This window comes from Cupriavidus sp. 8B (assembly GCF_054589115.1).
On sequence record NZ_BAAILO010000410.1, the window covers coordinates 7,317 to 51,801 of the forward strand.

37 protein-coding genes and 1 pseudogene are annotated in these 44,485 nt (G+C 66.7%); 17 read left to right on the top strand and 21 right to left on the bottom strand.

Features of this window, described 5'->3' with window-relative positions:
• Window positions 1-92: 92 nt before the first annotated feature.
• Window positions 93-1,232, bottom strand: a complete 1,140-nt coding sequence (locus ACYP5B_RS38440) for an iron-containing alcohol dehydrogenase (protein WP_400095740.1) — start codon at window positions 1,230-1,232, stop codon at window positions 93-95.
• A 315-nt stretch (window positions 1,233-1,547) separates the two neighbouring features.
• Between ACYP5B_RS38440 and ACYP5B_RS38445 the strand changes: the two genes are divergently transcribed.
• The 5 genes from ACYP5B_RS38445 (at window position 1,548) to ACYP5B_RS38465 (ending at window position 6,057) form a co-directional block, all read left to right on the top strand.
• Window positions 1,548-2,327, top strand: coding sequence for an enoyl-CoA hydratase-related protein (locus ACYP5B_RS38445; RefSeq protein WP_400095738.1), 780 nt, complete (start codon window positions 1,548-1,550; stop codon window positions 2,325-2,327).
• 52 nt (window positions 2,328-2,379) lie between these two features.
• Window positions 2,380-3,612, top strand: a complete 1,233-nt coding sequence (locus ACYP5B_RS38450; protein ID WP_459573069.1) for a CaiB/BaiF CoA transferase family protein — start codon at window positions 2,380-2,382, stop codon at window positions 3,610-3,612.
• 113 nt (window positions 3,613-3,725) lie between these two features.
• Window positions 3,726-4,706, top strand: a complete 981-nt coding sequence (locus ACYP5B_RS38455) for a tripartite tricarboxylate transporter substrate binding protein (protein ID WP_459573070.1) — start codon at window positions 3,726-3,728, stop codon at window positions 4,704-4,706.
• A 4-nt stretch (window positions 4,707-4,710) separates the two neighbouring features.
• Entirely contained in the window at window positions 4,711-5,640 is a 930-nt protein-coding gene (locus tag ACYP5B_RS38460; protein WP_459573071.1) for an amidohydrolase family protein, read from the top strand.
• 9 nt (window positions 5,641-5,649) lie between these two features.
• Window positions 5,650-6,057: a thioesterase family protein gene (locus tag ACYP5B_RS38465; protein WP_318238054.1), complete on the top strand. Its 408-nt coding sequence runs from the start codon at window positions 5,650-5,652 to the stop codon at window positions 6,055-6,057.
• A gap of 18 nt (window positions 6,058-6,075) precedes the next feature.
• On the opposite strand, the gene ACYP5B_RS38470 is transcribed toward ACYP5B_RS38465, so the two are convergent.
• The 3 genes from ACYP5B_RS38470 to ACYP5B_RS38480 all read right to left on the bottom strand — a co-directional run bounded on the left by ACYP5B_RS38470 (window position 6,076) and on the right by ACYP5B_RS38480 (window position 9,379).
• The gene (locus ACYP5B_RS38470; RefSeq protein ID WP_400095733.1) at window positions 6,076-6,999 is read right to left on the bottom strand and encodes a transcriptional regulator GcvA; all 924 of its coding nucleotides are present in this window, start codon (window positions 6,997-6,999) and stop codon (window positions 6,076-6,078) included.
• Between the two features lie 217 nt (window positions 7,000-7,216).
• Complete coding sequence (locus tag ACYP5B_RS38475) at window positions 7,217-8,197, bottom strand: TIGR03571 family LLM class oxidoreductase (RefSeq protein ID WP_459573072.1); 981 nt, start codon at window positions 8,195-8,197, stop codon at window positions 7,217-7,219.
• Between the two features lie 48 nt (window positions 8,198-8,245).
• Window positions 8,246-9,379 (bottom strand): alkene reductase, encoded by a 1,134-nt coding sequence (locus ACYP5B_RS38480; protein WP_459573073.1) that lies wholly within the window; start codon window positions 9,377-9,379, stop codon window positions 8,246-8,248.
• 385 nt (window positions 9,380-9,764) lie between these two features.
• Between ACYP5B_RS38480 and ACYP5B_RS38485 the strand changes: the two are divergent.
• From ACYP5B_RS38485 to ACYP5B_RS38500, 4 genes and pseudogenes are all read left to right on the top strand, one after another.
• A pseudogene (locus tag ACYP5B_RS38485) lies at window positions 9,765-10,084 on the top strand (TRAP transporter large permease subunit); the annotation flags it as partial.
• Between the two features lie 10 nt (window positions 10,085-10,094).
• Window positions 10,095-11,171: a LacI family DNA-binding transcriptional regulator gene (locus ACYP5B_RS38490; RefSeq protein WP_459573074.1), complete on the top strand. Its 1,077-nt coding sequence runs from the start codon at window positions 10,095-10,097 to the stop codon at window positions 11,169-11,171.
• A 117-nt stretch (window positions 11,172-11,288) separates the two neighbouring features.
• The gene (locus ACYP5B_RS38495; protein ID WP_400095727.1) at window positions 11,289-11,594 is read left to right on the top strand and encodes a hypothetical protein; all 306 of its coding nucleotides are present in this window, start codon (window positions 11,289-11,291) and stop codon (window positions 11,592-11,594) included.
• 505 nt (window positions 11,595-12,099) lie between these two features.
• Window positions 12,100-12,315: a hypothetical protein gene (locus ACYP5B_RS38500; RefSeq protein ID WP_459573075.1), complete on the top strand. Its 216-nt coding sequence runs from the start codon at window positions 12,100-12,102 to the stop codon at window positions 12,313-12,315.
• Window positions 12,316-12,353: 38 nt separating this feature from the next.
• Here the strand turns inward: ACYP5B_RS38500 and ACYP5B_RS38505 are convergent, their stop codons facing one another.
• Entirely contained in the window at window positions 12,354-13,358 is a 1,005-nt protein-coding gene (locus tag ACYP5B_RS38505) for a tripartite tricarboxylate transporter substrate binding protein (RefSeq protein WP_400095724.1), read from the bottom strand.
• A 257-nt stretch (window positions 13,359-13,615) separates the two neighbouring features.
• Between ACYP5B_RS38505 and ACYP5B_RS38510 the strand changes: the two genes are divergently transcribed.
• Both ACYP5B_RS38510 and ACYP5B_RS38515 read left to right on the top strand, forming a co-directional pair.
• Window positions 13,616-14,056 (top strand): DoxX family protein, encoded by a 441-nt coding sequence (locus tag ACYP5B_RS38510; protein WP_400095723.1) that lies wholly within the window; start codon window positions 13,616-13,618, stop codon window positions 14,054-14,056.
• Between the two features lie 178 nt (window positions 14,057-14,234).
• Window positions 14,235-14,480 (top strand): MFS transporter, encoded by a 246-nt coding sequence (locus ACYP5B_RS38515; RefSeq protein ID WP_459573107.1) that lies wholly within the window; start codon window positions 14,235-14,237, stop codon window positions 14,478-14,480.
• A 66-nt stretch (window positions 14,481-14,546) separates the two neighbouring features.
• Here ACYP5B_RS38515 and ACYP5B_RS38520 read toward each other — a convergent pair whose 3' ends face one another.
• Both ACYP5B_RS38520 and ACYP5B_RS38525 read right to left on the bottom strand, forming a co-directional pair.
• Window positions 14,547-16,832 (bottom strand): helicase C-terminal domain-containing protein, encoded by a 2,286-nt coding sequence (locus ACYP5B_RS38520; RefSeq protein WP_459573076.1) that lies wholly within the window; start codon window positions 16,830-16,832, stop codon window positions 14,547-14,549.
• A gap of 566 nt (window positions 16,833-17,398) precedes the next feature.
• Window positions 17,399-17,686 carry a hypothetical protein gene (locus tag ACYP5B_RS38525; protein WP_459573077.1) on the bottom strand — a complete coding sequence of 96 codons (288 nt, stop codon included), beginning with the start codon at window positions 17,684-17,686 and terminating at the stop codon, window positions 17,399-17,401.
• Window positions 17,687-18,227: 541 nt separating this feature from the next.
• Here ACYP5B_RS38525 and ACYP5B_RS38530 point away from each other — a divergent pair.
• Window positions 18,228-20,282, top strand: a complete 2,055-nt coding sequence (locus tag ACYP5B_RS38530; protein ID WP_459573108.1) for an NAD(+) synthase — start codon at window positions 18,228-18,230, stop codon at window positions 20,280-20,282.
• Between the two features lie 26 nt (window positions 20,283-20,308).
• Here the strand turns inward: ACYP5B_RS38530 and ACYP5B_RS38535 are convergent, their stop codons facing one another.
• The 3 genes from ACYP5B_RS38535 to ACYP5B_RS38545 all read right to left on the bottom strand — a co-directional run bounded on the left by ACYP5B_RS38535 (window position 20,309) and on the right by ACYP5B_RS38545 (window position 22,990).
• Complete coding sequence (locus tag ACYP5B_RS38535; protein ID WP_459573078.1) at window positions 20,309-20,821, bottom strand: DUF3016 domain-containing protein; 513 nt, start codon at window positions 20,819-20,821, stop codon at window positions 20,309-20,311.
• Window positions 20,822-20,915: 94 nt separating this feature from the next.
• Window positions 20,916-21,899, bottom strand: a complete 984-nt coding sequence (locus ACYP5B_RS38540) for an NAD(P)H-quinone oxidoreductase (protein ID WP_459573079.1) — start codon at window positions 21,897-21,899, stop codon at window positions 20,916-20,918.
• 137 nt (window positions 21,900-22,036) lie between these two features.
• Window positions 22,037-22,990: a LysR family transcriptional regulator gene (locus ACYP5B_RS38545; protein ID WP_459573080.1), complete on the bottom strand. Its 954-nt coding sequence runs from the start codon at window positions 22,988-22,990 to the stop codon at window positions 22,037-22,039.
• 125 nt (window positions 22,991-23,115) lie between these two features.
• On the opposite strand from ACYP5B_RS38545, the gene ACYP5B_RS38550 reads away from it, so the two are divergent.
• Window positions 23,116-24,363, top strand: a complete 1,248-nt coding sequence (locus ACYP5B_RS38550; RefSeq protein WP_459573081.1) for an MFS transporter — start codon at window positions 23,116-23,118, stop codon at window positions 24,361-24,363.
• Between the two features lie 295 nt (window positions 24,364-24,658).
• Here ACYP5B_RS38550 and ACYP5B_RS38555 read toward each other — a convergent pair whose 3' ends face one another.
• The 8 genes from ACYP5B_RS38555 to ACYP5B_RS38590 all read right to left on the bottom strand — a co-directional run bounded on the left by ACYP5B_RS38555 (window position 24,659) and on the right by ACYP5B_RS38590 (window position 35,310).
• On the bottom strand, window positions 24,659-26,140 hold the full coding sequence (locus tag ACYP5B_RS38555) for a carboxylesterase family protein (RefSeq protein ID WP_459573082.1): 1,482 nt from the start codon (window positions 26,138-26,140) through the stop codon (window positions 24,659-24,661).
• Between the two features lie 4 nt (window positions 26,141-26,144).
• Entirely contained in the window at window positions 26,145-27,482 is a 1,338-nt protein-coding gene (locus ACYP5B_RS38560) for an MFS transporter (protein ID WP_459573084.1), read from the bottom strand.
• A gap of 20 nt (window positions 27,483-27,502) precedes the next feature.
• Window positions 27,503-28,648 (bottom strand): porin, encoded by a 1,146-nt coding sequence (locus ACYP5B_RS38565; protein WP_318235929.1) that lies wholly within the window; start codon window positions 28,646-28,648, stop codon window positions 27,503-27,505.
• 327 nt (window positions 28,649-28,975) lie between these two features.
• Complete coding sequence (locus ACYP5B_RS38570; RefSeq protein WP_318235930.1) at window positions 28,976-29,908, bottom strand: LysR family transcriptional regulator; 933 nt, start codon at window positions 29,906-29,908, stop codon at window positions 28,976-28,978.
• Between the two features lie 109 nt (window positions 29,909-30,017).
• Complete coding sequence (locus tag ACYP5B_RS38575) at window positions 30,018-31,397, bottom strand: MFS transporter (RefSeq protein WP_459573086.1); 1,380 nt, start codon at window positions 31,395-31,397, stop codon at window positions 30,018-30,020.
• A 225-nt stretch (window positions 31,398-31,622) separates the two neighbouring features.
• The gene (locus ACYP5B_RS38580) at window positions 31,623-33,194 is read right to left on the bottom strand and encodes a benzoate-CoA ligase family protein (RefSeq protein ID WP_459573087.1); all 1,572 of its coding nucleotides are present in this window, start codon (window positions 33,192-33,194) and stop codon (window positions 31,623-31,625) included.
• A 96-nt stretch (window positions 33,195-33,290) separates the two neighbouring features.
• On the bottom strand, window positions 33,291-34,835 hold the full coding sequence (locus tag ACYP5B_RS38585; protein ID WP_459573088.1) for a 3,4-dehydroadipyl-CoA semialdehyde dehydrogenase: 1,545 nt from the start codon (window positions 34,833-34,835) through the stop codon (window positions 33,291-33,293).
• Window positions 34,836-34,845: 10 nt separating this feature from the next.
• A complete protein-coding gene (locus tag ACYP5B_RS38590) occupies window positions 34,846-35,310 on the bottom strand; it encodes a DUF4863 family protein (protein WP_459573089.1) in 465 nt (154 codons plus the stop codon).
• 89 nt (window positions 35,311-35,399) lie between these two features.
• Here ACYP5B_RS38590 and ACYP5B_RS38595 point away from each other — a divergent pair, with 89 nt between their 5' ends.
• From ACYP5B_RS38595 to boxA, 4 genes are all read left to right on the top strand, one after another.
• Window positions 35,400-36,374: a helix-turn-helix transcriptional regulator gene (locus tag ACYP5B_RS38595; protein WP_459573090.1), complete on the top strand. Its 975-nt coding sequence runs from the start codon at window positions 35,400-35,402 to the stop codon at window positions 36,372-36,374.
• A gap of 117 nt (window positions 36,375-36,491) precedes the next feature.
• On the top strand, window positions 36,492-38,150 hold the full coding sequence (boxC, locus tag ACYP5B_RS38600; RefSeq protein ID WP_400095704.1) for a 2,3-epoxybenzoyl-CoA dihydrolase: 1,659 nt from the start codon (window positions 36,492-36,494) through the stop codon (window positions 38,148-38,150).
• A gap of 88 nt (window positions 38,151-38,238) precedes the next feature.
• Entirely contained in the window at window positions 38,239-39,666 is a 1,428-nt protein-coding gene (gene boxB, locus ACYP5B_RS38605) for a benzoyl-CoA 2,3-epoxidase subunit BoxB (protein WP_459573109.1), read from the top strand.
• A gap of 91 nt (window positions 39,667-39,757) precedes the next feature.
• Complete coding sequence (boxA, locus tag ACYP5B_RS38610; RefSeq protein ID WP_459573092.1) at window positions 39,758-41,038, top strand: benzoyl-CoA 2,3-epoxidase subunit BoxA; 1,281 nt, start codon at window positions 39,758-39,760, stop codon at window positions 41,036-41,038.
• A 263-nt stretch (window positions 41,039-41,301) separates the two neighbouring features.
• Here boxA and ACYP5B_RS38615 read toward each other — a convergent pair whose 3' ends face one another.
• The 3 genes from ACYP5B_RS38615 to ACYP5B_RS38625 form a co-directional block, all read right to left on the bottom strand.
• On the bottom strand, window positions 41,302-42,282 hold the full coding sequence (locus ACYP5B_RS38615) for a TorF family putative porin (RefSeq protein ID WP_459573093.1): 981 nt from the start codon (window positions 42,280-42,282) through the stop codon (window positions 41,302-41,304).
• A 90-nt stretch (window positions 42,283-42,372) separates the two neighbouring features.
• A complete protein-coding gene (atzF, locus tag ACYP5B_RS38620) occupies window positions 42,373-44,214 on the bottom strand; it encodes an allophanate hydrolase (protein ID WP_459573094.1) in 1,842 nt (613 codons plus the stop codon).
• Window positions 44,211-44,485, bottom strand: a 275-nt coding sequence (locus ACYP5B_RS38625) for an acyl-CoA carboxylase biotin carboxyl carrier protein subunit (protein ID WP_459573095.1), incomplete at its 5' end; no start/stop codon positions are given. The genes atzF and ACYP5B_RS38625, both read right to left, overlap by 4 nt.

The following is a 44,485-nucleotide window of genomic DNA, read 5'->3' on the forward strand; positions in this document are numbered from 1 at the left end:
TGTGGCTCTCGCTCGGATGGAGGACCCACACGAAAGTCCGATGAACCTTTTTTATAGGTACAGCAGACTTCTGTGCGGGACTACACCGACGCCTACATCGCCTCGGCCAGCATCGCCGCGTATTCCTGCGCGCTCGCCATGCGCGGATTGGTCTTATGGCAGTGATCGGTCAGCGCGCCTTCGATAATGCGCGGGAACAGCGCGCTGGTCACGCCAAGCGCCGCCAGCCCGCTCGGCAGGCCCAGCCGCTGGTTCATGGCGACAATGGCCGGGCCGATGGCCTCAGGGCCGTCGAGCTGCATCGCCTGCGCCATGCGTGCCAGGCGCTGTTCGTCGCGTACCGATGGCGCCGATGCATTGAAGCGGATCACGGCGGGCAGCAGGATGGCGTTCAGGGTGCCGTGGTGCAGCATCGGATTGATCCCGCCCAGCGAGTGGCTGAGGCTGTGCACGCAGCCCAGCCCTTTCTGGAAGGCCAGCGCGCCTTGCATGGATGCGCTCATCATGTTCAGCCGCGCATTGCGGTCCTGCGGCGAGGCGGTGGCGGCCTCGATATGCAGCCAGGCGCGGCGCAGGCCGTCGAGCGCGATACCGTCGGCGGGCGGGTTGAACGCCGGCGCCAGGAAGGTCTCGATGCAATGGGCGATGGCGTCCATGCCGGTGGCCGCCGTCAGCCGCGGCGGCAGGCCAAAGGTCAGCTCCGGATCGCAGATGGCGACGCGCGGCACCAGGTAGGGCGAGAGCACGCCGACCTTGCGCCCGTCGTCGAGGATCAGCACGGCGCCACGGCCCACCTCGCTGCCGGTGCCGGCGGTGGTGGGCACGGCGATCAGCGCAGCGGTGGCCGCGGTGATGCGCGCCACGCCGCCTTCGATGGCGGCGAACGCCTTGAGCGGGCCCTGGTGCGTGGCGCACACGGCCACGCCCTTGGCCAGGTCGATGGGAGAGCCGCCGCCGACCGCGATGATGCCGTCGCAGCGGTGCTCGAGGTAGAGCGCCACGGCTTCGCGCATGGCGCGCTCGGTCGGGTTGGAGGGGGTGCCGTCGAAGACGACGGGCTCGATACCGGCAGGCAACTGCGCCAGCACGCGGTCCAGGATGCCTGCCGCCCTGACGCCGGCATCGGTGACGACCAGCGGGCGGGAGACGCCGATGCGCTCGCATTCCTGCGCCAGCAGCGCAACCGCGCCGAAATCGATCTGGATCTGGGTGATGTAGTTGATGAGGGCCATCTTGTCTCTTGTCTCCATGCGGGATGTGATGCGCCGCTTCTCGAGCATGGCAGGGAGCTGGCGAGAGCGGCTTTGGTGACGAAGTCTAGAAACAAGCCGCGAGCGCCACAACGTGGATTTACTTGAAGCGGCCCCAAGTTTTTTTCATAGCCGCGCGCGCCCTAGTTTTTCTTGAAATGCCGCTGAGTTTTTCTCGTTTGGCGGGCGGCGGCGGAAACCCTAGACTTGCGCAGGTCAAGGCACCGCACCGAACCTGTCCTTGGGGCAAGCGCCATCCAGCCGACATTCAACGACATCCAACGACAAATACAGACCATGAGACAAGCCATCCTGATCGAGTACGACGAGCGCATCGCCACCATCACGCTGAACAACCCCGACAAGCTGAACGCGCTCGACCTGGGCATGTGGCAGGGCCTGACGCAGGCGTTCCAGACGCTCTCGGCCAACGATGACCTGCGCTGCATCGTGCTGCGCGGCGCAGGCGACAAGGCCTTTGCCGCGGGGGCGGACATCGAGGAGTTCACCCGCATGCGCTCCAGCTCGGCGCAGGCGCAGGATTACGCGCAGGTTACCCACGCCGCCATGGAGGCGATTGCCGGCAGCCGCCATCCCACGGTGGCGATGATCCAGGGCGCGTGCGTTGGCGGCGGGCTGGAGATTGCGTCGGTGTGCGATATGCGCATCTGCGGCGAGTCCAGCCGCTTTGGCGTGCCGGTCAACCGGCTGGGGCTGGTCATGTCGTATGGCGAGCTGGGTGGGCTGATGGCGCTGGCCGGGCCTGCCGTGGCACTGGAGATCGTGCTGGAAGGGCGCGTGTTCGGGGCAGCCGAGGCGCTGGAAAAGCGCCTGGTCAACCGGGTCGTGCCCGATGCCGAGGTGCCGGCGCAAGCGTACGCCGCGGCACGCCGCATCAGCCAGGGCGCGCCGTTGGTCGCGCGCTGGCACAAGCAGTTCGTGCGCCGGTTGCTGAACCCCGCGCCGCTTAGCGCGGCAGAACACGCCGAGGCCTATGCCTGCTTCGATACGGAGGATTTCCGCATCGGCTACCAGGCCTTCGTCGACAAATCCAAGCCCGCCTTCCAGGGCCGCTGATCCGCCTGCCTTCCGCTATCAAGCCATCCGTTACCAAGCCACAAGGTTTCTAATGAATTTGCCTTTGTCGAACATCAAGGTCCTCGATGTCAGCCAGATCATGGCTGGCCCATTCTGCTGCATGCTGCTCGGCGACATGGGCGCGGATGTCATCAAGGTGGAAACGCCGGGCGTCGGCGACCAGACGCGCAAGGCCATGGGCTTCCGGCTCAAGGGCGAGGACAGCGGCGGCTTCCTGGCGCTGAACCGCAACAAGCGCAGCGTGGAGATCGACCTGAAGAATCCCGCCGGGCTGGAGGCGTTCTATGAACTGGTGCGCGGCGCTGACGTGCTGGTGGAGAACAACCGCCCCGGCGTGGCCGCCCGGCTCAAGATCGATTACCCGGTACTGCGCGAGATCAATCCGCGGCTGGTATATGCCAGCATTTCCGGCTTCGGCCAGACCGGCCCGTGGTCGCGCCGGCCCGGGCTGGACCTGATCGCGCAGGCGATGTCGGGGGTGATGAGCGTGATGGGCCATCCGGACGCGCCGCCGGTGAAGTCCAGCGTGCCGATTGCCGACCTGGGTGCGGGCCTGTTCAGCGCCTACGGCATCCTGAGCGCAATCATCGGGCGCGGCCATACCGGACAAGGCCAGTATGTGGACGCATCGCTGTTCGAGACCGCGCTGGGCTTGTCGGTGTGGGAGTCCGCGGAGTACTGGGGCACGGGCACGGTGCCAGTGCCGATCGGCAGCGCCAACCGCATGAGCGCGCCCTACCAGGCCGTGCGCGCGGCGGACCGGCACTTTGTCATCGGCGCGGCCAACCCCAAGCTGTGGGCCGCGCTGTGCGAGGTGATCGAACGCACCGACCTGCTGCAGGACCCGCGCTTTACCGACAATGCGGCGCGCATCCGCAACCGCGATGTGCTGATCCGCGAGATTGAAGGCGAGTTCGCCCGCAAGCCCGCGGACGAATGGGTGGACGCGTTGCTGGCGGCCGGCGTGCCGGCCGGCCTGATCTACACCTATGACGAGGCGCTGGTGAGCGAGCAGGCCGTGGCGCGCGAGATGGTGCTGGAGATCGACCATCCCGTGGAAGGCCGCGTGAAGGCGCTCGGCTTTCCCGTTAAGCTTAGCGGTACGCCGCAGCAGGTCCGCTATCCGGCGCCCTTGCTCGGGCAGCACACGCAAGAGGTACTTGGCGAGTTTGGCCTGGACGACATGGCGATCGAGGCACTGCGCGAACGTGGCGCCTTTGGGCAGCCGGTTGCGCCGCAAACGCTGAAGAACGGCACTGCCTGAGAAGACCTGGACAGCATTGGAAGCAAAGATTTGAAGCATTTGAAACATTGGAAGCACCACAATCACCACAAGCACCACAAGCACAAAGCATAAAAATCACGGAGACAAGCATCATGAAGTTTTACTCACACCCGTGGCGGGTGGCGGCGCACATCGTCATCGCCACCGTCGCCGCGTGGGCTGGCGTAGCCGCCGCGCAGGGCGATGCCTACCCCAACCACCGGATTGAGCTGATCGTGCCCTGGCAGGCCGGCGGCGGCGCCGACGTCGTTGCGCGGGCCTTGTCCGCTGCCGCCGCCAAGCACTTGCCGCAGCCGCTGGTCGTCATCAACAAGCCCGGCGCCACCGGCGCGGTCGGGCTTGGCGAAGTCGTGCACGCCAAGCCGGATGGCTACAAGCTGGTGCTGTCCTCCAGCGAAGTGACCTTCCTCAATTACCTGGGCCTGGCCAAGTTCACCTACCAGGACCTGGTGCCGATCGCGCGGCTCAATGCCGATCCGGCAGCGGTGGTCGTGCGTGCGGACGCGCCCTACGCCACGCTGGAGCAGTTCCTTGCCGAGGCCCGCAAGCCGGATGCAAACATCCGCGTGGGCAATGCCGGGCAGGGTTCCGCCTGGCATATGGCCGCCGCCGCGCTGGCCGAGAAGACCGGTGCCAAATTCAATCACATCCCCTATCCCGGTGGCGCGCCGGCCACCATGGCGCTGCTTGGCGGCCATATCGACGCGGTGACGGTGAGCACGGCCGAGGTCGCCACCTATGTGGCGGCGGGCAAGCTCAAGGTGCTGGCGGTGATGGCGGACAAGCGCGTTGCCGGCTTTGATAACGTGCCGACGCTCAAGGAGCGCAACATCGATTTGTCGATGGGCATCTGGCGTGGCATCTCGGCGCCCAAGGGCACGCCGCCGGAAGTCATCAGCATCCTCAAGGCGGCCGTGGCCAAATCGGTGCAGGAGCCGATCATGCGGCAGACGCTGGAAAAGCTGCACTTCAGCACGGATACCTACGCGGACGATGTGACGCTGCAGGCCGTGATGGCGAAGGAGTCGGCACAATACAAGCAACTGGCCAGCCGGATCGCGGTCAAGGATTAGCGCGATGCCTGATTTCACATTCGACCAGCCGTTTATCGATGCGCATCATCACTTCTGGGACCTGCAAGCCAATCCCTATCCGTGGCTGCAGGGGGAGGACGTAAAGGGCTTTCGCTATGGCGACTACGCCGCCCTGAAGCGCAACTACCTGCCCGAGGATTTCGCGCGCGACACGCGCGGCTTCGCGCCCGCCCGGACCGTGCATGTGGAAGCGGAGTGGGCCCGGGCCAATCCGGTGGACGAGACCATATGGCTCACTGCGCTGGCGCAGCGCGTGGGCCGCCCGTGCGCGCTGGTCGCGCATGCGCAGCTGGACCGCGGTGATGTGGCGGAAATCCTGGCGGCGCAGGCGGCCTTCCCGATGGTGCGCGGGATCCGGCAGAAGCCGGTGACCAGCGCCACCCGCGAGAGCGCCGCTCGCGGCTTGCGCGGATCGATGGACGACGAGCGCTGGCGGCAAGGCTATGCCTTGCTGGCGAGGCACGGCCTGTCCTACGACCTGCAGGCGTCATGGTGGAACCTGGACCAGGCCGCGGCACTGGCGCGTGATTTTCCCGGCACGCAGATCATCCTCAACCATACGGGCTTGCCGTCGGACCGCAGCGCAGCGGGGCTGAAGGGCTGGCGCGATGCCATGGCGGCGCTTGCGGCGCAGCCCAATGTGGCGGTGAAGATCTCGGGGCTAGGGCTGCCGGGCCGCGCGTGGACGGCAGTGGACAACGTGCCGGTGATCCGCGAAGCCATCGCCATCTTCGGCACCGATCGCAGCCTGTTCGCGAGCAATTACCCGGTGGACAGCCTGGTAGCCAGCTATGAGACGATTCTCAAAGGCTTCCTCAAAGCCATCGAGATCTATCCGCCGAACGAGCAGCGCAAGCTGCTGCACGACAACGCCGCTCGCATCTACCGGCTTGCCGGCATGCCGCACCCCTGAGGAACGCAGATGAAAGACAGCCTGAAAACCGGCGCAACGGCAGCCCGCTCGCTGACCGTGGACCGCCCACGCACGATCGATTTCCTGGGCGAGACGCTACGCATCTACGCTACGCCGGAATTGATCCGCGATATCGAGCAGACCTGCCTGGACTTCCTGCAGGACCACGTGGACGCGGGCGAAAGCTCGGTTGGCACCGAGGTCTCGATCCGGCACAGCGGGGCGACGCTGCTCGGCGGCGAGGTGACGATCCACGCGCAAGTCACGGCCATCGACGGCCGCAGCGTCACGTTCCGCGTGGCGGCCAGCGATGGCATGGAAGAGATCTGCACCGGCACGCACAGCCGCTTCGTGGTGAACGTGGACAAGCTGCGCGCGCGGGTGGAAGCCAAGGCGGCGCGGGGTCGCGCAGGCTGAGCGGCAAGCGCGGCGGGGTCAGGCGTGCTGGAGGTTGTCGCCCGCCGCGACCTCGGCGCGCAGCCAGTTGACGAAGGTGGTTACGCGCGGGTCGCTCAAGCGTTCTTCCGGGAACACCACGAAGTAGGAGAATTCCACCGGCAGGCGGATCTGCTCGAACAATCGCACCAGCCGCCCTTGCCGCAGGTCTTCCTCGACCCAGTTCTTCTTGACCAGCGCCACGCCAAGGCCGCTGATCGCGGCATTGATCACCAGGTGGCTCGGCCAGAACGACGGCCCGCGCGACGCATCCACATCGGTCACGCCTGCGTGGCTGAGCCACATGGACCAGTCCGGGTTGCTCACATCGGTGTAGGTGCTGTCGTCATGCAGCAAGGTATGGTGTTTCAGGTCGCCCGGCTCCTTGAGCGGGCGGGGGCCGGCCAGCAGCTCAGGGCTGCACACGGGAATCACCTCGACCGACAGGCACAACTCGGAATGCAGGCCCGGATAGTTGCCGCGGCCATAGCGGATGGCCAGGTCGAAATCGTCGCGGTCGAAGTTGATGGCGTGGTTGGAAGTGGAGACCTTGAGATCGACCGCGGGGTACTCCTTCATGAAGCGGTCCATGCGCGGGATGAGCCATTTGACGGCAAAGGTCGGCGGCATGTTGACCTTGAGCGCCGGCAGGTCCTTGCTGTGCAGGCGCTGCGTGGCGTCGGCCAGTTGCTTGAATGCCTGCTGCACGCTCGGCAGGTATGCCATGCCGGCAGGGGTCAGCACCAGCGACTTGGCCTCGCGCAGGAACAGCTGCACGCCGAGGCTTTCTTCCAGCGTCTTGATCTGGTGGCTGACGGCGGACGGCGTGACGTACAGCTCGTCGGCCGCCCGCGTGAAGCTGAGATGCCGGGCCGCAACCTCGAAAGCTCGCAGAGGATTCAGAGGGGGCATTTGTCGCGACATGCGGGTCTTTCCAACGGAAGCCAAAAGCAGGGGATCGAAAAAGCTGGCCAGGATGGCTACGCGCCAGGACCAGGGCGGGGCCCGAACCGATGGACGACACCAAGTCGACCAGACTAGCAGTTAGCGCTTTCCGATGGAATAGGGATGAGTCCCGGGGTACGCGGCAAAGGGGAGGGAGCGCTGCCTGCGGACTGCGCCTGGCAACATCCACTTCTCTTCATGCCGCCGAGGCCAGTGGCACCGTACTGCCTGCTGCTTCGCCTGCACCATGAAAGCGCGGCAGCACATACGCCGCGATTTCCTCCATCACCTCGCGCACCGGCCGGTGGCTGCGGCGCAAGTGCAGGCCGATGTGCGCGGCGCCAGCCTTGTGCATTGCGTGGAGCTCGTCGATCAGCCCGTTGCGCCCGACCGCCGCGCCAAAGCGGTGACGCTGCATGGGCGCATCCGGATCGTCGAGCAAGTCCAGGTGGATGAAGCTGATGTAGGGTTTGGTGTTCGGAGTGCTGCCGGCCACGCTGCGCCACAACCCGCTGCGGCGCACATGATCTTCCGGCGTGCCGGGGTAAGCCAGCCAGCCGTCCATGTGCTCGCCCACCCAGGCGGGATCTTGCTGCGCCAGCCCCGCCACCAGCAACGGCAGCGGCTTGCGCAGGCGAGGCAGCAATTGCACGCCGGCCGGCAGCGTAGCCGCGCCCGCATCGCGCAGCAGCGCCACCTGCTCACGGAAGGCCTTGCCGCGCTGCGCGAAGTCGCGGCCGAAGATCGGGTACTCGATGGGACGGTCGCCGCTGGCCACGCCCAGCATCAGCCTGCCGTTGCTGAGGTGGTCCACCGTGGCGGCGGATTTCAGGGTCAGCAGCGGCTCGCGCAGCGGCAGCACCACGGCGGCGGTGCCGAGCAGGATGCGCTCGGTCACGCCGGCCAGGTAGCCCAGGTAGCTGAAGGTCTCGAAGACTTGCGCGGCGTCGCCGAACTGTGGGTCGTACAGCGGCACGTCGCGCACCCATAGCGCGCGAAAGCCGAGCTGGTCCGCCAGCCGGGCCAGTTCGCCGTGGCGCGCCAGGTCGGGCTCGCCGGGCAGGCGCCGGGCCTCGCGCCGCGCGCGGTCTCCGGCGGGCGACCAGTCATTGTCCAGCGGCAGTTCCACGCCGACGCTGAAGCCGCCGGCGGTGAGTGTTTCCAATGCGGATGGCATGGTGGGTTCCTGGTTCTTCTCGTCTTGCTCGATTGACTGCTTGCCGGCTTATGCGGCGGCCTTGGCCTCGGGCGCGTCCTGGCCCGTGAAGCGCGGGTAGTCCGTGTAGCCCGCGGCACCGCCGCCGAAGTACTTCGTGCGGTCGCCAGCATTGAGCGGCAGGTTGTGTTGCAGCCGGTAGGGCAGGTCCGGGTTGGCGATAAACGGGCGCCCGAAGCCGATCAGGTCCGCCCAGCCCTTGGCGAGTGCTTGCTCCGCGCGCGCCTTGCTGTAGTTGCCCGAGTAGATCAGCGTGCCCGGATAGATCGCGCGCAGCGCCTCCTTGAACGCGGCCGGCATCACCGGCGCATCCTCCCAGTCCGCCTCGGCGATATGGATGTAGCCCACGCCGATCCGGCCGAGCATATGCGCGGCGGCCAGGTAGGTTGCCTCGGGCGTGTCGTCGACTGCACCTTGCAGCGTGGTCAGCGGCGCCAGGCGTACGCCGATGCGGTCGCGGCCGACCACGTCGGTCACGGCCTGCGCCACCTCATTGAGAAAACGCAGCCGGTTTTGCAGCGAGCCGCCGTAGGCGTCGTCACGGGCATTGGCCTGCGAGTCGATGAACTGGTTAATCAGGTAGCCGTTGGCGCCATGCAGCTCGACCCCGTCGAAGCCGGCTTCCAGTGCGTTGCGCGCGGCCTGCGCGTAATCGGCCACGATGCCGGGGATCTCGTCGATCGACAGCGCGCGCGGCGCGGAGTGCTGGATCATCTCGCCGATGCCGCCCTGCGGGCCTTGCCCGGTCGCATCGACAAACACCTTGACGCCCTCGGCCACCAGCGCGGACGAAGACACAGGCGCGCCTTGCCCCGGCTGCAGCGAGGTGTGCGACACCCGGCCCACGTGCCAGAGCTGCGCGAAGATCTGGCCGCCGGCGGCATGCACGGCATCAGTGACCTTGCGCCATCCGGCGACCTGCTCGGTACTGTAGATGCCCGGCGTCCAGGCGTAGCCTTGGCCCTGGCGGCTGATCTGGCTACCTTCGGAAATGATCAGGCCGGCGCTGGCGCGCTGGCTGTAGTACTCGGCCATCAGCTCGGTGGCCACGTCGCCGGCGGCGGCCCGGGAGCGGGTCATCGGGGGCATCACGATGCGGTTGCGGGTGGCGATGTTGCCAAGGGCGTAGGGGGTGAACAGCATGGCTTTCTCAATGGGAGGTTGGTCAGGCAGGAAGTTCGGATGCGGCGAGGGCCTCGAAGAGGCTTGGCGCATTGGCGAGCGTTGCCGGGCAGATGCATTGGATTATCGGGACAAGCTGTTTTTGCAAAAACCCCGTGACCGGCAAATCATTCTTGCGGCCAGATCAAGGATGGCGAAGAGGTACCTGGCAGCGTGGCGGCCTTGCATTTGTCTCCCAACCGCCTATGATCTTGTAAATCGTTTTAGTAAATCGTTTTACTGAAACACTTAATGCCAAGGGTCAAGTGCGCAGCCGTGGCAATCGTGGAATCAGGCGAAGTACAACACGATCCGTTTCGCCGCAGGTTAGTGACGTCCTGCCTGGCCCTGGCCCTGGCCGCTGGCGCTCTCCATCCTGTTCGGGACGATCCTGGAAGGCGCGCCGGCGCTGATCCAGTTTGGCCCGCTGTTCACGCCCATTGCGCAGCAGGCCGGCGTGCATCCGCTACACTTCGGCACGGTGATGGCGATCGCCATGGGCTTCGGGCTGTTCATGCCGCCCTTGGGCCTGGGGCTGTTCGCCACTTGCGCGATGACCGGCACGCGCATGGAGCAGGTGGCCGGGCCGATGCTGAAGTACCTCGCCATGCTGCTGCTGATTTTGCTGTTGTTGACCTGTTACCATCGCTGACGCTATGGCTGCCCCGCCTGATGAAGCTGGCATGAGATCCCGATAATGGCAACCATACAAGATGTCGCCCGACTGGCGAACGTATCCGTGAGCTCCGTTTCCAACGTGCTCAACGGACGCACCGAGCGCCTCAACCCCACCACGTTCGAGCGGGTGCAGGAGGCCATCCGCGCGCTCGGCTTCCGGCCCAGCCAGGTCGCGCGCCAGCTCAAGACCGGCCAGACCCCGATGCTGGGGCTGCTGGTGCCGTCCACCGCCAACCCCATGTACGGCCAGCTCGCGCTGAAGATCGAGGCCGAGGCACAGCGCCAGACCGGCTACCGCGTCCTGCTGGGCAATACCAACCGGGACCGGGAACAGGAGTCGCGCATGCTCGACGACCTGCTCTCGTTTGGCGTGCATGGCGTAATCATCGTGTCGTCGCTCACCGACGAGCGGCATTTCGAGGCGGCGGCCAGGCAGGGGCTGGCGATGGTCAGTTATGACGGCGGCGCCGATCCGAACATGCCGGCGCGCATCGATCATGTGGCGCCCGACAACTTCCAGGCAGGCCACCTGGCCGCGTCGCACCTGATCGAGCGGGGCCACCGGCGCATTGCCTTTGTGATGCCCGCCGGGCGCACGGTGAGCCGCGCGAGCAAGATCGCCGGTTTCCAGGCCGCGGTGAAAGAGGCCGGGCTGGGAGACGCGGTGGTGATAGAGTGCCCGCCCGCCGCACACTATGGCGATGCCGAACTGGCGGAACTGGGCCAGATCCTGGGGGCGCAACTGGCGCAGGCCAGCGCGCGCCCCACCGGGCTGGTCGCGGTCAACGACATGATGGCGATCGGGCTGATGTCCGGCCTGCACCAGGCGGGCTTGTCGGTGCCGGCCGATGTCTCGGTGATCGGCATGGACGACATCGGCATGTGCTCGTACACCAATCCCGCGCTGACCTCCGTGGCCATGCCCTTTGGCGAGATGGCCGAGGCCATGGTGCGCCGGGTCATGCTGCGGCTGGCGCAACCGGACGAAGCGCCGATCCGCCTGTGCTTTCCCAGCGGGCTGGTGGTGCGCCAGTCCACCGCGAAGCCGCCGGCCGTCAACCGGCTGGCTGGCGCGAGCGTATCAATGCACGGCTGAGGCCAGTGTTGCACGCCCGTGGCCGCGGGGGGAGCCCGCTGCCATGGGCTGATGGAACCACGCACGCCGTGCGTGGCTGTGGTTGTCTCAAATCGACCTGAATCGTGGAGGAACGAGATGGCGCTCGACAAACCGGAACGCCGGCTGGCAGGCCCGGCCAGGACGTATATCGAGGCCGGATATGCCATCGAGGTGGATATCCTGCAGGTGGCGGATGGCAACTGGGGAGCGCTGGTCCGCCTGTCAAGGCTGGCCGACGGCCAGGTGCCTGCCGCGCACTTCATGCTCGACCGCACGTTCGAGGACCGCGCCATGGCGTTCTCGTACACGCTGGCGCTGACGCGCTCCTGCGTAGCGCAATTCGCACCGGCCAGCGCAAGCACGATTGCCGAGATGCTCAAGACCGGGAAGGCGGACCAATAGGATTGCAAAGGCCATCCAGCATGCAGCAGACGCGGCGCACCACAAATGACCGGATCGATGCAGCGCCAGCCCTGGCCGGCGCCGGATATCCGGCGAACGATCGCAACGGCACGCGCGGCCTTCCAGGCACCGGCACGTTACGGCAAGAGCTGAAGAGGGGACCCACCAGGCAATCATGCCTTACTACGAGCACCACCTGTACGCCGCCTGCGGGGCGGAGTTCAAGCTCAACCTGTTTCCCCATGCAGCTCGATGGCCTGACCCCCTGGTCCAGGGTGTTTCGCGGCCAGCCAGCCCTGGTGCCCAAGGAGCGCTACCTGGACCTGTGCCGGCACGGCGGGCGCTTCCGCTTCCTGGCGGAGATGTGCGCGCGCTGGCGGCCCAAGGTGGTGGTGTGCCTTGGCCACCGGCATACGGAGGATTTCGTCGACGCGTTCGCGCTGGACTACGCGGCGGTGCGCGACGAGCAGCTGCAGCCCGCCGACCTGGTGAAATCCTTGCGGGGGTGTTCACGCGCGACGACACCACCTGGATCATCTGCCCGGCGCTGGCCGGCCCCTCGGGGCTGACCTCCGACGTCTTGCTCAACGCCTTCGGCAAGCTGCTTGCCGCCAGCCTGGACGCGAGCGACTTCGGCCTTGCGCAGGCAGGCCGCAAGGCCGTGGGCTTCCGCCCATGGCCGCAGCCGGCGGCTTACCTGCAGGCCGAGCCCTTGCGCTGACGTTGCCCTCTCCTTGCATCAATTCGCATCAATCCGCATCAATCCGCCTTGAGGCCGATCCGCAGGGCCAGCTTGGTCCACCGCGCGATATCGGCGTTCACCACCCGCTGGAACTCCGCCGGCGTGCTGAGGGTGGTGGCGAATCCCAGGTTCGCCAGGCTGGCCCTGACTTCCGGCCTGGCAATGACCCTGGCGATTTCCAGGTTGAGCTTTTGCACGACCTCGGGCGACGTGCCCGCTGGCGCCAGGATGCCGAACCACTGGTCGACGTCGTAGCCGGGCAGGCCCAGCTCGCTGGCCGCCGGCACTTCGGGCAGGAACGGCGAGCGGCCGCGGGACGTTACCGCCAGCGCGCGCAGCTTGCCGGTCTTGAGGTAGGGCAGGGTGTTGGTGAGCGTGTTGATGCTGACGTCCGCCTGGCCGCCCAGCACGTCGGTCATGGCGGGAGCGCATCCCTTGTAGGGAATGTGCAGCAAATCGATCTTTGCCGAGATCTTGAGCAACTCGCCCGCCAGGTGCTGCGGCGTGCCGTTGCCGCACGACGCATAGCTGGGCGGCTTGCCCGAGCGGCCGGCAGCGATCAGGTCCTTGAAGCTATGAATCGGGGAATGCTCAGGCACGGCGATCACGGACGGCACCGACGCAAACGCGATGACCGCGCTGAAGTCCTTGCCTGGCTCGAAGGGCAGCTTGCGGAATACGCCGGGATTGATGGCGAAGCTGCTGTTGACCACCAGCAGGGTATAGCCATCCGCCGGGCTCCTTGCTACCAGCTCCGCGCCGATATTGCCGCTGGCGCCGGGCCGGTTGTCCACCACCACGGCCTGCCCGAGGCTGCGCCCCAGTTCCGTGCCGATCACCCGCGCCAGGGTATCGGTGCCGCCGCCCGGCGGAAAGGTCACTACCAGGCGGATCGGCCGCTGCGGGAAGTCGGCGCCAAGGTTGGCATTGGCGCTGGCATTGGCCCGGGCCGGCATGCCTGCCAGCGCCGCCCCAAGCAGCGAGATCGCCGCGAGGCAGCGTACGACGGATGAGAATTTCATGTGAAGCCATCTTCGGATGACCGACATGATAGAGCAGCGTGTGCGCACACATGGCGGCAGGGTTATTGCCGCAGCATGGGCGCCGCCCTGCCCGGTTCGCTTCGTCCTGGCCCGCGCCGCATCCTACAATCCATGGTGTGACGCCGTCGCGGCTCGTGACCGGCAGGACGGTTGGCGGCACGGGCACTCCCGGTTTTGCTTTTTTTTTTGCGGGTTGGCAAGCGAGTTGGCAACATACCTACCAAGGGGATGCATCGATGGAATCGAGAAGCTCGTACGCCGGGACCGCCCGGGACAATGGACTGTCGCGCACCGGGGCCGTCATTGCGTGGCTAGGCTTGCTGGGACTTTGCGCGGCCTATCTGCAGGGCGGCATCAACAAGGCGCTGGATTTCCCCGGCGCCGTGGCCGAGCTGGCCCACTTCGGGCTGTCGCCCGCCGCGCCCCTGGCGGCGGCTACCATCGTGCTCGAACTGGGGGCTTCGCTGATGATCCTGCTTGGCTTCCATCGCTGGGCCGGCGCCCTGGCGCTGGCGGTGTTCACCGCCTTCGCCACCTTTCTCGCCAACCGGTTCTGGCTGATGGCGCCGCCGGAGCGCTTCATGGCGGCCAATGCTTTCTTCGAACACCTCGGCCTGGTTGGCGGCTTCGTGCTGGTGGCCTGGTACGACCTGCGTCAACGGCGCAATCGTGGCTAGCCGGGCGCATGGCCGCGGCGCGCCGCCGGCGTCACCGGACCTGGAGTTGACATGAGCCAGGAGGTTTCCGGCGCAGGCGCCGCGCTGGCCGCGCCCGCGGGCGGGCCGTGGAGCCCCCCTTGCGCAACAAGTTGTTCCGGGCCATCTGGCTGGCCACGCTGGCATCCAACATGGGCACCTGGATGCCGCCGTCCGCGAGATGCGGCGCGTGCGCCGGCGGGGCGGGGCGCTGTCATGGAGCCTGTTCGAGGACATGGACGAGCCTGGGCGCTATGTGGAGACGTTTGTGATCGAGTCGTGGCTGGAGCATCTGCGCCAGCATGAGCGCTTCAGTGTGAACGACAAGGCGATCCAGGCCCGCGTCCATGCGCTGCACCTGGGGCCGGCGGCGCCCAGGGTCAGGCACTTCGTGTCCCCGCCGTAGCGAGCGCACGCGACGGCGCGCAAAGCGGCTTGTTCGAGCGGTGGCCGCCGCGTTCGCCCGCGGCGGTTACCCCGCCACCTCCCACCACGGCGGGAGCAGGGCGCGAACCTCCGGCCGCGCAAAGCGGTCATCGATCAGGTGCACCACGCCGCGGTCCGCTTCCGTGCGGATCACGCGCCCGGCCGCCTGCACGACCTTCTGCAGGCCGGGATAGAGATAGCCGTACTCGTAGCCAGAGCCAAACACCGACTCCATCCGGCGCATGGTCAGCTCATTGATCGCATTGAACTGCGGCAGGCCCAGCGTGGCGATGAACGCGCCGATCAGCCGGTCGCCCGGCAGGTCGATGCCCTCCGCGAAGGAGCCGCCCAGCACCGCAAAGCCTATCGCGCAGGCATCCGGCGCGAACGCGTCCAGGAACGCGGCCTGCGCGGTTTCGCTCATGGTGCGGGCCTGGCGGCGCACGGTGATGTCCGGGCAGCGGCGCTCAAACGCATCGGCCACCTGCCGCAGGTAATCAAAGCTGCTGAAGAACGCCAGGTAGTTGCCAGGGCGCGCCCGGTACTGCGCGGCGAGCAGGTCCACGATCGGGGGTACGGAGCGCTCGCGGTCGCGGTAGCGCGTGGAGATACTGCCGGCAATGCGTACCGTCAGCTGGTCGGCGCTGAAGGGAGACTGCACTTCCAGCCAGACCGTGTTCTGGGGCAGGCCAAGCGTGTCGCTCACGAAGCGCGCGGGGTTGAGCGTGGCGGAGAACAGCGTGGTGCTATGGGATGCGGCGAACCGTGGCGCCAGGAAGGGTGCGGGGATGAGGTTGCGCACGGCGAGCCGGCCCTTGTCGCCTTTGCCCTTGATCAGGTGTGTTGTGACGTCGCGGGTACTCGCCTCCTTGCTCAGGTCGAAGACGGAATGCGCGTCGAGCGACTCGGCCAGGCGGCAGAAGTGCAGGGCATCGAAGTAAAAGCGCTGCAGATCGGCGCTCACGCTGGCTGGCTCCTCGGTGAGTTGGTCGAGGATGGCCGAGGCGGTGCGCTCCAGCGCCGAGAGAAACGGCGCGGGAATGTCCGGATACGCGGCGTAGTCGCTTTCCTGCGCCTTCGTGAGCAGGTTCCACTGGCGTCCCAGGCGGCGCAGCGCGGCAGCGACGGGGCCAGACGCCTCGCGCCGCAGCCCCGGCAGGACCGCCGGGTCCAGTTCCGCCGAGTACATCTTGCGCGCGCGGTCGAGCAGGTTGTGCGCCTCGTCGACCAGCACCCCGGCGCGCCAGTCGTTGGCCGCGGCCATGCCATGGAGCATCGCGCCGCGGTCGAAGTAATGGTTGTAGTCGCCGACCACGAGATCGGCCCAACGCGCCATTTCCTGCCCCAGGTAATATGGGCAGATATCGTGCGCCAGCGCGATCTGGCGGATCGCGGCGCGATCGAGCCGTTCCTGCCCGGCGGCATCCAGCCGCGCCGCCGGCAGGCGATCGTAGAAGCCGCGCGCAAGCGGGCACGATTCGCCGTGGCAGGCGAGCTCGGGATGCTCGCAGGCCTTGTCGCGCGCGGTCAGTTCCAGCACCCGCAGCGCCAAGCCCACGTTGGCATCGCGCAGTCCCTGCGCGGCATCCAGCGCCATCTGCCGGCCAGTGGTCTTGGCCGTCAGGTAGAACACTTTGTCGATCTCGCCTTGCGGCACCGCCTTGAGCATGGAGAACAAGGTGCCCGCCGTCTTGCCGATGCCCGTGGGTGCCTGCGCCAGCAGGCAACGGCCCGAGCGCCCGGCGCGATAAACCGCCTCGGCCAGCTCGCGCTGCCCGCGCCGGAACGACGCATGGGGAAACGCCATGCCCGCCAGCGCCTGGTCACGCGCCCCGCGATGGGCCGCTTCCTGCGCGGCCCAGCTGGCAAACTGCTCGCACTTCTCCTCGAAGAACGCCTTGAGTTGCGCGGCCTCGTGATGCTCGCTGAAGGTCGATTCCTGCTGGCTCGCCATGTCGAAATAGACCACGCCCACGTTCATGCCAGCAAGGCCGAGCTTCTCGCACAACAGCCAGGCGTAAATCCTGGCCTGGGCCAGGTGCAGGTGCCGATGGTTCTCCGGCAGCGCCGCCCAGTCCCCGCGCACCGTCTTGATCTCCTCCAGCAGGTTCCTGGCGGGGTCGTAGCCATCGGCACGCCCGCGCACCCGCAGATCCCTGAACTCACCCTCCAGGCTGATCTCCGACTGGTAACCCGACCCGCGGCGCGACTGCACCAGCGCATGCGCGGCCATGCCGTCGGCAGCCGTTGGCGAGGGCGTGAAGCGCACATCGAGGTCGCCCTTTTTCGCAGTGAACTCGCACAGTGCGCGCACGGCGACGGTGTAGGTCATCGTGGGGGGATGGAGGCTAGAGGGAAGAGATTCGTCTCTATGTCAGGAACGAGGCACTTGCGAGCGGGAGTCACTGGATAAGCGTGCTGCGGTGGCGGACGGTAGGAATATAGCGGGTTTCTGCTTTGCGCCGTGGGAGGCGCAGATTCCGGCCTGACGACTCTGTGGGGCTTCGGGAGAGTGCAGGGGATTGCGTTTGGCGGCCGAACCCGACGGACACAATTTTTGACGTATGCAACGGAGATTCAGCTGGTTGCTCAGGCTACATTTGCTTTTGGCTGTTGTGCTGCCAGCTGGAAATGCGAAAGGGCGCTTATTAGGCGCCCTTTCAAAACCGGCCCCGGAGTCTGAGCACTGACTGTTTGGCACTCCGCTTGCGCGGGCGTGGCCAGGAGAAGACCTCACCGGGGATTACCGGGCGAGTATAGCAAACGCGAAATAAGGCATGCAAGACTTCTACCCCGCACTCGTGAAAACCTTCGGCCCGGCTTAATGCGTATCACGATAGCGACGGCACGCCTCTGAACCTGGATGTGGTGGCGCGATACGCGCACAACATGGTCGTCTCACAGAGGCTGAACCCCGCTCTGCACATCTTTGAGGTTGGGCTGCGGAACAACGTGCATCAGGCATTCAGGACGCACTTTGCTGACCCCGAGTGGTATGACAAACCGGGCCTGCTGGGCGTGAAGCAGCGAGCGCAACTTGCGGTCGGGCGGGGCAAGCTCAGTGCCGCCAACAAGGCCGATACACCAGACCGCCTGGTCGCAGAGTTGACGCTTGGATTCTGGGTCGGATTGTTCTCCAGCAACTACGAGCACCACCTGTGGCGCGCCAACGTCTCGCTGCTGCAAGCAGTTTTCCCGCGAGCGCCGCGTCACGCTCGGAACAGAGCCCACATCAGCAGAGTGCTCAACCCGTTGAGAGATTTGCGCAACCGGGTGCCCACTGGGAACGCGTGGCTCACAACCCTAAGCTCAACAATCTTAAGCGGGATATCGACCGCGTCGTAGGTTGGCTGTGCCCTGCCGCGCGGCGCCTGCTCGAACAATGCGATACCTTCGATGACGCGGTCGGCGAAATGGCTGCCGCAACGGTACGTGCCACCGTCGGGGCATGTTTTGAGTTCGAGGAAATTCGCAGCCTATGAGCGCTTTCGCCTTTGTGGTCCACGTCAACCGATAATTGTTGGATGAATCCTGCTTGAAAAAACCACTTCCGCCGGGCTTGGCGCTGCTGTAGCGCCCCTGGACAGCGGCCCCATCCGAACACACTCCAGCACCGCTGGCCGCGCGCGTCGTAGAATTGCGCCATATACCGCACAACCCACTTCCCCGCTCGGCTTGCGCCGGAAGCGCTGCGCCGCGCAGTGCAAGGATGATTGACATGACTGACATGAAGAACCCGTTCCTCAATATCTACGCCCATGGCTTTGCCCGCGTGGCGGTAGGCGTGCCGGTGTGCCGCGTGGCCGACCCGGCCTTCAATGCCGCCGAAACGATCGCGCTGGCCAGGGATGCCGCCAGCCAGGGCGCGGCGCTGGTGGCCTTTCCGGAACTGGGCTTGTCCGCCTATACCTGCGACGACCTGTTTCATCAGCGCGCCTTGCTCGATGCCTGCGAGGCGGCCCTGGCGGACATTGTCGATGCGTCGAAGACGATTGCCACCACGCTGGTGGTGGGGCTGCCGCTGCGGGTCGAGCATCAGCTGTTCAACTGCGCGGCGGTGGTAGCCGGCGGGCGGATCCTTGGCGTGGTCCCCAAGACTTACCTGCCGAACTACTGGGAGTTCTACGAGGCGCGGCAATTCAGTTCGGCGGACAGCGCGGTAGCCACCGAGGTGCTGCTCTGCGGCAGCAGGGTGCCGTTCGGCGCTGGCCTGCTGTTTGAAGCGCAGGACGTGCCGTTCTTGCGCTTCCATGTGGAGATCTGCGAGGACGTGTGGGTGCCGATTCCGCCGTCGTCGTTCGCGGCGCTGGCGGGCGCGACCGTGCTGGTGAACCTGTCGGCCTCCAACATCGTCGTCGGCAAGTCCGGCTACCGGCATCAGCTGGTCAGCCAGCAGTCGGCGCGCTGCCTGGCGGCGTACCTGTACAGCTCGGCGGGCAAGGGCGAGTCGTCCACTGACCTGGCGTGGGACGGGCAGGCGCTGATCTACGAGAACGGCGAGCTGCTGGCCGAGTCCGAGCGCTTTGCGGACAGCTCGCACCTGACCTTTGCGGATGTCGACCTGGAGCGCCTGTCGCGTGAGCGCATGCACCAGACCACGTTCGGCCACTCGGTGCGGCGCCATGGCGCGGAGGTGGCGAAGTTCAAGGTGATCCCCTTCGCCATGAGCATGGCGCTGGACAAGCCACTGCCGCTGCGCAGGACGGTGGAGCGATTCCCCTACGTGCCGTCCGACGCGCGCCGGCGCGACGAGCGCTGCAGCGAGGTCTACAACATCCAGGTGCAGGCGCTGGTCCAGCGGCTGTCGGCCAGCGGCATCTCCAAGGTGGTGATCGGCGTCTCCGGCGGGCTGGATTCCACGCACGCGCTGCTGGTGTGCGCCAAGGCCATGGATCGGCTGAAGCTGCCGCGCACCAACATCATCGGCATCACCATGCCGGGCTTTGCCACCAGCGACCGCACGCTGCTCCAGGCGCGCAAGCTGATGGAGGTGGTGGGCTGCGTGGCGAAGGAGATCGACATCCGGCCAAGCTGCGTCGAGATGCTCAAGGACCTCGGCCATCCCTACGCGTCCGGCAGGCCCGTGTACGACGTCACGTTCGAGAACGTGCAGGCGGGCGAGCGCACCAACCATCTGTTCCGCTTTGCCAATCACAGCCACGCCATCGTGATCGGCACCGGCGACCTGAGCGAGCTGGCCCTGGGCTGGTGCACGTATGGCGTGGGCGATCATATGTCGCACTACAACGTGAATGGCAGCGTGCCGAAGACGCTGATCTCGCACCTGGTCCGCTGGGTGGCAGAGACCGGGCAGATCGGCAATGCCGGCTCCGACGTGCTGCTCGACGTGCTCGGCACGGAGATCAGTCCCGAACTGGTGCCGGGCGACTCCGCCGACGCGCCCCAGCAGAAGACCGAGAATTTCATCGGCCCGTATGAGCTGCAGGATTTCAACCTGTACTACACGCTGCGGTTCGGTTTTACGCCGACCAAGATCGCGTTCCTTGCCCTGAGCGCATGGGGCGACCGCGACAAGGGCAACTGGCCCGACGGGCCGGACGTGGTGCGCAACGTGTACAAGGTGGCCGACATCAAGCGCAATCTGCGCATCTTCCTCGACCGGTTCTTCCGGACCAGCCAGTTCAAGCGCTCGTGCGTGCCGAACGGGCCCAAGGTGGGGTCGGGTGGCTCGTTGTCGCCGCGCGGCGACTGGCGGGCGCCTAGCGATTCGGAGTCCGTGGTGTGGATGAAGGATCTGGAGCGGGTGCCGGACGAGATTTGACCGAGCCGGGTGGCTGTCGACTCTGGCTATCGCCCGACGACGCGCTTGACGATGCGCTTGTCGAACCAGTCATCCAGCATGGCCTTCTCGTAGCGCAGCGGGTCGCTGCTCGCGTAGATGTTCACCGACATCATGAAATCCATGTCGACGAGCCGGTCTTCGCCGCTGGCCAGTACCTGGTCGCCACGGCTCAGGGTGTAGCGCAGTGTCATGCGCGGCCAGGTGATGTCCCGCACCACCCGCAGATCCTGGCCGCGCAAGCGCAGTGGCTCGAAGCGGCCCGCCAGGTCGATGTCGAGCACTTCGATCCTGAGCGTGTCGTCCCGCGGCAGCTTGCGCTCGGCCAGCCGCTCCAGGTGCTGCCGTATATCGTGCTCCACGGCGGCGAGATCTTTCTCGCTTGCGTACGCGTGGCTGTATGCGGCGTCGGTGTAGCTTTCCGGATTGACGAAGGAGACGGAGAGACGGCCGTCGGGCGGCGCGGCAAGCGCGTTGACGCCAAACAGTGCCGCGGCGGCAAAACACAGGTCTTTGCGCATTGCAACCTTCCGTTCCATGATGAACCTATCGGGTTCGACACCGGATGGGGAACGCTTGTTCCGGGCTGGGCCAGCCCCCTATGCTTGCCCGCTCTCACGCGATCGAGAGAACGATCTTGCCGACGCTCTGGTTCGACTCCATGCGCCGGTGCGCGTCGGCTGCCTGCGCCAGCGCAAAGACGCTGTCGATCACCGGCACCAGGCCGTTCTGCCCGAAGCCATCCAGCCAGCGCTCGCCAAAGCGGCGCGTCATGGCGTGCTTGACGGCTGCCGGCCGGGATTTCATCACGGTGCCGATGATCTGGAGATGCCCGAACAGCACCCGGTCCAGCGGCAGCACGCCGCCTTCGGTGCCGCCCATGATGCCGACCTGGACCAGGCGGCCGCCATCCGCCAGCGAGCGGACATTGCGCTCCAGGTAGGGCGCGCCCACGAAGTCGATCACCACATCCACGCCGCGCCCGCCGGTGGCCTCGGCAACGGCTTTGGCGAAATCCACCGACTTGTAGTCGATGCCTACATCCGCGCCAAGCGCGCGCACGCGATCCAGCTTGCTGGCGCCGGCGGTGGCGAAGACCTTTGCGCCGATGGCATGCGCGAGCTGCACCGCCGCCGAGCCGACACCGCCGGCGGCCGCGTGGATCAGCACCGACTCTTCGGGCGCAAGGTGGCCAAGGTGGATCAGCGCCTCATGCGCCGTAACGAACACTTCCGGAATCGCTGCCGCATGGATGTAGTCGAGGCCTTGCGGAATGCGCATGGCCATGCGGTAGTCGATGCGCGCGATCTCGGCGTACGCGCCGCCGCCTACGATGCCCATGACCCGATCGCCGGCCTTGAAGCCCACGGCCTCGGGGCCCACGGCGATCACTTCGCCGGCGATTTCCAGGCCCATGATGGCCGAGTCGCCGAAGTTGGCCCGGCCATAGCCGCCGCGCCGGTGCGTGAGGTCGGCGCGATTCACGCCCACCGCGTGATTGCGCACGAGCAGGTCATGCGTGCGCAGTTCGGGCGCCGGCGCCTCGGCCAGTTGCAGTACGCCGGCGTCGCCGAATTCGTTGAAATCGATGGCTTTCATGGCTTTTTTTTTTGCTGCGGATGACATGGAACCTCGCAGCATATGCCTGCACCTGCGCCGTGATAATGGGCTGAATGTCGGCAACGCTTTTGCGTGGGGCGCAAAACTGCGGCCAGAGCGCTTTGCGCGCAACGCATTCAGCCTGCCATCGCGGTCGGCACGGCCTGCCGCATCGTTTCCACAAAGCGGCGCAGCTTGGCGGGATAAAAGCTGGCATAGGGATAGATCAGGTACATGGGCAGCGACGACGCGCGCCACAGCGGCACCAAGTGCAGCAAGCGGCCTGCGGCGATATCGTCCGCCAGCAGCCACGCGGAGGCTACGCAAACGCCCAGGCCCATTACCGCCGCGCTGCGCAACGCATACAGGCTGTCGGTGCCCACGCGTGGGCGAAAGGTCAGCCGCTGGCTGTCTCCCGTGGTCGCGTGGGTCAGCGACACCTCGTTGCGGTAGAAGGTGCGCAGCGACAGCCACGGCAGCCGTGCCAGCTCGTTGGGGTGCGACGGCATCGCCGCGCCGTCCAGCACCGAGGGCGCCGCCACCACGATGCGGGGCACCTCGCCCAGCCGGATCGCTACCACCGACGGGTCGCTCACCTCGCCAACGTGGATAGCGCAGTCGATGCCCTCGGCAATGAAGTCCGGGGTCTGGTCATGCAATAGCCACTCCACCGTCACCCGTGAGTGACGGCGCAGGAATTCCGCCAGCGGCCCGACCAGTTGCTGCTGGCCGAAGGCATGGGGCACCACCACCCGCAGCGTGCCCTCGGGCTCGTCGCCGGCGCCGCGCAGGTCCGCCTCGAACGCCTCCCAGCCCGCCACCAGCTCCTTGGCGCGGTCGAAGCAGCGCTCGCCATCCTCGGTGAGCTTCATCGCATGGGTGGAGCGCTGCAGCAGGCGCAGGCCAAGCGAGCGCTCCAGGCTTTGCAGGCGGCGGCTGATGGTGGGCTGGGTGGTGCCCAGTTGCGCGGCCGCCGCCGACAGGCTGCCGGCCTCGACGATCCGCACGAAGGTCTGCATCAGCTCGATGCGGTCGGCAGAGGGGGCCGAGGGGGCAGAGGGGGCGGCTGGGGCGGAGGGCTGCGGTTTCATGGTTCGTGGCATGGCGGCTCTTGGTCATGCGCCCGGCGTATAGGCATTGTGCGAAGTGTAGTACTACCGCGTGCCGTGGGCCACCGGCAAACTCCAGCCATGTTTTCAATCTGAGGGCTAACGCGATGTCTTCCATTCAAGCTACACATACAACCGCTGCCGCGCACACAGCGCACACGGCGGATTCCCCCGCCACCGGCTTGCCTGCACGGCTGGTCCTGCTGCTTGCCGCGGGCGCCGGCCTTGCCGTGGCGTCGCTGTACTACAGCCAGCCCATGCTTGGCGTGCTAGGCCCGGACATTGGCGCGTCCAACCGGGCAGTCGGCCTGGTGCCCACGCTCACGCAGCTAGGCTATGCGCTGGGCATCCTGCTGCTGGCCCCGCTGGGCGACCGCTACGACCGCCGGCGCATCATACTGGCCAAGGCCGCCGTGCTCAGCGTCGCGCTGCTGGCCAGCGGCGCCGCCTCCGGCATCGGGCTGCTGCTGGCCACCAGCCTGGCGATTGGCCTGGCCGCGACGATGGCGCAAGACATCGTGCCGGCCGCCGCCACGCTGGCGCCAGAGTCGCACCGGGGCAAGGTCGTCGGCACCGTGATGACCGGGCTGCTGCTCGGCATCCTGCTCTCGCGCGTGCTCAGCGGGTTTGTGGCGGAGCACTTCGGCTGGCGCATCATGTTCGTGATCGCGGCGGTCAGCATCGCGCTGATTGGCCTGGTGGCCGCGCGCGGCCTGCCGCGCTTCAAGCCCACCACGCACCTCGCATACAGCGCGCTGCTGGGCTCGCTGGGCAAGCTGTGGAAGAAGCACGGCGCGCTGCGCCGGGCGACGCTGTCGCAGGGGCTGCTGTCGATCGGATTCAGCGCATTCTGGTCGACCCTGGCCGTGATGCTGCACGGCGCGCCGTTTCACCTGGGCAGCGCGGCCGCCGGCGCGTTCGGCCTGGCCGGTGCCGCCGGCGCGCTCGCCGCACCGCTGGCGGGCCGCCTGGCCGACCGCAAAGGCCCGGAGCTGGTCACCCGCCTGGGCATCGCGCTGACCGCGATCTCGTTCGCCGGGATGCTGCTCTCGCCGCTGCTCGCACCGCACGCACGGCTGTGGCTGATCGCGGCCAGCGCGCTCGGCTTCGACCTTGGCGTGCAAGTGACGCTGGTCGCCCACCAGACCATCGTCTACGGGATCGAGCCCGGCGCCCGCAGCCGCCTCAATGCGGTCCTGTTCGTCGGCATGTTCGTGGGGATGGCGGCCGGCGCCGCGCTGGGCAGCCTGCTGCTGGCGCGCTGGGGCTGGATGGCCGTGACGCTGTTGTCGACCGCGACGGCAATCGGGGCGCTGGTTGTGCGGATGTGGCCGGGGGCGCGGCTGGCCCGGTGAGGTCTTCCCAGCCGTAAATGAAAGGAGCCCCGCCAGCCAGGGAAAGGGCATGGCGGGGCGAAGGTACGGTGCTAGGGGCCACTCACGTACGGGGACGAGTCTGGGGCAGGGAGCGCGCGTCGAATGTCTGTCGCCGCACAGAATGAGGCCGGCACCAGCCGCCAGCTGCATCGCGTGGAGAAGATACCCGGCCACGCGCCAGCAAGTCGACAATGCGCCTTGCATGGCGTCTATCGTGGGGTCGGACACGACCGGATCCTGCGCGGGCAGTGCGGGACCCGGATCATGGCAGGCGCTAAGCGGCAAGCAAGGGGTGCCACGCCATCCAGCTAGTGCCGTGATCCTTGAAGTCTGCGATGCCTGGCTCGGCGACATCGAAGGGCAGCCACGTGGCACCGGACAGCGTTGCCGGCTTGCCCGTCCTGGCAAAGCTTGATATCCCCAGGCGGAACTCGGCGCCCACCTTCTCGAACGTTTCGTCGGGGATGTTCGCCATCATGGGGGCATCAAGCCAGTCGTTGCGGTTGCCGAACAGGAAAGGCAGTTCCAGGCAGTGCGGGCTCATGAGATTTGGCACACGGCTCTGCACGCTGAACCGGTACGGATAGACCGGCTTGCCGGCGGTGGCGAACGCGCTTGCGATCTCGCGTGCCGCGGCGCCGAACAGGCGATACCCGCTCGCATCGACCAGCTGGGTGTACGGCGTGTGATCCGGGCGCGCGGCGGCAAAGGCCGCGTAGTGCTTCATCGCGTCCGCCCCGAAACTGGTCTCGAACCATGCCTTGACCTGCGGCTCCGTGGCATGCACTACCTCGGGCGCCGCCGCCATGAAGGCGGCATTCTCGTCCGCCGTGAAGCCCAGCAGCGACGACGACACGTGTGCCTCCCTGGCCGCGCGCGGCAGGTCGAAGAGCCAGTCGGGGACCAGGCCATCCTCCGCCACCGGCCGGAAGCCGACCGATACCTCGCCGAACCTGGCACGTGCGCGCATCAATTGGCTTTGCGCGGCAAGGATGCCCGTGACAGACAATGCACCGATGTCTTGCTCGCCTGCGGCGTCGAGCAGCGCGAGACTGGTCCGATATGCTTCTTCGGGCGCCAGCGGCGGCAAGGCCGGCAGGCTGAACATGGCATTCCTGTGGAGCAGCCCTTTCGACGCAGGGCTGACGCCAAGCAACCAGGCGTAATAGGCCCCGGCCGACTGGCCGCCCACCGTGACGCTCGCCGGATCGCCGCCAAACCGGCTGATATGCTCCTGCACCCACTCGAGCGCGCGGATCAGGTCGCGAACGGCGCGATTGGCGCCGCGCGCATCGCGGGCATCCGTGAAATGTCCTAGCGCGCCAAGCCGGTAGTTGACCGTTACCACAACCATCCCGCTTTCCCTGGCCACGCGCTCGCCGTCATACCATGCGGCCGTGCCGCCGCCGCTGAGAAAGCCGCCGCCGTGGATAAAGACGTAAACGGGCCGACGCTGCGCATCTTGCGGCGCCCACACATTGAGGAGGAATGCGTCTTCGGATTGCGGGCTGCGGTCGATGCCGTTGCCCATGACATTAGCCAGCCGCGAAGGCGCTTGCGGGAAGACGGCGCCGGGCGCGGTGGCATCGCGTTCGCCAGTCCACGCGGACGGCGGCTTCACTTCGGACAGCCGGTTCCCGGGCTGGGCCCGATCACCATATGGCACTCCGCGAAACGCAAAGACGCCATCTGACGCCTCGCCACGGATGGCGCCGGTGGACAAGGACAACACGACGGACTTCTCTTTGACATGCATGGGATCAGACTCCAGGTTCACGCAATTTACGAAAAAGGAACGGTACGATCGCGGCGCACACCAGCACCGTGGCGCTGACGGCCGCGATGATCTCGGCCAGTCCCACGCCGGAATTGATCAACAGCCCGACGGAGCCCGCGCCCGCCAGCGAACCGATGCGGCCTAGCGCGCTGGCCCAGCCCGCGCCCACGGAACGTATCTGCGTGGGGTAGGCAGCAACCGCCACGGCGTTGAGCACGACGATAGGTCCGCTGATCAAAAAGCCCGAGCAGAACACGGCGATGGCGTACCTTGCGGTGGCATCGGGCGAGGCGATCAGGAGCGGGCTGGCAGCACCGATCAGCAAGGCGATCCCGATAAACTTCAACGGCGCGATGCGCCGGATGGCGAAGGCACCTACCACCGCGCCAACCAGGCCGCCAAACTGGAATAGCGAGGCCGTCCCGGACGCAACGGCAACGCTCTCCCCGCTGCTCTTGATCAAGGTGGGCAACCAGCTGGCGATGACGTAGAAGCTCCCCAAGATCAGGAACATCAGCAGCCACAGCAGCATCGTGGCCGACCTGTACTGCGAACCGAACAGCTGCGCCACGCTCCCCTTCGTGATCTCAACCGAAGGCGTTGGCGTCTTGAACAGCGCTGTGCCAGCCTGGGACGCACCTAGCCTGGCAAGCGCGGCGGCGATCCGGTCCGAAGCGGCGCCAATCTGCACCAGGAACTTTGGCGATTCGGGCAGGAGCGCAAGGATGGCGGGGACGAGCAGGAGCGGCCCGATGCCACCGAGGAGAAACAGCCCCTGCCAGCCGATCGCATCGATCAGTTGCCCGGTCAGGAATCCCGCCACGGCCGAGCCGAACAGGAATCCGCAGAACACGCCGGAAAGCGCGGATGCGCGCCGGCGGGCCGGCAGCAACTCCGCCAGCAGCGCGGCGACGGCGGGCATCGCCACGCCGACGCCCACGCCGGTCATGAATCGCCAGGCCACCAACTGGACCAGCGACGCGCTGAACGCGCAGGCGAGCGTGGCGAGCGCAAAGGCGAATGTGCCGGCAACGAGCACAGGCTTTCGTCCTCGCGTATCCGCAACGCTCCCCGCGGTGATGTAGCCAAGCAGCAGCCCGAACATGCCCGCTGCGATGGCAGCGGAGATCTCGGCCGGCTTCGCGCCGAAGTGCGTGGCAATCTGCGGCGCTATGAAGCCGATGATGGCCGCATCGAAGCCTTCGAGCGCAACCACGGCAAAGCAGATGGCGACGATGCTGCGGCGACGCCGGTTGGGCGGGATGTTGTCGATCACCTCGGAGATATCCTGGGGATCGACGCGCAATGGGGGATTCTTCATGGCTGGCTCTCCTTGTCCGCTCAGAATGCGTGCTCGATAAAGAGCCCGGACAGCACCTGCTTGCTGTTGTCCGACGGGCCGGCGGCGCCGTTGATAAACGCCTTGGCGTCCGCCGTGCCCCCCGCCTTCTGGAACGCCGCTTGCAGGTAGATATGCGTTCTGAGCGACAGCGCCTTGTCGAGCTTGAGCAGGACCTGGTGGGCGTAGCGATCCTGTAACGCGGCGTTGCCCTTCATGTACTGGTAGTGCACGTTGATCGTGTAGTCACCGCCGACCGGCACCGTAGCGCCCGCGCCGAACGTGTCGATCGCACCATTGGTGGCCGCGTTCCTGGTGCGGGTGTAAGACCCCGCAATCGTCGCTTCGTCGATGTTCCACTTCGCCCCCAAGCCCATCGTCTGGAAGCGTGCGTGGCTGGTCGGCGTGCCGCTATCCCTGAAATCCGTATAAACGGCGGCGGCGCCATAGCGCGGGGTTTCATAGAGAGCGCCAAGGCTGTAGGTGCTGCCGTCGTGGATCGAGCTGGTGCGCTCGCCCAAGGCATACATCGCGCCAAGCTTGAGTGGCCCGAACTGCTTCGTGTACTTCATCGCATTGGCCAGCGCTTCGCCGTTGGTCCGGTCCGCGTCGAATGAACCGATGCGAGCTGGGCTATAGACGCCGCCGAAGTTCAGGAAGGGCCCCTGCGGACTGCCCCAGATGCCGCCGAACCATGAGCCGCTGAAGCCAGGAATCGTCAGGTAGTCGAACATGAAATCGCGGGTGTATCCCAGGGCCAGGTCGCCCAGCGAGCCGCGCAGCCCGACAATGGCGTTGGTGTTGAAGAGTTGCCCGACCGTCTGGCCGTTGTTCGCAAAGAATCGGCCAGCCAGCCTGAAATACGCCGCCATATCCTGCGACAGCGTTTCGGATCCGTTCATGGCGATGTAGTTGGGCCGGTACGGAGCGGAGTCGACGCCGTAGCGGGACGCTCCACCGACGTTCGACGTCATGGTGGGGCCCGCCGCTACCAGGCCGCTGAGCGAAATGCCGTTGGGTTGCGCGGCCCCCGCATTGGGCGCCACGCCCAGTGCGGTTGTCGCCAGGCTTGCCAGGCATAGCTGGCGCAGATGGGCTCGCGGAAATGCACTCCCCGGGATGGCGGGCCTACAGCCTCTCTTCGTCATCGTTTCCTCCTTTCGTGGATTGGGTTGGACCCGCTCAGCGCATTGCGCGGCGACCTCTTTTCTGTCCGGCCAAGACGTGCCGCATAGGCGATGTCTTTACCCGTCGCCGATGGTAGAGCGAAGCCGGAGCGGCAGGACATGACGAATTTGAGAAGCCTCATGCGTAGGTCGCATGGCCTCACGCAGGCAGCCGATATGTTTTTGAGGAAGATTGAAAGAAGGAAGGCGAACGCGTGCCCCGGCGCTGGAAGGCCGCAAGGGCAGCAGTGCGCTGCGGGTGTGATTGACGGCGAGTCGGGGTGCCCGCGAACGGGACGAGCCGGATGCTCAGGGGTTGCCGGCACCCCAGGATGACTCGACCACGCGCCGCAGGCTGAGGATGAAGCTGCGCATCTGTCGCGTGCTGGTCCGGTCGCGCCGCCAGATGGCCGATAGCGGACCAGGGCTGAGGTTAAACGACAGCGGGAGGATGCAAACCTCATTGTGCGCGGCCATGAAGCGTGCCGCGCTTTCCGGGAGTTGCCACAGGAAGTGGCCGCGCGAGATCAGCTCGCGCCCCAGTTCCAGCGAGAGCGCGCCCACGATCTCAGGGGCCGGGAGACCGGCTTCCCGGACTTCATTCACCAGCATTTCGCGAAAGATGCTTCCTGGTGGCGCGGAGATCCAGGGGTACTGGACGCACGTAGCGAGATCGACATCCTGCCTGGCCAGCGGATGATCCGGTGCGCACGCAAGCACGATGCCGTCATGCACCAGAGTGGCAGTCCGGTAGGTTTCTGCGCTCTGGCTTCTCGGGGTGCGGCTGATGAGCAGGTCGATAGCGCCTGCATCCAGCTTCTCGATCAGGGCCTCGTGCGACCCGACCTCTACCGTGATCTCCACGCGAGGATTCGCCTGCCTGAACAGCAGGATGGCTTCCGCTAGCGGCCACCTGCTGAACATCGAAAAGCAACCCAGGATCATGTTGCCGAGATCGCCCCTGGCGATGGCGCCCAGATCCGCCTCGGCCTTGTGGAAGCCGCTCAGGAGCAATGCCGCATGGCGGCACATCGCGGTCCCGAGCGCCGTGGCGATCATGCCCTTCGCGGAGCGCTCGAACAGCTTTCCGGCAACGATCTCCTCGACCTCGGCAACTGCGCGGGAGAGGCCGGACTGCGTCATGTGCAATTGCTCGGCGGCCTTGGACAGGTTTCCAAGCTCCGCGACGGAGAGAATGATCTCCAGATGCCGCGTCCGAAGCTTTCCGCGAAATGGGGTCATTGTTGGGTTTGAATGCACGTTCGGGATGCGCCCCCTCAATCCGGGCGACGGGAACCGCGATCTTACCCGCAAGTGCCGCCGAGGCGGTGCCTGCGCCGCGCGCGCCCAACTACGAGGTTGTGCCTGACCCCGCCACGAGCGCGACGGGTGCCATATGCTCCGCTTTGCCCTCTGCATGCTGCGCCGACGCCGAGCGCCGATGATCGATCAGCAGAACCGCCATCATCGCGATCACCGCAGGAATGGCGATGGCCACGAAGTTCTGCTGCAGCGGCAGCGACATGCCCACCAGCGCGCCGATCACGATCGGCGCCAGGATGGCCCCGCTGCGCCCGATGCCCGAAGCCCAGCCGATACCCGTGGCGCGGACCGCCATCGGGTAGAACTGCCCCGCATAGGCGTAGGTGACGATCTGCGTGCCGATCGTCGACGCACCAGCCAGCGCCACCAGCACGAACAGCAGCGCGGTGGGCACCGGGTAGCCCAGCAGCGTGATGGATACCGCGGCCAGGGCGTACATGCCGACCAGTACGTATTTGATGTTGAAGCGGTCCGCCAGCCAGCCGCCGCCGATGGCGCCGACCATGGCGCCGAAGTTCAGCACCAGTACGAAGGTGAGCGCCGAGCCCAGGCTATAGCCTGCGCCGGCCATCATCTTGGCCAGCCAGGAGCTGAGCGCGTAAACCATGAACAGGCACATGAAGAACGCCACCCAGAACATCACCGTGGAAAAGCCGCGTCCGTCCTGGAACAGTTTGCCGATGGGCGCATCGCCGGCCTTGTCGCCGGCGGGCAGGGCGAACTGGTCGCCGGGCTGGGGCTGGTAGCCCGGCTCCAGGCGGGAGGCGATGTGCTTGAGCGCGTCGATCTGGCCCGATTTGATCAGGAAGGGCATGGACTCCGGCAAGGATCTCAGGATGACCGGGATCAGCAGCGCCGGCAGGCCGGCGGCGATGAAGACCGATTGCCAGCCGTAGTTTTCAATCATGCCTTTGCCGAGCAGGGCGGCCAGCATGCCGCCGACCGAGTAGCCGCTGAACATCAGCGTGACCATGGTCCCGCGAAGCTTGCGCGGCGAGTATTCGGTCATCTGCGCCACCACGTTCGGCATCACGCCGCCGATGCCCAGGCCGGCCAGGAAGCGCGTGACGCTGAACGTGACGGGATCGCTGGTGAAGCCCGCCGCCGCGGTGAAGACGCTGAACAGCAGGATGCAGATGGCGATGGCGCGGCGCCGCCCGATGCGGTCGGCCACGGTGCCCATGAAGATCGCACCGAACATCATGCCGAACAGCGCGGCGCTGACCATGAAGCCGGCGCTGGTGGCGTCCACGCCCATGCTTTTCATGATCGACGGCAGAGCGATCCCCACCACGGCCAGGTCATAGCCGTCGAAGATGATGATCAGCGCGCACCAGAGCAGCACCAGGCCGTGGAAGCGGTTGAAGCGGGCCTCGTCGGCCAGCTTGTGGACATCGATTTGTCGCATGGGTTGTCTCCTTGTGTTTTTTGGTGGCTATTTGCTCCCCTCTCCCGCACGGCGTATGCGGGGCTGGGGAGAGTGGGCGGGCGCTCGCTATGCCGTGGTGCTGTCAACACCGTTGGCTTCGCTTCAAGGGGCACCTGGCCAAACCGCCCCTCTCCCCAACCCTCTCCCCATGAGGGGAGAGGGAGTGACAGCCGTCGTCATCGCGAACGGCTCTGGCCTATCTGCTCAGGCTGGCGCGCCTTCCAGCTCGCGCAGCCTGAAGCGCTGGATCTTGCCCGTGGCCGTCTTGGGCAGTGCGGCAACGAACTCGATGACGCGCGGGTATTTGTAGGGCGCGAGCCGTTCCTTGACGAAGGCCTTCAGCTCCGCCTCGCTGACCTGTGCACCGGCCTTGCGGACCACGAATGCCTTGGTCTTGGTGAGGCCGGCCGAGTCCGGCACGCCGATCACGGCGGCTTCTAGCACCGCGGGGTGCTGCGCCAGCGTGGCTTCCACTTCGAACGGGGAGACATAGATGCCGCTGACCTTGAGCATGTCGTCGCTGCGCCCGGCGTAGCTGTAGCTGCCGTCGGCGTTGCGCGCGTACTTGTCGCCGCTCTTGGTCCAGCCGCCGCGGAAGGTCTCGCGGGATTTCTCCCGGTTGCCCCAGTACATCAACGCCGCGCTCGGACCCTGGATATAGAGGTCGCCCACATCGCCGTCGGGCACGGCGTGGCCGTCTTCGTCGCGCAGCTCCACGGCATAGCCCGGCACCGGCCAGCCCGTGGTGCCGTAGCGAACCTGCCCGGGGCGGTTGGACAGGAAGATATGCAGCATTTCCGTGGAGCCGATGCCGTCGATGATTTCGCAACCGAAATGCGCGGTGAAGCGCTCGCCCAGGTCGGCCGGCAGGGCCTCGCCGGCGGAGGAGCACAGGCGCAGCGAGACCTGCTCGCGCGCGGGCAGCCCGGGCGCGGCGAGCATGCCCGCGTAGCCGGTCGGCGCACCGAAGAACACGGTCGGCTGATAGTCCAGCCAGCGCTTGAACGTGGCCTCCGGGGTTGGCCGCTCGGCCATCAGCACGACCGTGGCGCCCACGCTGAGCGGGAAGGTCAGGCCGTTGCCGAGCCCGTAGGCAAAGTAAAGCTTTGCGGCCGAGAAGCAGATGTCGGCCTCGCCCAGCGAGAGTACGGGCTTGGCATAGAGCTCGGCGGTCCAGTACGGGTTGCCCTGGCTGTGCAGCACGCCTTTGGGGCGTCCGGTGGAGCCTGACGAATAGAGCCAGAAGCCGGGGTCGTCGGGGCCCGTGGCCGCCGGCGCGGACAGCGGCGCATGGCGGTCGATCAGCGCATCGAGCGCGACCATGCCGTCGGCCAGCGGGGCGGTTGGCTGCGAGACGATCACGGTGCCGGCTTCGTGGCCGCCCTGGGCGATGGCCTGCTGCAGCACCGGCAGCAGCGTGCCCGATACCAGCACGGCCTGCGCGCGGCTGTGCTGCAGCATATAGGCGTAGTCGTCGGCGGTGAGCAGCGTGTTGACCGCCACGGGCACGATGCCGGCGTACATCGCGCCGAGGAAGCACACGGGCCAGTCGTTGCCATCGTGCATCAGCAGCAGCACGCGTTCTTCGCGATGGATGCCGAGGGCCTGCAGCGCGGCGGCAACGCGGCGGATGCGCTCGGCCAGCTCGCCGTAGCTCATCGTGCCGTGGTCGTCGATGTAGGCGGTCTTGCCGGGCCGCTGCGCATTGCACGCGATCAGGTGCTGGGCGAAGTTGAACGGCGTGCCGGGCGGCTGGACTTGTGGTTCGGCGGTCATGCTTGTCTCCCCTTATGGGTGCATCGATGGATCGATGCCTCGGTGGGTTTGCCTCTTTGGCGAATATAGGCGCTGTACAGGCGCTAGATGGATGCGCTACAGCTGTGCCAGCACGTTAGTGCTGGCCTGCACGGCGCTGCGCCGATGATAGAAATTCAGCGCGCGCGGCCCGCCTAGTTCTTCGCCGCCACCGGCGCGGCCGGGCCCGCCGTGCAGCGACTGCGGCATGACGTTGCCGTGCCCGGTATGGAGCTTGGCCACCTCGGGAGAGATCACGTGGACGCGGCCGTGGCTGTCGGCCAGTTCCACCGCGGCGGCGGCCAGCGCATCGGCATTGCTGCCGTATAGCGATGCCACCAGCGAACCCTGGCCCCGGCGCACCAGGGCCAGCGCATGCGCGCTATCGCGGTAGGGCACCAGCGTGGCCACGGGGCCAAACACCTCGGTATCGTGCACGCGATCGGCGGCATCCGCGTTGCGCGCACCCAGCAGCGTGGGCCCGACGCAGCAGGCCACGGCCGGATCGGCATCGACCAGCGCGTGCTTGGCGCCGTCGTGCAGTACCTCGGCTTGCGCCTGCAGATAGGTGAGCCCATCGCGCACGGACGCGAGTTGCGCCCGGCTGACCAGCGCGCCCATGCGCACCGATTCATTGCGGGGATTGCCCACCGTGATCTTGGCCAGGCGGGCGCCGATGGCGTCGGCGGCAGCGCCATACAGCGCCTCGGGCACGAAGATGCGGCGGATGGCCGTGCATTTCTGCCCGGACTTGACGGTCATCTCCCGCGCGGCCTCCTTGGCCAGCAGGTCGAACGCTTCGCTGCCGGCGGCCTCGCCGGGCAGCAGCAGGGCCGAGTTGACGCTGTCGGCCTCGATATTGACGCGCACCGAGCGCTGCGTCACCGCCGCGTGCGAGCGGATCAACGCGGCGGTCTCGGCCGAGCCGGTGAAGGAGACCACGTCGAACGGCTGCAACTGGTCCAGCAGCCCGGCCGCGCTGCCGCACACCACCGACAGCGCGCCGGGGGGCAACACGCCGGCATCCACCACGTCCCTGACCATGCGCTGGGTCAGCCAGGCGGTGGCCGTCGCGGGCTTCACGATCACGGGCACGCCCGCCAGCAGTGCCGGCGCGGCCTTTTCCCACAAGCCCCAGCTCGGGAAGTTGAAGGCGTTGATCAATAGCGCCACGCCACGCGTGGGCACCAGCACATGCTGCGACTGGAACAGCGGGTCCTTGCCGAGCCGCGCGGCATCGCCGTCGATCAGGTAGTGCCGGTCGCCCAGCGCGTCGCCGAGCTTGGCGTAGGTGCCGAGGGTAAAGATGCCGCCATCGATATCCACGGCGGAATCGTTGTGCACGGTGCCGCTGTTGGCGGTGGCGATCTCGTAATAGGCATCGCGGTTGGCCTGCAGGATCTTGACGATGGCGGCCAGCCTGGCGGCGCGCTCGCGGTAGGTCATGGCGCGCAACGCGGCGCCGCCTTGCTCCCGCGCAAAGGCAAAGCCGGCGGCAAGGTCCAGGCCGGTGGCGTCCACGCGCACCAGCGCATTGCCCAGCACGGGGTCGGACAGCGTTGCGCCGGCGCCGGAGCCGGCTTGCCAGCGGCCGCCGAGATAGTTGGAGAGCAGTTCGGTCATGGAGGGGGTCTCAGCGGGTGAAGTCGATGCGGCCTTCGGGCAGCAGGTAGAGCACGAGCGCGCGGCCATGGCTGACGGTGGGCCGGTGCGCGCTGCCCGGCGGGCAGACTAGCCAGCCGGCGGGGCGGCCGTCGAACTCGGCGGTGTCGTCGATCGGCACGACCAGGTCGATCTCGCCGTTGGGGTGCGTGTGATGCGGGCCGGCGATGTCTGTCATGTCGACCACATCGACGGAGAAGCCGTGGAGGTCCTCGGCCGGCTTGAAGATGCGGCCATAGCGGATGCCGCCGCCCTCGCGCTCGCACAGCCAGCCCTCGGCCACGCCGGCCAGGCATGCGTCCTTCAGTTCGGAGTACGTGGTGCTGCCTACGCCATGCTCGGCATTCAGCCAGGTATCCAGGGCGGCATCGAGAGGGCGGCCGGCAATGCGGGCCGTGAGCCGCGCGATCTGCTCGCGGAATTCGGTTGGGGACATGAAAGGGGCTCCGTTGGACTTAGCCGGGTTGCATACCCGCGCTCCATGCATTATTGTGCATGTGTGAAACATAGAGCCGCGAAGAAACCATGTCAAGCACTATATTGCATGTTCCCGGGTTAACGCGGGAGGCTGCTGACGAGCACGACGCCGATGCCGCGCAAGGCAACGGCAGCGCCACAGAAGCGGGCGCGGCCGAGAAAAACGCCTTTCTCGTCGCATTGGGCGAGCGCGTGCGTGAGCTCCGTTCGCGCCGTGGCTTGACCCGCAAGTCCACGGCGCTGGCCGCGGGTGTGTCGGAGCGGCATCTGGCCAACCTGGAGTACGGCAGCGGCAATGCGTCCATCCTGGTGCTGCTGCAAATCGCCTCGGCGCTGCACTGCTCGCTGGCCGAGCTGCTTGGCGATGTGTCCACCTCATCGCCCGAATGGCTGCTGATCCGGGAACTGCTGGAACACCGCGACGAAGGCACGCTGCGCCGCGTGCGTATTGCCGTTGGCGAGTTGCTCGGCACCGGGGGCGGCAACGCCGCGCGCAGCCCGCACGTGGCGCTGATCGGGCTGCGCGGCGCCGGCAAGTCCACGCTGGGCGGCATGCTGGCCGAGGATCTGGGCTTTCCCTTTGTGGAGCTCAGCCGCGAGATCGAGAAGTTCGCCGGCTGCAGCATCTCGGAAATCCAGGGGCTGTACGGCATGAACGCCTATCGCCGCTACGAGCGGCGCGCGCTGGAAGAGGCCATCCAGATCTATCCCGAAGCGGTGATCGCCACCCCCGGCGGCCTGGTATCCGACCCCGCCACCTTTAACCTGCTGCTGGCCCATTGCACCACGGTGTGGCTGCAGGCGAGCCCGGAAGATCACATGAACCGCGTGCGCGCCCAGGGCGATTTCCGGCCGATGGCCGCCAGCAAGGAGGCCATGGAAGACCTGCGCCACATCCTGGCCGGCCGTGCCGCCTTCTATTCCAAGGCGGATTTCAGCGTCGACACCAGCGCCGAGCCGCTGGACTCGACCTTCCTGACGTTGCGGGAGCGGGTCCGCTACGCACTGCAGTTGCCGCTCTGACTCTTTTGTGGGTAGATGCACAATATTGCTTGACGGATTTTTAGTGCATGAACTATAGTTCGTTCACTAACACCCGATCCATGCACTATTGTGCTTCATTGCTGAGGAGACACAGCCATGACTACCGCCCCCCGCGTCGAATACCAGACTGACCCGTCCCAGTACAAGCACCTCAAGCTGACGTTCGACGGCCCCATTGCCACGCTGGCGGTAGACATCGATGAGAACGCCGGCCTGCGTCCCGGCTACAAGCTCAAGCTCAACAGCTACGACCTCGGCGTCGACATCGAGCTTAACGATGCGGTCAACCGCATCCGCTTCGAGCATCCCGAGGTGCGCACCGTGGTGGTCACCAGCGGCAAGGACAAGGTGTTCTGCTCCGGCGCCAATATTTTCATGCTGGGCGTCTCCAGCCACTCCTGGAAGGTGAACTTCTGCAAGTTCACCAACGAGACGCGCAACGGGCTGGAAGACTCCTCCAGGCACAGCGGCCTGAAGTTCCTCGCCGCGGTCAATGGCGCCTGTGCGGGCGGCGGCTATGAGCTGGCGCTGGCCTGCGACGAGATCATCCTGGTGGACGACCGCTCCTCTGCCGTGAGCCTGCCCGAAGTGCCGCTGCTGGGCGTGCTGCCCGGCACCGGCGGGCTGACCCGCGTGACCGACAAGCGCCATGTGCGCCACGACCTCGCGGATATCTTCTGCACCACCACCGAAGGCGTGCGCGGCCAGCGTGCCAAGGACTGGCGCCTGGTGGACGACATCGCCAAGCCTGCTGTGTTCGCGCAGAAGGTACAGGAGCGCGCCCTGGCCCTGGCCGCGCAGAGCGACCGCCCGGCGAACGCCAGCGGCGTGGCGCTGACCCCGGTCGCGCGCACGCTGGAGGCCGACGCGCTGCGCTACACCCACGTCACCGTCGAGATCGACCGCGCGGCGCGCAAGGCTACCTTCATCGTGAAAGGCCCATCTGCCACGCAGCCCACGAGCGTCAGCGCCATCGCCGAGGCCGGCGCCGCCTGGTACCCGCTGCAACTGGCGCGCGAACTGGAAGACGCCATCCTGTCGATGCGCACCAACGAGCTCGAGATTGGCACCTGGCTGATCAAGACCGAAGGCGATGCCGCCAACGTGCTGGCCATGGACGCCACGCTGCTCGCCAACAAGGATCACTGGCTGGTGCGCGAGACCATCGGCCTGCTGCGCCGCACGTTCTCCCGCCTGGATGTGTCCTCGCGCAGCCTGTTCGCGCTGATCGAGCCGGGCTCCTGCTTTGCCGGCACCTTCCTTGAGCTGGCACTGGCGTGCGACCGCAGCTACCACCTGGCGTTGCCGGACGACGAAGCGCGCGCGCCCAGGATCACCGTGGCCGAGACCAATTTCGGGCTGTACCCGATGGTGACCGGGCAGAGCCGCCTGGGCCGGCGCTTCTATGACGAGCAACCGGCGCTGGACGCGGTGCGCGCCAAGGCCGGCCAGCCGCTGGACGCCGACGCCGCATTCGCGGTGGGCCTCGTCACCGCCAACCCGGACGACATCGACTGGACCGACGAGGTGCGCATCGCGCTGGAAGAGCGCGCGGCCATGTCGCCGGATGCGTTGACCGGCATGGAAGCCAACCTGCGCTTCAACGGCCAGGAAAACATGTTCACCCGCATCTTCGGGCGGCTCACCGCCTGGCAGAACTGGATCTTCCAGCGCCCCAACGCGGTGGGCGAGAAGGGCGCGCTCAAGGTCTACGGCAAGGGTGACAAGGCCGCGTTCGACTGGAACCGCGTCTGACCTGCAATCCTGCAATCGCACACGAAGCCTGACCCGAAGCCGAACCCGAACACGCCGCATCCAACGCATAGCCAGCCCGGAGACCATGATGTCCAGCATCAACTACAGCGACAAGATCCCCAACAACGTCAACCTCAGCGAAGACCGCACGCTGCAGCGCGCGCTCGAGCAATGGCAGCCCAACTACCTGAGCTGGTGGAACGACATGGGCCCGGACGGCTCGCAGGATTTCGATATCTACCTGCGCACCGCTATCAGCGTCGACCCGCAGGGCTGGGCGCACTTTGGCCACGTGAAGATGCCGGACTATCGCTGGGGCATTTTCCTGAACCCCGCCGAGGCCAACCGCAAGATCCACTTCGGTGACCACAAGGGTGAAGACGCCTGGCAGGACGTCCCCGGCGAATACCGCGCCAACCTGCGCCGCATCATCGTCACGCAGGGCGATACCGAACCCGCATCGGTGGAGCAGCAGCGCCACCTCGGCCTGACCGCGCCGAGCATGTACGACCTGCGCAACCTGTTCCAGGTCAACGTGGAAGAAGGCCGCCACCTGTGGGCCATGGTCTACCTGCTGCACAAGTATTTCGGCCGCGACGGCCGCGAAGAAGGCGAAGCGCTGCTGGAGCGCCGCAGCGGCCAGCAGGACAACCCGCGCATCCTGCAGGCGTTCAACGAACAGACCCCGGACTGGCTGTCGTTCTTCATGTTCACCTACTTTACCGACCGCGACGGCAAGTTCCAGTTGTGCGCGCTGGCCGAGAGCTCGTTCGATCCGCTTGCCCGCACCACCAAGTTCATGCTGACCGAGGAAGCGCACCACATGTTCGTTGGCGAGAGCGGCGTGTCGCGCGTGATCCAGCGCACCTGCCAGGTGATGAACGAGCTCAAGACCGACGACCCGGCCCGCCTGCGCGCCGCCGGCGTGATCGACCTGCCGACCATCCAGCGCTACCTGAACTTCCACTACAGCGTGACCATCGACCTGTTCGGCGCGGATGAGTCGAGCAACGCCGCCACCTTCTACAGCACCGGCCTCAAGGGCCGCTACGAGGAAGGCAAGCGCACCGACGACCACGTGCTCAAGGGGCAGACGTACAAGGTCCTGCAGGCCACCGGCGGCCAGCTGGTCGAGAAGGAAGTGCCGATGCTCAACGCGCTCAACGAAGTGCTGCGCGACGATTACATCAAGGACAGCGTGGCCGGCGTGGACCGCTGGAACCGCGTCATCGACAAGGCCGGCATCCCGCTGCGCCTGAAGGTCCCGCACAAGGCGTTCCACCGCAATATCGGCGCACTCTCCGGCGTGAAGATCTCGCCGGATGGCCGGGTGATCTCGGATGCGGAATGGAAAGCCAACGTCGACCAGTGGCTGCCGAGCGAGACCGACCGCGCCTATGTGGCGAACCTGATGGGCCGCGTGGTGGAACCCGGCAAGTTCGCCGGCTGGATCGCGCCGCCGGTGATGGGCATCAACCGCCAGCCGGTGGATTTCGAGTACGTGCGCTTCAACTGAGCGGCACGCAAGAAGACAGTGGCGCGAGGGCCTGCGGGCCCCACGCCCGAAGGCCCCGGCCACAGGGGTCGCATCACCCCCGGAGTTCGCCATGGACATGTCCGACATCCAGGTCATCAGGCAGCACCTGATCGACCCCGAGATCTGCATCCGCTGCAATACCTGCGAGGCCACCTGCCCGGTCGCCGCCATCTCCCACGATTCGCGCAACTACGTGGTCGATGCGGACAAGTGCAACGGCTGCATGGCCTGCATCTCACCATGCCCGACCGGCTCGATTGACAACTGGCGCACCATGCCGCGCGCCAAGGCATACAGCATCGTCGAGCAGTTTGGCTGGGACACGTTGCCTGACGACCTCTCGCCCGAGCAACTTGCCGAGGAAGGCGTGGCGGCGGATGCAGAGCCGGTTCTCGAATCCGCGGCGGTGTCATTGCCAGCGGCTGTCACCGGCGACGACGTATTCAACAGCGCCCAATACGGCGCCACCGTGCCGCCGTGGTCGGCGGCGCACGCCTATACCAACCTCTACGGCGCCAAGTCCGCCGCTCGCTCCGTCACGGCCACCGTGGTCGGCAACGCGCGCGTCACCGCGGTCGGGCGTGACTACGATACGCACCACATCGTGCTGGACTTCGGCACCGCGCCGTTCCCGGTGCTGGAAGGCCAGTCCATCGGCATCGTGCCGCCCGGCGTGGATGCCAGCGGGCGCCCGCACCATGCGCGCCAGTATTCGCTCGCCAGTGCGCGCAATGGCGAGCGGCCCGGCTACAACAATATCTCGCTGACCATCAAGCGCGTGCTGGAAGACCACCAGGGCAATCCGGTGCGCGGCGTGGCGTCGAACTATATGTGCGACCTGCAGGTGGGCGACAAGGTGGATGTGATCGGGCCGTTTGGCGCGAGCTTCCTGATGCCTAACCATCCACGCTCCAATATCGTGATGATCTGCACGGGCACCGGCAGCGCACCGATGCGCGCGATGACGGAATGGCGCCGCCGGCTGCGCAAGTCAGGCAAGTTCGAGGGCGGCAAGCTGATGCTGTTCTTCGGCGCACGCACGCAGGAGGAGCTGCCTTACTTTGGCCCGCTGCAGAGCTTGCCCAGGGACTTCATCGATATCAACCTTGCATTCTCGCGCACGCCGGGGCAGCCCAAGCGCTATGTGCAGGACGTGATGCGCGAGCGCGCGGCCGACCTGGGCCCGTTGCTGGCGGACCCGAACACCTGCTTCTACGTCTGCGGGCTGAAGAGCATGGAGGAGGGCGTGGTGCTGGCTTTGCGGGACGTGGCGCAGCAGGCGGGTTTGTCGTGGGACACGGTGGGTGCCGCGCTGAAGAAGGATGGGCGGCTGCACCTGGAGACGTATTGAGAGGGTGTGAACTACAACTATATGGATGCGCCAAAGCCGTTTGGAATGACGACGGCTGCTCGCTCCCTCTCCCCTCATGGGGAGAGGGTTGGGGAGAGGGGCGGTTTGGCTAGGAGCCACTGAAAGCGAAGCCAATGGGTTTTGCCCTGTCGGCCTCGACCGATGCTGATGGTTTGCCCCTCTCCGGCGCAGCGGATGAGGGCCGGGGGAGAGGGCAGTCGTTCGCCAGGAACGATACGCCACAGCCGACCCAACCCTCTTTCTCAAAACCCATAGCTAACCGAAGCGATCACCCGATTCTCCTGATGCACGCCAAACCGGTTATAACCGCCGATGATCCACTGCACCCCGGCACTAAGGGGAGTCCCCGGGATCGGCGCGGCCAGCGCCAGGGTCAGATGCCGGAAAGCGCCGCTAGAGGGCGTGTTGCCTGCAAAGCAGCCATTGACCACAAAAGCGCTATGCGGCCCGCATGAAGTCCCGGTCAGCGTATCCGTAGTGCCCAGGTATTTGCCCTCCTTCTTGTACGTATAAGCCCCGACCGTGCCGGTAAAGGTAATGCCGTACGGCAGGGTCGTGCTATAGACCAGCGTCCAGTACGTGTCCCCCTTGTTGCCCCATACCACGTCGTTGAGCAGCGTCTGCGCGTTGAGGCTGAACGGACCGTAGCTCAAGCCGAGCTTTGTCTCCAGCGCGTTGGCGTGCGAACCATTGATGTAGTAGTAGCCGGTCAGTCCTGCCGTGTAGCCAAGGTCGCCGATGATCTTGCCGCTGTAGGCGCCATAGAAATCGTTCTCGACCGACTTGGCGGTCTGGAAGCTCGTGATCGAGCGGTCGCTGTAGGAGTTGCCGAGCTGCTGGTACGAGTAGTTGATCATCGACGCCCAATAGCCGATGCTCCAGCCGCTCTCGTGCGCCAGGTCCACGCCCCACTGCAAGGCCGGTATCGAGGATTCCGGCGCGTCGCCGCCGGCGTTGCCCAACGGGGCGCCGTTGCCGTAGGTGGTGGTCGCGCCGCGCAGCACGTAGCGCGATACCGCATCGAGATGGCCGGTGAACGTGTAGGGGCTGGCCGGCTCGGCGGGCTTGGTGGCGCCGGCATCGGCCAGCTGGCCGCTGTCCTGCGCGTGGGCTTGCGTGGCGCAGGCAATCAGCGCGCAGGCGGCGAAGCGCGCCGGCACGGCGCGCAGCAACAATGGACGAAGCGGACGACGGGGAAGCATGCCAGTAGTAGGGGCGAACATGGTCGAACTCACGGTCAACAACGGTGGGTGGGAGGTAAAGCAAACGGAAATCGGGGCGGGCGATGCGCCCGCCTGAGCCTGCAAGCGCGGCTAAGGCTCAGTGGGGATCGCGGCCTGGTGAGCCCGCCACGCGCGCCAGCCGCCAAAGGCGGTGACATCGGTGGCGCCCGCAAGGCCGCCGGGCTCGCAGATAAAGCCGGGCACGCTGCTGCCATCGGCCAGTACCGTGCGGCCAATGCCGAGCGGCGCGGGAATGCCCGCGACAAAGCTGCCGAAGCGGGCTTCGGGCATCTCCCACACTTCGACCTCAATGGCGGCGCCTGCCTCTGCGTCGCCCACGCGCACCAGCCCGGGCCGCTGCACGCCAGCGCCAGCCAGCGCGTAGAGGCGATAGCAGGGAGCCGTGCTTGTGCGCGCCACCAGGCGCGCGCCGCGTTCGGCGAGTTGATGGTGCAGGGGCTGGCCTTCCAGATGGGCGCCGCAAACCGCAACCCGTAGCTGGCCGCTGCACACTGCGCTCGGCATGGTTGCGCTTTGCGCAGGGCCGCTGCTACCCGTCGCGCCCAGCGTCGCCGCCTTGCCAGTCAGTGCCTGCTGCCAGCGCCGCGCCAGATGCAACAGCGGCACGTCCTGATGCGCCGGCGCCGCCAGCGTGATGCCGAAGGGCAGGCCATCCGCCAGGAAGCCTGCCGGCACCGCAACGCCGGCGCAATCCAGCAGGTTCATGAAATTGGTGTAAAGGCCAAGCTCGCTGTTGCGCGCGATCGGCTCCGCCAGCATGGCGGCGATGCTCGGGTGCGAGGGAACGGTCGGCAGCAGCAGCGCGTCCGCCTGCAACCACGCCGCCTCGCTCTGGCGCTGGAGCGCGCGCAGCCGGTACATGGCCGCGAAGGCATCGGCGGCCAGCGGCGTGGCACCGCCCAGCGTGATCTGCCGTGTCACCGGGAACAAGGAGTCTGCGTTGCCATCGATGAACTCCCGGATCGCCTGGTAGCGCTCGGCCACCCAGGGTCCGTCATAGAGCAGCCGGGCCGCTTCGAGGAACGGCGCGAAGTCGATCTCCACCAGTTCCGCGCCCAGCATGCGGGCATGCGCGCAGGCTTGCTCGAAGGCTTCGGCATAGCCGGGCTGGTAGAACTGCAGTTGGCCCGGCGCGGGCACGCCCAGGCGGAACGTCGTAGCAAGCCCGAAATCGAAGCCGTGCGGCTGCGCCGCGCGCGAGTAGGGGTCGTCCGCGTCGAACCCCAGCGCCACCGCGAACACACGGTGTGCGTCATCGGCAGTGAGCGCGAAGACCGATGGCGTATCGAGCGAGCGGCAAGCCGGCACCACGCCGCTGGTCGACAGCAGTCCGCAACTCGGCTTGAGGCCAACCAGGTGATGGAATGCGGCCGGCACGCGGCCCGAGCCCGCCGTGTCGGTGCCCAGCGCAAAGCTCACTTGCCCCAGCGCCACCGCCACGGCGGAGCCCGAGCTGGACCCGCCGGAGATGCGAGTCGCATCGAACGCATTCAGGCAAGCGCCATAGGGCGAGCGCGTGCCGTTGAGCCCGGTGGCAAACTGGTCGAGGTTGGTCTTTCCCACGGCGATGGCCCCTGCATCCACCAGCCGTTGCACCACGAACGCACTGCGAGCCGGCGTATAGGCGAAGTCCGGGCAGGCCGCCGTGGTCGGCGCGCCGGCCAGGTCGATGTTGTCCTTGATCGCGAACGGGATGCCATACAGCGGCAGGCCGGCCGGCCCGCGCTGTTCCAGTGCCCTTGCGCGGGCACGCAAGGCTGTGGCGTCGAGGCGATGAATCCACGCGTGATGCGGATCGTGCTGCGTCGCCGCAATTACCGATTCGATCACCTCGGCGGGTGTGCGTTCGCCGCTTTGGTAGGCCGCCTGCAGCGAGGCGATATCGAGCGAGAAGGGGACCGGGACCGTCATGCTGCCTCCTTCGCTGCCACGCTTTGCGGCACCACGATGACGACCTCCTGCCCGGCGCTGACGGGCGCGCCTTCCCGGCAGGCAACACGCCAGGCGTAGCCGGCGCAAGGCGCCGTGACGGCAAATTCCATTTTCATCGATTCCACGATGGCCAGCGTGTCGCCCTCGGCCACCGCGTCGCCTTCGTGCACCAGCACGCGCCACACGCTGCCAGGCACCTGGCTGCATACCACATGGGCTTGTTCGGGAAGCTCGGCGGCGTGCGGGGGCG

What these genes read in the sequence shown, in the direction of transcription:
- ACYP5B_RS38440 (WP_400095740.1), bottom strand. Translation starts at nt 1,232, where the DNA reads ATGGCCCTCATCAACTACATCACCCAGATCCAGATCGATTTCGGCGCG.
- ACYP5B_RS38445 (WP_400095738.1), top strand. Translation starts at nt 1,548, where the DNA reads ATGAGACAAGCCATCCTGATCGAGTACGACGAGCGCATCGCCACCATC.
- ACYP5B_RS38450 (WP_459573069.1), top strand. Translation starts at nt 2,380, where the DNA reads ATGAATTTGCCTTTGTCGAACATCAAGGTCCTCGATGTCAGCCAGATC.
- ACYP5B_RS38455 (WP_459573070.1), top strand. Translation starts at nt 3,726, where the DNA reads ATGAAGTTTTACTCACACCCGTGGCGGGTGGCGGCGCACATCGTCATC.
- ACYP5B_RS38460 (WP_459573071.1), top strand. Translation starts at nt 4,711, where the DNA reads ATGCCTGATTTCACATTCGACCAGCCGTTTATCGATGCGCATCATCAC.
- ACYP5B_RS38465 (WP_318238054.1), top strand. Translation starts at nt 5,650, where the DNA reads ATGAAAGACAGCCTGAAAACCGGCGCAACGGCAGCCCGCTCGCTGACC.
- ACYP5B_RS38470 (WP_400095733.1), bottom strand. Translation starts at nt 6,999, where the DNA reads ATGTCGCGACAAATGCCCCCTCTGAATCCTCTGCGAGCTTTCGAGGTT.
- ACYP5B_RS38475 (WP_459573072.1), bottom strand. Translation starts at nt 8,197, where the DNA reads ATGCCATCCGCATTGGAAACACTCACCGCCGGCGGCTTCAGCGTCGGC.
- ACYP5B_RS38480 (WP_459573073.1), bottom strand. Translation starts at nt 9,379, where the DNA reads ATGCTGTTCACCCCCTACGCCCTTGGCAACATCGCCACCCGCAACCGC.
- ACYP5B_RS38490 (WP_459573074.1), top strand. Translation starts at nt 10,095, where the DNA reads ATGGCAACCATACAAGATGTCGCCCGACTGGCGAACGTATCCGTGAGC.
- ACYP5B_RS38495 (WP_400095727.1), top strand. Translation starts at nt 11,289, where the DNA reads ATGGCGCTCGACAAACCGGAACGCCGGCTGGCAGGCCCGGCCAGGACG.
- ACYP5B_RS38505 (WP_400095724.1), bottom strand. Translation starts at nt 13,358, where the DNA reads ATGAAATTCTCATCCGTCGTACGCTGCCTCGCGGCGATCTCGCTGCTT.
- ACYP5B_RS38510 (WP_400095723.1), top strand. Translation starts at nt 13,616, where the DNA reads ATGGAATCGAGAAGCTCGTACGCCGGGACCGCCCGGGACAATGGACTG.
- ACYP5B_RS38520 (WP_459573076.1), bottom strand. Translation starts at nt 16,832, where the DNA reads ATGACCTACACCGTCGCCGTGCGCGCACTGTGCGAGTTCACTGCGAAA.
- ACYP5B_RS38530 (WP_459573108.1), top strand. Translation starts at nt 18,228, where the DNA reads ATGAAGAACCCGTTCCTCAATATCTACGCCCATGGCTTTGCCCGCGTG.
- ACYP5B_RS38535 (WP_459573078.1), bottom strand. Translation starts at nt 20,821, where the DNA reads ATGCGCAAAGACCTGTGTTTTGCCGCCGCGGCACTGTTTGGCGTCAAC.
- ACYP5B_RS38540 (WP_459573079.1), bottom strand. Translation starts at nt 21,899, where the DNA reads ATGAAAGCCATCGATTTCAACGAATTCGGCGACGCCGGCGTACTGCAA.
- ACYP5B_RS38545 (WP_459573080.1), bottom strand. Translation starts at nt 22,990, where the DNA reads ATGAAACCGCAGCCCTCCGCCCCAGCCGCCCCCTCTGCCCCCTCGGCC.
- ACYP5B_RS38550 (WP_459573081.1), top strand. Translation starts at nt 23,116, where the DNA reads ATGTCTTCCATTCAAGCTACACATACAACCGCTGCCGCGCACACAGCG.
- ACYP5B_RS38555 (WP_459573082.1), bottom strand. Translation starts at nt 26,140, where the DNA reads ATGCATGTCAAAGAGAAGTCCGTCGTGTTGTCCTTGTCCACCGGCGCC.
- ACYP5B_RS38560 (WP_459573084.1), bottom strand. Translation starts at nt 27,482, where the DNA reads ATGAAGAATCCCCCATTGCGCGTCGATCCCCAGGATATCTCCGAGGTG.
- ACYP5B_RS38565 (WP_318235929.1), bottom strand. Translation starts at nt 28,648, where the DNA reads ATGACGAAGAGAGGCTGTAGGCCCGCCATCCCGGGGAGTGCATTTCCG.
- ACYP5B_RS38570 (WP_318235930.1), bottom strand. Translation starts at nt 29,908, where the DNA reads ATGACCCCATTTCGCGGAAAGCTTCGGACGCGGCATCTGGAGATCATT.
- ACYP5B_RS38575 (WP_459573086.1), bottom strand. Translation starts at nt 31,397, where the DNA reads ATGCGACAAATCGATGTCCACAAGCTGGCCGACGAGGCCCGCTTCAAC.
- ACYP5B_RS38580 (WP_459573087.1), bottom strand. Translation starts at nt 33,194, where the DNA reads ATGACCGCCGAACCACAAGTCCAGCCGCCCGGCACGCCGTTCAACTTC.
- ACYP5B_RS38585 (WP_459573088.1), bottom strand. Translation starts at nt 34,835, where the DNA reads ATGACCGAACTGCTCTCCAACTATCTCGGCGGCCGCTGGCAAGCCGGC.
- ACYP5B_RS38590 (WP_459573089.1), bottom strand. Translation starts at nt 35,310, where the DNA reads ATGTCCCCAACCGAATTCCGCGAGCAGATCGCGCGGCTCACGGCCCGC.
- ACYP5B_RS38595 (WP_459573090.1), top strand. Translation starts at nt 35,400, where the DNA reads ATGTCAAGCACTATATTGCATGTTCCCGGGTTAACGCGGGAGGCTGCT.
- boxC (WP_400095704.1), top strand. Translation starts at nt 36,492, where the DNA reads ATGACTACCGCCCCCCGCGTCGAATACCAGACTGACCCGTCCCAGTAC.
- boxB (WP_459573109.1), top strand. Translation starts at nt 38,239, where the DNA reads ATGTCCAGCATCAACTACAGCGACAAGATCCCCAACAACGTCAACCTC.
- boxA (WP_459573092.1), top strand. Translation starts at nt 39,758, where the DNA reads ATGGACATGTCCGACATCCAGGTCATCAGGCAGCACCTGATCGACCCC.
- ACYP5B_RS38615 (WP_459573093.1), bottom strand. Translation starts at nt 42,282, where the DNA reads ATGTTCGCCCCTACTACTGGCATGCTTCCCCGTCGTCCGCTTCGTCCA.
- atzF (WP_459573094.1), bottom strand. Translation starts at nt 44,214, where the DNA reads ATGACGGTCCCGGTCCCCTTCTCGCTCGATATCGCCTCGCTGCAGGCG.